Here is a 57,544-nt window from a genome sequence, read left to right on the forward strand (position 1 = left end):
TTCAGGGTTGCCGTGGCGTGCTCTTCTTCGACGCCCCGATTGATCTTTTTGCTGGTGTTCGTGTCGACCAGTCCGGCTCCACTTGAATCCTGGCAATCGTCCACGGTCGCCTCATCGCCGTGGATTCGGACATCTCGGATGTGGACCACGATGTTTCCGTAGGTGGCGATACCGTCAGTCTCGAGCTTCTTGATCCTTTTAAGGGTTCTGGAAAGCTGCGGCTCAACCATGTGCTTCGACAGTTGCTCGGTACGCGTAGCCGCTGGAAGGGAGGCGGCGCGATCCAGTATCGCCACGAACTGCCGATATGACTGTCGAACCGCTTCGACCTCGGCAGCTGAGGGGCTTTGCGGTGATGTGGCTTGCGCCTCCGCGTGAGGTCGCGGAGGTGTTGGAAGAGTCACTCTTTCCGCTTCGCCCTGACAGCCAGCTGACAGGAGCACGGTGCAGAATATTCCGATTCGAGTGCTCGTCTTGCCTGCCGCATCTGACAATTTTGACAGCTTGGGCACTCGAGACATGGCTGACTCCCGGGAAGGTTTCCTACCTGCCTCTGCGGCGACTCGAGCCCAGGTGCTTTTGGGTCGATCAAAGGCTTCGAGTGATGGTAGGGCTTCGCTGGGAATCTCGCCGCCGCTTCAACAGGGAGAGAAGGTAAATCTATCGCCATAGCAATTGGCATACGTGTCTTCAAAGGGCATGCCTATTGAAGTGCGCATAAGCCATATACTGGGAGTTGCTGGCGCTCGGATGCAATCCCGAAGGGCCCGGTTGGCGAGGACGGAACGAGTGGTGCTCATGGCCGCACGGCGAGTCGACCACAGTCGTGTGTGGCCGGACGCTGCCACTGAGCGACCAGGTCGGGGATTGTTGTTGCCCCTTGACCCTGCGGGCACGAGTCTTGCCACATGGGACGCGGAGGGAGGGGCTGGGCGTCGCCCGTGACGTTGCTGCTCCTCACGGTCTTCATTGGCCTTGTGACAAACCTCGCGACCGGGACCGTCGAGGTCGACGGCCGGTGGGTACTGGTCACGTGGGCGGTGCTGGGCGTACTGGTCGTGGCCACCGTGATCGTCCAGCTGCGGCAGGGGGGCGCTCGATCCACGTCCGATAGGCAGGCGCAGGCCGAGGAGACGCTGGCACGGGCAGTCCGACGCCGCTGGGACGATGAGGCGGCGGCCCGAGCGCTTGACCAGCCGGTCCCCATGCCAGTGCAGTGGAAACTGCACGAGCTGTCCACGGCCGACCACGTCCCCGAAGGGTTCCCCGGGACGAGTGACCCGATGGAAGACTTCGCGAGATTCTTCCGCTACCTGGACCGGCGGCGCCTCGTCGTGCTGGGCGGCGCCGGGGCGGGCAAGACCACCCTCGCCGTCCAGCTCTTGCGCGCCCTGCTGCGCCAGGCGCGCCGAGAGAATGGCGCCAGAGATTCCGTACCCGTTCTGCTGCAGGTGAGTGACTGGCGCCCTGGAGCTGCCGGCAGCTTCCTGGACTGGCTGGTGAAGAATATTGACCAGGAGTATCCGTTCCTGGCTCGGGAGTACGGTCCCGGCATCGTGCGGCTGCTTGTCGAGGACAACCGGATTCTTCCCATCCTCGACGGACTGGACGAACTGCCCGCCGCGAAAGACTTGATCCAGGCGCTCAGGAACTCCCTGACGGAGGATTCGCAGTTCATCCTTACCTGCCGCACCGAGCCGTTCCGCGAGGCCGCCGGAGCAGGGGAGCGGCCGAGCGGCATGGTGGTCATCGAACCCGAACCGCTGGCCGCAGCCGCGATCGCGGACTACCTCAGGCGATGCCTGAGCCTCATGAGTTCGACCGAGACGCAGGACGCGCGCTGGGAGGCCATCCTCGTCGGGCTGGAGTCCCCAGAACCACCGAGCGGCTCCCTCGCCATTCTGGGCAGCGTGGTCTCGACACCGTTGGGACTCTGGCTGCTCCGCGCCACATATGTGTCGTCCGACGGTGACCCGCGCGAACTGCTGGACTCCCAACGCTTCCCAGACGAGGCAGCGCTCCGCCGCCACCTGTTCGACCAGCTCATCCCAGCCGTGGCGCGGACCGCGCAACGCCCCAGCGATGAACCAGCACCCCGCCGTCCTCGCCGGGACTACGAACCCGACCGGCTTCGAGAACGGCTGCGCGTGGTGGCCAGTCTGATGGAGTCGATGCCCAGCGCCGCCTACTACTCGGTTCGGCGGGACTCTGACGGTGCACCGACCCGTGATTTCCGCTGGTGGTACCTAGCCGCCGCCGTGGTGCCACGGTGGCTGCTTCCCCTCGTTCACGTGGGGCTTGGCGCCGTGATCGGGGCGACGACTGGGGCGCTCGCCGGCGTCTTCGCCACCGAGGAGACGGCGCAAGGTTTAGGCGATAACGCACCCGCCCCGGTGACCGCTGCGATCGGGTTTGCCTTCCTCGGCTCACTCGTCGGCGGCTGGCAGGCTCGATCTGCGTGGGACGCGGCAAGGCGCACGCCTGTACTGACCGTAATCCCATTTCGATGGTCCGCTCTGCGACTGGCGGGTCAGCACAGTCGGCTTCTGCGGATCTTCGCAGCGATATTTGCGGCCTTGCTCGGAATAATTCTCGCCATCAGGATATTGACGGTGATTGTCGGCAAGGTATGGGAAGAAATCGCACCACCAGCACCGGAATGGTTCTCGTCGAGTAGTGGCAAAAGTCAACTTTTGCCGGTTCTCATAGTGGCAGGGTTGGCGCTACTACTTACTCTTGCCTTTATTGAAGACGATCGCCAACATGAGGTAGCTGGGCCGGTGTCCACGTTGCGTGCCGAGTTCGCCGGAGTGCTCCTCAAACTCGCAGCTGGCGGCTTCGTCGCCGGATTGTTCCTTCTATTTAGAGCGATCAGCGAACCAGGCTATGGCCGGGTCGGTCTCGATGGAGCGGTCTTTGCGTTTGTCCTGCTTTGCATCGGGCTGCTCGCTGGGTCCCGGGTGTGGCTCGGGTACCTCACGGCCGTAGTTGTCCTGGCAGTCCGGGACGGCTTTCCTTTGCGCCTGATAGCGTTTATGGACGATGCCCATCGCATGGGTTTGCTCAGGACGTTCGGCCCGGCGTACCAGTTCCGTCACGCGGATCTTCAAGACCACTTAGCCATGCCCTACCGCGTACAGGGCGCCGAAGGTGAGTCTGCTGAATCTGCCGAGTCTCCAGCGCAATCCGGAAGCGGGTTGTCTAGAATTCTGCGACGCCCCTTCGTGCTACTCCCTTTTGTATTGGTCATTAGTCTTCTGGTTGGCATGGCCTTGCGATGGGGGCTCGAAGCTGTACTTAGCGATGCAATCGCAAGATATATAGAGATCGTTGTTGGCATGCTAGCAATAGCGGTTGCTTCTCTTTGGAACCCAATTCGGCGTTGTCTGCGACGTCTGCGTTGACTTCGGTCGGCAGACCGTCTAGATGTAAGCATTTATATGCGATATCCCTCCCCATTTTTGTGGGTTTGCGCTGAGGGTGGCGCCTGCGGATGGGCACTGAGCGAAGGTGTGGCATGGTCAGCCGCGCTGGTGTCTGGCCTGTATCAACAAACGCGCGCCTGCTGTTAGCAACTTGGCGAGACGATCGGGTGCCTGTCGTCGATTAATGCCCGCGCCAATCGAATGCAGTCCTAGGACTTACTGAACGCACCCTGTCCGTCTAGGTCGGATGCCGGAAAGAACTTGGCGCGCAGGCTTGACGTTAGCGTTGGAGGGGTGGTTTATAGGGGCCGGTTCGTCCGTGATTCAGGGCTGCATATAGTGATGCGGCAGCAGGCGGGAATGCAGGGAGGAAAAGCGTGACGAGGCAGGCCCTTTCATGGAGTCGTGTGTTCGCGGGGCGTCTGGACCAGGTCCCGGCCGCGCGGCATTTCGCAACGTTCCTGTTCTCCGACACGAGGATCGTGGAGGAGGTGGCGTATGTGGTGACAGAGCTCAGTACCAACGCCGTGCGCCACACGCTGTCCGGGCAGGGCGGCAGCTTCAGAGTCCAGCTCGTTCTCAACGGCTGGGCGTACGTCGCGGTCACCGACATGGGAGGCGGAGGTTTCCCCACTGTCCGTCCCGACCCCGCAGACGGCAGCACACGCGAGTACGGGAGGGGCCTGCTGTCCATCGCCCAGATGGCTGTCTCACTGGGCGTACACGGCAGCCCGGAGGAAGGCCACACCGTATGGGCCGACCTTGCTGGGGCGTACGAGCCCCCGCAGCGTCCGCACCTCGTAGAGGCGGCTCCGGCCGGCTGAGGTGGGACCAGCCTGTAGGTAGCAGGCTGGTCCCGGCCTCAGCATAGGTCGGGCTGTGGGGTCCCGCTCGTGCTTCTTCGGAGTGCGAGCGGGACCTTTTGCTGTTGGCGGCAGACCGGGGGGCCAGCCAGGGGGCCAAGCGGGGGGCCGACCGGGGGGCCAGCTATGGGCGGCCCACCCGCCGGTGGCTGTCTCCGCAGGTAGGGGCCGATTTGGGTCGGCTGCTGGTGCGCCCGGATACCCCTTACAGGGGTCCACAAGGAAGTATCGAGGCGGAGATCCATCGGCCCTCCTGCTCTTTATCCGGGCCCATCCCGTCGACCCCCTCTCTAACTGCTCTCCGCTTTTCGCGGCCGATTTAGCATTCGCCGATCCCCGAGCCCGCGCTGCCTAAGTACCACGAAGTCCCTCCCGCGCCGGGCGTGTGCCCTCAAATTGAGAGCCTCGCGGAGGCTCCGCACACGCTAGATCCGTGCCCACCGGTGAAATTAAATTCCTGTTGGGATTGAGGTAACCAAGTCCAGCCGGTCCGGCTAGAAAAATGTCGGCGCTCCTAGTTGCGGTGCTGTATGGCATCGAGAAATGGTCGTCATGGCGGCGACGCCGGGCGGGAAAGTCCCGCCCCGTGGATTCGCCGTTCAAGGAGGCGAAAGAAAAATGGCGATCGACACCATTGCCCCGGCGGGCATCACCGGTATCACCGGCGCCGCTGAAACGGCCGGTGACGCGACCGGGAACGGCGGCGGCGGGTTCCACCCGACCGGCGCCGCTCAGGCGGTGTGGAATGTGCTGGCGGGTTCCCCGGACGGCGCCACGGTGACCGCGATCAGCCAGGCGTGCGGGCTGAGCCGGTCGGCGGTCACCAAAGCACTGACCGCGTTCGCCGAGGCCGGTCACGCGGTCCGGTCACCGGGTTCGGGGTCCGGGCGCGGGCGTACCCCTGATGTGTGGGCACCGGTCACCGGCGCCCCGGACGCGGACACCGGCGCCATCTCGGACGCGGACACGCGCACGGACACGGACGCCGACACAGAGGCCGACACAGAGGCCGACACAGAGGCCGACACAGAGGCCGACACAGGGGCGGACACGGGTGCGGACAGCGCGCCGGACGCGGGCGCGGCTGGGCCGGTCACCGGGGTGACGGACACCGACACCGCCCCGGACACGGGTGCGGACACGGGCGCCCCGGACGGCACCGGCGGGGCCTCGGCCGGTGGCGGGGTGCCGCTGGATGAATCGCTGCGGGCGGCCATGCGGATCCTGTCGGAGGAGGCCGACCGGCGGGCGGCGGCCGAGGAGGCGTTGCGGCGGGCGCAGCAGGAGGAGGCCGAACGGCGCGCCCGTGTGGACGCCGAACTCGCCAAAGCGCACATGCGGGAGGCTACCCGGACCGTGCTGGCCGATCTCCTCGGGGCGGTCACGGCGACGCTTGCGGCGGTCACCGACGATGACCACGAGCGCATCGTGGCCGGGCTGGAGTCCGTGGACAACTACGCCCGCGCCCTGCGCGGCGCGGCGCGGCAGGGCGCCACCGGCCGCACGGGGCCGCGCGGCAACCGTCCGGGCGCGGGGGCGGGCGGTCCGCGTAGCGCGCCCCGTCCGCTGCGCCCGGCGGTGATCGAACACCTCAAGGCCCACCCCGGCAAGGAGTTCACCCCCGGCGAGATCGCACGGGTTCTGGACCGCTCGTCCGGCGCGGTCGCCAACGCCCTGGACAGCCTCGCCGGACAGGGCATCGCCGAACTCACCAGCGAACGCCCCCGCCGCTTCCGCCTGGCCACCGGCACCGACACCGCCCACGCCGAGGACGCCTGAACAACGGGCGGGGCGGACGGGTGCTGGCCCGTCCGCCCCGTCATGACCAGGGCCCGCAAGGGGCCCTCACGCAATGCAACGAGATGGCCATGACGAAGGAGAAGGTACATGTCCGGTGAGGTCTCGAACGAGATCGCGAACGGCATGGCGGGTAAAACTCCCCGCACGGAGGGACGCGGCGAGATGTTCGTGTTCCTGGGATGGGCGTGGGACGTTGACGCCGCCACCCGGCTTGCGGCCCGTCACCCGGTCGTATGGCGGGACGTGGCCCGGATGGGTTGGGCACGGCACGTCGTCCACATCGACCGCGATCACGCCGCGCGGGTGACGCTGTCACGCCCGCTGATCGCGGTTCCGGTTCCGAAGGCGGAGGTCCCGCTGGTGATCGACGGATACCACCGCATCCACCGCGCCATCACTCTCAAGATCCCCCGCTTGCCCGTGATCGTGTTGGACGCAGCCGACGAACGCGCCTGCCGGATCATGGGCGGTGGCGTCACCCCACCGGGCTAGACACGGGTTGAGCGCGGTATGGGCCTCGGGGCGGTCAGACCACCCCGAGGCCCGTTCGTGTGTCCGGTAGGCGGGTACCGGCGCGGGCGGGCCGGGCGCGATCACAGGCCGGTTCACCGGGCGGGCTGGAATCTGAGTAGGGGACGGGTGGCGCCGATCCAATCGGCGCGCCGGTACGACTCGGACCCGATGTTGGGCTGGCAAGTGGAACACCTCGCGGCGACCATCTTGCCGGGGGCGATCACCAGCCCGACGTGTCCGGGCCGGTTGGAGGAGGTGCCGGGGCCGGAGTTGAAGAACACCAGGTCCCCCGGCTGCTCGCGCCCCTTGGGGATGCGGACTCCGAACGGCCATTGCTGGAAGGTCGTTCGGGGGATCGTGTACCCGGCGGCGCGGTAGGCGGCTTGGACGAGGCTGGAGCAGTCCCATGCGTGGGGGCCGGTGGCGCCGAACACGTACCGCTTGCCTCGCTGCGCCATCGCGAAAAAGATGATCTTGCTCACGGCTCCGCCCGGTGGGTTCGCTACAGCGCTTACCGGGGCGCAGCCGGGGCCGGGCGTGGCGGTTCCGGCAGGGCTGGCCGGTGCGGCGGCCTGGTAGCGGCGGGCGCGGGCCAGGACGTTGCTTACGTAGGCCTGTGAGTGGTTGTAGGCGTACAGGGCTTTCCGCATGTCGGTTGGGGCGCCGTTGTGGCGTAGGTAGCGGGCGGCGGCCGGGATAGCGTCGGCGGGGTCGTAGCGGTCTGTGCGTCCGTCCCGGTTGCCGTCCACACCGAACGCGGCCCAGGTGCCAGGTAGGAACTGCATGGGCCCACCGGCGCCGAAGGCGTTCTGACCGGATCGGACGCCCGGCGCGCGTGACCTTCCGTGGTCGGATTCCACGGCACCGACGGCGGCCAGCACGGGCCACGGAATGCCGTAGTCGGCGGCGGCCCTGCGATACAGCGCCAGATAGGCCGGTGGGATGTCGGCCACCGGGGCGCCCGTGCCCGTGCCGCTAACCGGGACGCAGGCGGGGTGTTGCGCGGTGGCCCCGGCCACGACGCCGACCAGGACCGCGATCAGCAGGACCGCACCGGCGAGGACGGCGATCACCGGCAAGAGGCGTCCTCGCCGGTGTCGGAGCCGGACGAGGCAGGCATGGTGGTCGTGGGCTCGCCGGGTGTGGGCCAGGTGTCGGCGAGTTCAATCAACCGGCGGCGCGGGCCGGTGTGCCCGGCGGGCAGCCATACCGAGTCGGCGGGGCTGGCACTGCTGGCGGTCTGGACGGCGGTGGCCACCGGAATCTCGGGCGTGCCGAGCTGCCGGCGAAGGTTGATCTCGCGGCGCACGCTGGGGAGCCAGAACAGAACCGGCGTGGTGATCCCGGTTGCCTCGGCGAGTGCGGTGTAGCCGCCGAGCTTGGCGGCGACCTTGGCCAGGACGGTGCTGCCGGTGTCGTGCTCAAGAAAGAAGTCGATCTTGGTTGGCTGGCCGGTGTGCGGCTCGGTTTCGGTCCACCGGCCGTAGGCGTCCGGGCGTGCGAGATCGCCCCACAGCTGCGCGCAGCGCCGTTCCGACCACCACTTCGCGAGATTCGCGTTCGGGGTGTGACGGGCGTGGGCGTGCAGGCGGGTGAAGAACTCGTTCACTCCGACCTGGTGGCCGAGGTGCTGGGAGTGGCAGATCGCCAGCGTTGCCGCGCGCCGGTATCCGAGCTCGTTGACGGTGATCCCTCGCTCGGCTGCCAGGACCTCGGCGCCGAGCGGGCCGAGCACCCAGTGGAAGGGGGCGGCACCGACCGGTACCCAGGGCTGGAACCTCTCCACCGCGCGCATCCTGAACAGTTCCAGCAGGCGGTGCCGTCCCTTGCCCGGAGTGCTGAACAGGATCACGCTGACCTGGTGCGTGGTGAGCACGCGATGCTCCCACACCAGTTCGAGGAGCTGCCGGTCTCGGTCGGTGAGGCGCCGCCGCAGCTCCAGGAACAGCTCGGAGCTGGAGCGGGCGGGAACGGTCGGGACCATACGCATGCGCATCCGGGTTTGGCTCATCGAGTGATCTCCTGCTCGTCACGCGGATCGGTGAGGATCGAGGGCGCGGTCGACAGCGCCTTGGTTACGGAGGTGGGATCGGACGCGAAGCGCTTGCGGGACTCCTGGCGCACCTCTTCGGCGCGTCCGTTGATGGGTACGGGGAGCGGCCGGGTGCGGAAGGTGAAGGCCGGGCTCGGTCGCCCCTGCGTGACGAGGCGTGCCGCGGCTTGGTAGGCGCCGAGGTGGGCGAGGTCGTGCGCGGAGATGACCGGGCCGGCATGGCGCACGAGGTCGCTGGTGTCTTCTGGCGAGGCGGCGAAGTAGATCTTGTTGCGTGCGTCGGCGGAGACGGCGTCGCGCAGGTCCTTGGGAAGCTGCGACAGGTGCTGGTGCGCCAGGACGAGGGAGAACCGGTAGCCGCGGGCCTCGGCGAGGATGTCCGACACCGAGCCGGGCAGGTTCAGGAAGTTGTGGCACTCGTCCAGGTAGGCGGCCGCGTCCCGCCGGTCGGCCTCGGGGAGCGCGGCGCGCCGGGTGATGCCTTGCCAGGTGTGCGCCAGCAGCATCGAGCCCAGTAGCCGGGCCGCGTCCTCACCGAGGACGCCCTTCGGTAGGCGGGCCAGGACGAGCCCACCTTTGTCCAGGTGACGGGCGAGATCCACGCTGGACTCGCTGGCGGCGAGGGCCTGGCGGACGAACGGGCGAAGCAGGACGGCGCGCAGCTTGTTCATGACCGGGCTGATCAGTGCGGCTCGTCCGGCGGCGGAGAGTTCGTCGTAGCCGGTCCAGAATCCGCGCAGTAGCTCGTCGGGGAGTCGTCCGACGAGCCGGGCGCGATAGGGCGCGTCCATGAGCAGGCGTGGAATGTCGGCGAGGGTTGCGCGCGGGCCGTGCGCGCAGGCGAGGGTGAGGCACGCGGAGCGGAGAAGGTCGTCCAGCCGGGGTCCCCAGGCCGAGGGATAGCAGCGGTGGAAGATCGAGACGACCGAGTCCACCGCGAACGCCGGGTCGGGGCCGCCGAGGATGTTGACCGAGGGCGGCGGGGCTTCATCGGACGGATCGAACAGGACCGTCCGCTCCACCGCGCGAGTCGGGAGCCGGTCGAGTATGTCGGTGACCAAGTCGCCCTTTGGATCGACGACCAGCGCGCCGCGCCCTTCCCTGGCGTCGGCGAGCACCATGTTGACCAGGAGCGTGGACTTCCCGACTCCGGTCTGGCCGAGGACGTGGACGTGTTGCCGGGCACCGAGGACCGGTAGCGCGACCGGACGCGGGTTGCCGCTATCGGCCGTCCCAAGGATCCGCGCCGGTCCGGTGGCGGTGCTGGGGCCGGTGGGGATGTCAGGCGAGGGCGCCACAGGCCGGGCGGCGGCACGGGTGATGGCCGGGGCATCGTGGTCGAGGGGTAGGTGCGCAAGCGCGGCCAACTCGGACGCACTGAGCAGGTAACCGCGCCCGAGGTGGCGGCTGTTGAGGGTGGCGGCCGGGTGGCGGAGTCGGCGGCGGCGAAGGTACTGGGTCGCGGCGGAGTACAGCGCGGCCAGGGACGCGACGGCGTGGGCGTGGCCGCGCAACCAACCGTCGGCAGCTTCGCGCGGCAGGCTGGTGGCGACGGCGTAGCGCACCTCGGCCTCAAAGCGTGGTTGCGCCGCCTTGGCCAGGACCGCCTGAATCTGGGCGGCGCGCTCGGGCCTGGCCCGCCCGCCCTCGGTGCCATGGAGCCCATACCGGCTGCGGCCGGTGCCGGGGGTGATGAGGTCGAAGACCATGGCTTTGATCCCGGAGGATCGTCCGGTCCTCAGCGCGGCGGCGATGCGGTGCGCGCGTCTCAACCGGCGTCCGGTCACCGGGCGCGCGAGTATCTGGACGGCGATCTGCTCACCGCGCCGTAGCCCCGACACCACCCCGAGCAGTGGCCGGAGCGGATCGGTGGCGTAATCGGCCTTCAGAGGATGGGACTCCTCGTGAGCCATTACCAGGCGTCCGCCGGTCACGGCGTACTCGGAGGGGACCAGGTCGCAGGCGGGGCGGGTGGTGACGGTGGCGCCCGGCCAGGCCGCTCGGATCGTCTGCTCGACCAATCCGGACGGGACGACCCCTGGCACCCAGACCTGCACGCGAAGTCCGGCTTCATCGCCGGTGTACTCGAAGGCCAGGTGCGGCTGGCCGTAGATCCACCGCTTCCACCGGGGAGCGAGCAGGCCGGTCTGGTGCGCCCACCATGCGGGCGCGCTCGCCGGATCGACCTGCGGCGGTATGGACACGGTGACAAGGCGTGCCTCGCGGTTGAACCGGCGAGTCCGCCACATCCTCGCCGCGACCTGGGCACTCGCTCGTGTGGCGCCGAGGATGGTGATGACGAGTGCGGTCTCGGGAGCGTGGTGGGAAAGCAACCCGGCCAGTGCATCCGGGATGCGGGCGAGGTCATCGAAGAGGTGAGTCCAGGAGGGGGCAGGCTCCGGAAGAGCGCTCACAGCGGGTCCTCCTCCGCGACCTGGGCATCCAGCAGCTCGTCAGGGCGCGTCGTGATCACGTCGTGTTCGGCCTGGGAGGAGATGGCGGCGAAGGCTGCCCGATCGCCGGCGTTGCCTCCGCACAGGAGACCTTCTCCGCGTTCGGCCGCGAGGAGGAAAGCCCGCTCACCCTCCGACAGTCCGAACGCCTCGCCGACCGTGCTGATCGCTTGAGGTGACTGGCGGAGGAGGATCTGGGTTGCCGAGTTGGAGACCACGGCGCGGCCGAGATCGGAGGCCAGGAGGTCTGCGGCGTCCTGGGTGACGACGGTGAGCCCGGCCCAGTGTTTGCGGGCCGACTTGGCGAGGCGGTAGAGGAACTTGGCGCCTTCGGCCTCGCGCATAAGCATCCAGGCTTCATCAACGATGACCAGGCGGGGCCGCCGGTCGGCAGGGTTTGCGACCTTGCGCCAGATCGCGTCCAGCGCCAGCAGGACCCCCACGGACTTGACCTCCTCGGGTAGGTCCCGCAACGAGAACACCACCAGATGCCCGTCAGGGGGCGTGGTGGTCGAGGAGGCGAACAGCCCCTTGTAGGAGCCGGTGACGTAGGGCGCGAGCCGTTCGGCGAGGCCCGTCCCTTCGGGATGCTTGGCGATGGCGAGCTGCTCGACCAGGTCGGCCAGCAATGGCGCTGGGCGCGTCCAGGTGGCCGGGTCGAAGGTGATGCCCTTGGCCGCGTAGGCGGCGAGCACGGCGCGGTCCAGGACGGGCCGGGCGGCCGAGGACAGGGGCTCGCCGAGCATTGTGGCAACCAGGGTGTGAATGAACAGAGCGCGCCGGGTCAGCACTTCCCCGCTCTGGTCGGTGGGCAGGTCGAACGGGTTGAACGCGACCTTGGGCGCGCCGAGGGCGATGTGGGTACCGCCGGCGGTCTCGGCGAGGCGGCGGTACTCGTCTTCGGGGTCAACGACGCAGACCTGCACGCCGTGGTACAGCAGCCGCAGCGCCTCCAGCTTGGTGAAGTAGGACTTGCCCGCGCCCGACCGCGCCAGGACCACGGAGTTGTGGTTGTCCTGGGCGAACCGGTCCCACACCACCACGCCCGAGCTCGCCACGTTCATGCCGTACAGCACCCCGGTCTTCCCAAGAGATGCGTTCAGGTCCGGGGAGGCGAAGGGGAACGAGGCGGCCAGGGCCGCGGTGTCGAAGGTGCGGCGCTGCCGGATCGCGTCCTCGCCCAGCGGCAGGCTGGTCACCCAGCCCTGCAGGGTGCGAAAGGTGGTGGGTTGGGCGTCCAGCAGGAGCGAGGCCGCTAGGGCCCGCACCTGCTGCACCTCGGCCTCCAGCTCCGCCGGGTCCGCGGCGTGCACGGTGAGGTAGAGGCCGACGCGGAACAGACGGCCGTGCCCACGGGCCAGCGAGGAGGCCAGATCGGTGGCGTCCTCGGCAGCGGCCTCCGCTGCGAAATCGACCAGCCGTCCCGCGCGGGCATCGGACCGGGCGGAGGACTCCAGCCGGGCGATCTGTCGCCGCAACCGCTGCGCAGCCATCAGCGGCGGCACCGGCTCCACGTGCAGCGAGACATCCAGACGGCCGGGGTAGGTCAGCAGCGGCTCCAGCCAGCCCGCCCCGACCTCCCGCGGATACCCCGACACCGCAAAGGACGCACACGTCCCACCGGGCAACTCCAGAGCGTTGGCCCCGATGCGAACCGACGAAGGCGCCAACAGGTCACCGAGCCCAACGTCGTGCTCCTCGTAGAGTTCACCGTCGTGGCCGGCGGACCGCAGGAGTCGGGAGCGAAGCTTCACGGGCCCACCACCAGAGGACGGGCGGCAACGGCCGCGTTGATATCCGGAGCTGGCACCGGCCGGGACTCTGTCGGCGAGAACGCTTTGGAGAGCACGCGCAAGGCAGCCTCGGCGTCCAGTTGCTCGGCACTGATCCCGAACCCGGCGAGGGCACGCACCGTCTCGGCTGCCCGCCTGGCGACAATGGCCGCGTTGGCGTCCCGCGCCTTCCCCCGATGTCCGCGGCTTCCAGAACCTCCTGCCGAAGGCTCACGAAGGACGATGAGCACCTCGCGGGCCAAGAGACTTCGTGATTGCGAGAGCTCGTCCAGGTAGGCGGCATGTCCTTCGGCCGCCTGTCGAAGAGCCGGATGCGGCAGCGTGGCGGCGGCCTCGTCCACACGCGCGGTCAGCTCGGACAGGTCGACGGGGCGCGCCTGCACCAGGATCTGGACCGGTGCCTCCAGCGAGTTGAGCCACCGTCCGAAGAACCCCACAAGGGATGCCTGCTCGGCGTCCGTCCGGAGCCCGAAGGACACCGTGCCCGCACGCACCAGCGCAGCCGTCCCGCCTCCGTCCAGTTCCAGGACGCCGTCTTCACGGGTCGTGCGGACAGGAAGGCGCATAGGCTCCGGCAACCGGCCTCGCACACGACACCAGCGCGGCGGCGCTACTACGCCCTCAGAGGCATTTACGAGCTTCCGGTTCCGTTGAAAATGCTGGAGCGCGACCACCACGAAGCGGTCCAACCCCATGCCGTCACGGCGTCCCAGAGCCAGCAGCAATCCAGAGGCCACCGCTGGGAAGACAAGGCCGACGACCACGGCTAGGGGAAGAACCGAGGACCCGGCCACGAAGACCGCCGCAGCGAGGAGCGCGGTGGCGGCCAGGAGGACGAGCTGCCGTCCGGTGAGCCCGTACATGATCTTGTCGGGCTGCTCCACGTCGGCCGGAATCCGCACCGACAGCGGCTCCGCGTAGTCGTTCACCGGGTCCTCCTCTGAAAGCGGCGCCGCCGGGGCGCCTCCACCCGCATGAGCTGGCTGCGTGCCGGTCTCGGTGTCTGCGCCGTCCGCCGTGGCGGGCGGACCGGCGGCTGAGCCGTCGATGTGGCACGGGGCACCGGCCGGGGCATCCCACCCGGCGACCGGCGCGGTTGTTGCGGCTGTGAGCGCCCGTTAGGTCCCGCGCCGGGATGACGGCGGGCGCCACCCGCCGGGCCGCCCTGTCGGCCGCTGTGCGGGCCGTGGCCGGGTCGGTGACCGGGTCCGGGACGTTCATCAGTACGCCGCCCGTTCGCGCCGTGCGGGCCACGTCGTCCGCCGGGGCCGTGCCCGCCGCCGTTGCCGTGCCGGGGACCCCCGCCCGGCCCCGTGTTGTGCGGCCCACCCGACCCACCAGGACGGTTCCGCCCACCCGCCCCTTCAGGGCCAGGCCGACGCCCGCTCCCGGAAGCGGCCCGAGCCGCCTTTCGACCCGAGCCGCCCCGGCTGCCTTTGAGGAGGAACCCGGCCGCCCCGAGGGTCTTGTAGATGATGAGCGTGCGGACCAGACGGCCCAGCGTCCGAGGCTGGGCGGGTTGCCACACAGTCCGCGCCACCCAGCGCGGGATGCAGATCAACACGTACAGCAGCGCGATGATCAGAAGCAGGTCGACCAGTTCGGCCTGGCTGGTGGGGACGCCCATGAAGACGTTGCCGCCGCTGGTCTCCTTGTTGAGCAGCAGGCGCAGCGCGGTGATGAACACGAGCGCCTGGCACACCTGGATCGCCAGGACCCCGGTGATTCCGCGCCACCACAGCCTTGCGATCCCGTCGGTTTGCGGGAGTGCGTGGAACATCAGCGCGATCGGTGCGACGGCGATCAGGACCATGGTGATCGCCAGGCGCATGACGTAGATGAAGACCAGGATGACGGCCATCACCACGGCCACAAGCGTGACCAGGATGAAGAAGGCGCCCGCGGTGTTGACCGAGGCCTCCACCCCTTCGGCCAGCACCCGTCCCGCCTGGTCGGGGTTGATGCGCTCCCCGTCGAGCAGGATCGCCTCCGACAGCCCGTTGGCGAGCCGGATGCCGTAGTCGATGAAGACCAGGCTGGTGTTCATCGCGATGAACGCCGCCACCAGCCGGGTAACGATCTCGCGCGGCGTGATGGTGACGCCGAGGGTTTCTCCGGCCATGAGTAGCACCCCGGCCAGAGCGACCATGAGCACGAAGCAGGTGTTGGCGATGACCAGGGACGAGCGCCAGATCCGTTCGACCTTGGTCATGGCCGCCGACCCGATCTCCGGCGTGGCGAACTGCGTCTCGGCGAGAAACCCCAGCGTCGGCTCGATCGCCGATTTGGCCAGGCTGCGGAACCAGTCGGTCACCGCATTGCGGCTGTAACAGCCCAGGTCAGCGAACGCGCAATCCTCCTCACCTGCATCTGGATTCGCCGAAGCCAGAACCGGCCACGATCCTGCGGTAGCCGCCCGCTCCGGCGCAGGCGCCACCTGCATTGCCGAGGCCGATCCCGCCCAGCACATCAAGGCAAGGGCAGCGACCCCGAGAACCAGTGCCCAGCGGCGCCGCGCGATGGAGCGGCGAGCCCCCGAGGCCACTTCAGCGCCCGACGATGTACTGAAGGATCTGCACGAGAACCGGAGCCAGCGCCGCGACACCGAAACCGAACGCCGCGTTCCGCAGGGTTCGTTTCCCTGCCTCTGCCTCGCTGGGATCGCCCCCGGCCAGCAGGTAGCGGACGCCGCCGATGGTGGCGAACAACGTCGCCAGCGCCACGAGCAGACCGACGATGACATTGCGCAGGTTGGTGATGACCTGATTGAGACGCGCATTGGCCACCACCCGGACGGTCTCCGCGCCCACGGCCTCGGCCGCGGAGGAAATCGTGAAGGCCATCACCAGGCCGACGACCAGAATGCCCACGCACCACAGGACGACGGCGGCCAGGAGACGAACCCAGCTCACGCCGGCTCGGCGCGAGAAAGAAGGCGGGGAGAACGAACGCGTACGCATGGAAGCTGCCCTCCAGTGGGAGAGAGGAAGGTGGATTGCGAGCCGAAGCGGCATCGAGTGGACGACCGATGGAGAAGCATGAGGCTCGCGGTGCGGAGACGGCCCAGGCCTGACGGGCTTCCTCCTCACGAATTGGTGCTGGATTCTCGGCTGGGGACCGGGTGACCATCCGGCCCGGGTCCGCCTCCGCGTCCGCGAGGTCCTTCGCTCAATGACGGACCGGTCAGGCCCCAGGACTGGACATCAGATCCTCGACGCCTCCGCGAAGACCGCCGTCGCGCATCGCCTCCACCAGCCTTTTCTCAGCCCGGCGGCGGCGCTTCATCAGCGCTTCGTAGGAGATCCCGAGCTGCTCGGCGATGGTGTGCGGTGAGATCTTTTCCAGCCTGGTCGCGGTGATGAGCTCAGCCTCATCCCGCGTGATGACCCCCTGCTGGACTGCGGCGTCCATGAGCAGATCCACATGCGAGTCCGCAGCCTCACGGTTGGGGACGAGTTCGGCGAGCACCTGAGGCTCGACCGGCACAACGCGCACCCGCGGGGCATAAGCCCGCTGAACCTTCTTGGTCGAGCGCCACAACAGCCGCGCAGCAATGCCAGGCCGGTTGATGTCGATGTCCAGGAGCGCGTCGTAGAACGCGGTGAGCAGTTCGCCGGCCACCCGATCTGTTCCGGGCTGCTCCTCCCAGGCCACGCACCGACGCAGATCACGCCGCAGCGCCGTCCGAAGCCCCGGAAGCGCGACACCCACGCACCCCACGATCCAGGCCGAGCTGCGCTGCCGAGCCCGATTGACCAGCAGGCTCCACACAGCATCGCGCGGGGCCTGGCTGGTGGACGGGTGCAGCAGGACATCACGCAGTTCATCGAGCGGAATGACCCGCGCAGGCAGCCCGTGCCCCAGGGCCGCGCCGTCCACGGCCAGCGGAGAAGGACCCTGCGTCAACAGGGCGAATGTCTTCTCCGCCATGTCGAAGGGGTGGCGGCTGCTGCTCGTACGGTCGGCGACCCGGCTCGTCGCGTGGCTGATGGTGCTGGAGTTCATGGCAGACCCCCGATGGTCGAGTGGAATCGGTCGCCGCCATGTCGCCAGCACGCTCAGACACAACTCAGACGGATCTCATGCAGAACCTCGGACGGTCCATCGCCACGGAGCCTGTGGATAACCTGCACACTCTGGGGGCTCTGTGTCTAAAACGGCCTTCTACCTGCGCAGATGCTTGCCTAAGTCGATGTCTCGCGGTCGTTGAGGCGCCAAAGGTCAAGGGAAGACAAGTGTCTAGATCGGGCTCTGAGCTGGGAGGATGCAACACCAGCCAGCAATCGTTAAAGGAAGGCTGAGTTGCTCGGCGGTGCAGGGGGCTCGCTGGGACGGCTGCGCGGCACCGGAAGTGCAGGCTGTCGCAGCGCTAAGGTCAAGCGGGATAGGCACTGCGCTGATCCGCCCGGCCGAACGGCTTGCCGCCCAACGAGGCGTACGCCTCATCGGGACTGGGCATCGACGATCAGGAGAATCCGCGAGCTGCGGCTCAACACGCCCGATTGGGTATCGGCCCACCGTCCGCTACGTGGATCGTTGCTTCTACACCGACGGCGCAGGCAGGGAACATCCGGTCGAGGCTCGTGAGATTTCCGGCTCAAAAACCTCGATCCCATTTTCAGCCAGGACGAACCCACGTCCTCCATCGTCTACACGGAGTGACTGTTCCCGCCAGATAGCTCCTAGCCAACTGGCCGTTGTCAGAAATTGCAGTTCGTCACTAACGTTCTGGCATCGATCGGCAGCATCTCTTGTCGTTGACATTGGACGGGGTCGCGTGCGGCGGTAAACCCTCTGCAAGTCGATGCGAAAACGTGGCTTCGGTTTTGCTGGCCCAATGTCAGGCTAGCCCTGTAGTGGACCTTGGATTTGCTCGTGCCAACGCTCGAGCCTTTCGAGTTGATACTCAAGGTTCGTAGTTATCTTCTCAAGCACGTATGGCACATAGAGATGTACGCTCTCGAATGTAGAGTCAGCTGTCACCGGCTCAAGATGCCTTTTGCTGTGATAGTTGTTGATGTATTCGGCAACGGTCTGTCGTTTGTGGAGCGGCAGTGCCTGGAACGGGTCGCGTGCCATGTGGTCGTGAGAGTTGGACAGATGAATAAAGGTGCAGCCAAACTTGTAAACTATCTTCGGCCATCCGTCTGCAATCCCCGTATTATTCACCATCTCACTATCGAATACCGGCTTGTTTTCAGATGGTTTTTTCCAGCGCCTGCCATTCGCCGAGTCGGCAAGCAACTGGATCCGGCGTTCGCGCGGCTGAGAGTTCAGGTAGATTGCGCGGACCATTGAGTCAAGCTCTTGTCGAAGGATGCCCACACTAATTGATCGCCAGCCATTCTTCATGGCAATGGGCATGGCTTGTTGGTGCTCCAGTGAGCGCTGTCGAACTTGTCGACAAAAGATGCTTAGATCATTGTTGTGTTCTGTGTCCATGATGGGATTATAGTGATGAAGATTGGTCTCTACTGCGAGTCGTTCTGATCGCTCATGGCCACATCAGGTCGGTGCAATCGCGTGGGTAAGGGTGTTGCATGTGCCGTGACGCGGCCAAGCCCCAATGAGCAGCCCGGATCGACATGCTGGATGCGGAGAATGCCGTTCGCTGGGTCGGCGATGCGAGGTCGGGGCAGCTCGGCACACGCAGCCCGATTGCGGCGGTGTCCAAGAACTGGGATGAGTTCGTCCGTCATGTGGTGAAGGGGACCGGGTGGCCGTCGCGGGTCACCCAGCAATGAAGTCCACGCCACCTGGCTCCAACTCGGGAACTCCGAAGTCGAACGGTCCTACGCCTGCTCCTGTTCGGCAGCTTCTGCCGCTGTCCGTGTGGTTGTGCTCCGACGCTGGTCCCAGGACCAAGCGCGACGAGCTGCACGGAGAAGCCGTCTCGGCGGGCACGTGCCGGGAGCATCTCAACGCGATCGGCCGGGAACTAGCTCGGCACCTGATCAGCAACTGCACCAACGAGGGCGCTCTCGTCGTTGAGGCGTTCACCTCCAGCGACCACACCCTTGCCATGGCGGCTGGGGCGGGTCGGCGGGCGCTGGCCTGCGTGCCGTACTACCCACTCGCTCGGTACATCGGGGCGCAGCTGCGGGCCACGCTGACCGAGCAGGAGCTGGCCAAGGTGGGCCTGCGTCCGTGCCGCCCGGATCAGATGCACCTTGGGATGGCCGACCACCTCGGCCAGGTCGATCTCGTGATCGCCGCGCCACCGCCCTACGAGATCGGCGGGTGTGTCGCCAAGGAGGCGGCAGATCGGGACTGCCCGGCCTGTCGTGCCGACCTTTGGATGCTCGGCCGTGAGCATCTCAGCGGGTTCCTGAGCTCTGCCTGGCGCGTTCTCCGGCCGGGTGGTCATCTGGCGGTCATCACCACCGCCCGGTACCAGGACGATGGGCGGCTGTCCGATCCGACACCGCAGGTGATCCGGAGTGCGCGTGCGGTCGGGCTGCGTTACAGCCAGCACGTCATTGCCGTGCGTGTTCCGGTCGAGGGCGACACCCTCTACGTCCAGGCGACTTCCGAGAGCCTCGCTCAGCTGCGGGATATCCGGTCGCGTGCGTTGCCTCCGGCTGCCCGGGTTCACGCCGATGTATCGATCTTCTCGAAACCGTCCCGCGTGAAGGGCCTGTCACGACGGGGGGTGCGCCGATGAACTCCATGCATGCGGAGGAAGGCGCCACGGGCATGGTGCCGTCGGTGTTGGCGACCGGGCAGCAGCCTTCGCGGGGGCAGCGCAAGGACCGGTACGTTCCCGAGTCGATGCGGCATCCGGGCAAGATGCTGCCCGCCATCGCAGCGCAGGTCATCGCTGCCTACACCCGGCCCGGTGAACTGGTGGTCGACCCCATGTGCGGGATCGGGACGACGCTCGTCGAGGCCGTCCACCAGGGCCGGGACGCGGTCGGTGTCGAGTACGAGCCCGACTTCGCCCGGCTGACCGGAGCGAACATCGCCCACGCTCGTCAGCAGGGCGCCACGGGCAAAGCCGAGGTGCTGTGCCATGACGCCCGGCACATCGACACGCTCCTGCGGGATCGGCGAGGGCAGGCGGCGCTGGTGTTGACCTCGCCGCCGTACGGCTCCTACACGCATGGGCGGGTGCGTCCGCAGGACCCGAACGCGGGAGAGCGGGTCACCAAGTGGGACGAGCGGTACTCCAACGACCGGATGAACCTGGCCTACCGCGGGCTGAAGGAGCTGCTGGAGGGCTTCGGCCGCATCCTGGCCGGCAGCTCCACCCTTCTCCAGCCGGGTGGAGTCATCGCGGTCACCGTCCGCCCGATCCGCGTCAAGGGCGAGCTGATCGATCTGCCCGGGCTCGTGGTGGAGGTCGCAGAGCAGGCTGGGCTAGTGCTGGCCGATCGCCTGGCGGCGCTGCTGTGCGCGATCCGGGACGGGCAGGTCGTCACGCGGGCGTCGTTCTTTCAGATGCTGGAGGCTCGCCGCCTGCGGGAGAAGGGCATACCGGCCTGCGCCACCGCCCACGAAGACCTCTTGGTGTTCCAGCGCCGGGCCGAGGCCGGAGAGAGGCCGGCGGGTTGAGCGCCTGCGCGGGGGCCTCGCCACGCCCGTCTCGTCCTGTGCTTGCCCTTCAGGGGCGAGGTGGTGGTCGATGCCGGGGCCGGTGGCCGACAGGGGGCACCGGCGGGGACGGGACGGGCACCCGATGACCGCCCGCCGCGAAGAGAAAACGAAAACGCGGGTCCGGCTTCCGGACGAGCCGCCTCGGCTCACGCCTGCCGCCGCCTGGGTGCTCCTCCAGATCATCCAGGCGGCGGCGTCCCGACCGGGTCCCGCATATGACCAGCGCAGGGAGATGGACACATGCAGCACGTCGCCGCCTTCAGCGCCAACGAAGGGGTGCAGCGAGAGGCCAGGCTGTTCGCCTTCTACGGACGCGTCTCCACCGAAGACAACCAGGACCCCGAAGCCTCACGTGCATGGCAGCTCCGCCGGGCCAACGCTCTCATCGAACCCAAGGGCGGGCGGATCGTCGCGGAGTTCTTCGACGTCGACAAGTCCCGTTCCATCCCTTGGGCGCGCAGACCCCAGGCGACCGAGCTGATCAACCAGCTCAAGAACCCGGCCAGGGACTTCGACGCCGTGGTGATCGGGGAGCCGCACCGGGCCTTCTACGGCAACCAGTACTCCCTGACCTTCCCGCTGTTCGAGCACTTCGGCATCCCGCTGTGGGTGCCCGAGGTCGGAGGCCCTGTCGACCCGGCCAACGAGGCCCACGACATGATCATGGGTGTCTTCGGGGGCCTGTCCAAGGGCGAGCGGAACCGGATCAAGATCAGGGTGAGGTCGGCGATGGCCGCGATCACCTCGACCGAGGGCCGGTTCCTGGGCGGGCGGCCTCCGTACGGGTACCGGCTCGTGGATGCCGGTCCGCATCCCAACCCGGCCAAGGCCGCCGACGGCAAGCGCCTGCACCGCCTGGTCATCGATGAGTTCGCCGCCGCCGTGGTGCAGCGGATCTTCGCCGAGTTCCTCGGGCTGTGGGGTTACCGCGAGCGCGGGTACTTCGCGATCGCTGAAGGGCTCACTCGTGACGGAATCCCGTGCCCGTCCGCGCACGACCCGGCCCGCAACCGGCACCGGTGCGGGGTGGCCTGGTCCAAGAACGCCGTCCGGGCGATCTTGATGAACCCGCGCTACACCGGCTACCAGGTGTGGAACAAGCAGCGCAAGGACGAGGTCCTGCTGGATGTCGAAGACGTCGCGCTCGGCCACACCACCAAGCAGCGCTGGAACCCGCGCGACCGCTGGGTGTTCTCCGACAAGATCGTCCACCCGGTCATCATCGAGATGGACATCTTCGAGCAGGCGCAGCGCAAGCTCCTGACCCGCCGCCCGCAGACCGGCAGGTCCAAGCCCCGCCACACCAAGCGCTGCTACCCCTTGAAGGGCGCGCTGTGGTGCGACATCTGCGAACGGAAGATGCAGGCCCATCACAGCGGGCACGCCACCTACTACCGGTGCCGCTTCCCCGAGGAGTACGGGCTGGCCAACAAGATCGAGCACCCGCGCAACGTCTACGTCCGCGAGGACCACGTGCTGCCCGACCTGGACCGATGGCTCGGCCTTGTTCTGGCACCCCACCGGATCGCCGAGAGCATCAAGGCCATGCAGCAGGCCCAGATGCCCACGGTTGCCGACTCGGCGGTGACCCGGGCCAAGGCGGTGCTCAAGGACTGCGCTGCCAAGCTCGACCGGCACCGCGCCGCCCTGGAGGCCGGTGGCAACTCCGCCACCATCGCCCGATGGATCGCCGAGATCGAGGCGGAGCAGGCCGCGGCCGAGAAGGCCCTCCGGGAAGCGCAGGGCTGCCGGGTGCAGGTCTTGGGCGAGGAAGAGATCGCCGGGCTGGTGCGGCAGGTGGACGACCTGCGGCAGGTCATCCCCGATGCCGAGCCTGAGATGAAGGCCAAGCTCTACGAGCGGCTCGGACTGAAGATGACGTACTGCCCTGGAAACGATGAAGTCCGAGCTGAAATCCGATTCAGCCCGGACTGTGTTGGTTACCGTGGGGTAACTGATGGTGTCCGAGGGGGGACTTGAACCCCCATGCCCCGTGAAGGGCACTAGCACCTCAAGCTAGCGCGTCTGCCTATTCCGCCACCCGGACAGGCCGTAGGCGTGCTACGGCGGGTTCACCTTACCAAAGGTCCAGAGTCGCGGCGACGTCGAAGGCGGGGCACGATGGTCGGGTACGCACTGCCGGCGCGAAGGTGAGCACAGTGGACGAGGTCGTCCAGCTTTGTCAGGAGTTGATCCGGATCGACACCAGCAACCCGGGTGATCATTCGGGGCCCGGGGAGCGGGTGGCGGCGGAGTATGTGGCGGAGAAGCTGGCGGAGGTGGGGCTGGAGGCGCAGGTCTTCGAGTCGCATTCCCGGCGGACCAGCCTCGTCGCGCGGATCGAGGGGGAGGATCCGTCGAGGGACGCGTTGCTGCTGCATGGGCATCTGGACGTGGTGCCCGCGCGTAAGGAGGACTGGACGCGGGACCCGTTCGGTGGGGAGATCGCGGACGGGTGCGTCTGGGGGCGCGGGGCCGTGGACATGAAGGACATGGACGCGATGATCCTGGCCGTGGTGCGGCGGCGGCTGCGTGAGGGGCGGAAGCCTCCGCGGGACGTGGTGCTGGCCTTCCTGGCTGATGAGGAGGCCGGGGGGAAGTGGGGTGCCCAGTGGCTCGTCCGGGAGCATCCTGAGCTGTTCGAGGGGTGTACGGAGGCCGTGGGGGAGGTCGGGGGGTTCAGCCTGACGGTTCCAGGGGACCGGCGGCTGTACCTGATCGAGACGGCCGAGAAGGGCATCGCCTGGATGCATCTGAAGGCCAAGGGGACGGCCGGGCACGGGTCGATGGTGCATCCGGACAACGCGGTCACGGCGTTGGCGGCGGCGGTGGGGCGGATGGGGTCGCACGAGTTCCCCATACGGCTGACCAAGACGGTGCGGACCTTCCTAGAGAAGGCGTGCCGGGCGTACGGGGTGGAGTTCGACCCGGACGATCCGGAGAGGTGCCTCAAGGAGATCGGTCCGCTGGCGCGAATGATCGGGGCGACGCTGCGGAACACGCTGAATCCGACGCGGCTGGACGCCGGGTACAAGACGAACGTCATTCCGCAGGAGGCGGAGGCGCAGGTCGACGGCCGGTTCCTTCCCGGGCACGAGGAGGAGTTCTTCGCGACCGTGGATGAATTGCTCGGACCGGACGTCGAGCGCGATTTCATCTATCACGACCAGGCCGTCGAGACCGAGTACGAGGGCGCCCTGGTCGCGGCCATGGAGGCGGCGCTGACCTCGCAGGACGCGGGTGCGCTGCCCGTGCCGTACTGCCTGAGCGGCGGGACGGACGCCAAAGCCTTCGCCAAGCTGGGGATGCGCTGCTTCGGGTTCTCGCCGCTGAAACTACCGCCGGAATTGGATTTTTCCGGAATGTTCCATGGCGTGGACGAGCGCGTGCCCGTCGACGGCCTTCACTTCGGGGTTCAGGTGCTCGATCATTTCCTCGATCTCGCCTGAGAAATCGCGGAAAAGCCTCCCGATGTTGCCTTGAGTGGTGATATCCTTACCGAACGTAAGGGCGGCCTTGGCGGCCCGGCGGCCATCGTGAGTGCCGGCGCACTGCTCGATGCGGGAAGGATGCTCTCCGTCCGCTCGCATCGTGTCGTCGCCATCCCCTCCTCCATCGGCCACCGTGGCCGGTGTGCTCCGCGTCGCCGGGTCACCGGGTCGGGCTCCCGGCCGGGTCACCGGTGAGGTGCCGGGCGGCGCGTCGTTCGCTCACGCCGGCGCGCCGTCCTCCGCCCAGGCGGGATGATTTTGCCGGCGTATGGCGTTTGGGATTGTTACTCCTATCCCCTGTGGCTTGAGATGTCGAAGTGGCGTTCGGTGCGGCGATTGAACGAACCGGCGGCTTTGGGGGCCGTGGGTTTTGGATAGGGATAGGGGATGGCGTGGTCGGTTACGAGGAGTTATAGGGTGCCGGCATGCCGCCCCGGTCGTGGACGGTGCGCGGCGGAAGGCTCAGAAGGTGCGGACCTGGCGGATGATCTTGCGGCGGAGCTGGATTCGGCGGCTGCCGTCTGGGTTGAGGCGCAACCGGTCGAGTTCCCACCCGCCGTGTTCGGCGTGCTCGGTGAGGACCCGCCGGGCGGTGTCACGGGTGGTGCCGCGCGGCAGTCGCAGGACTCGGTAGGTGTACTCCACCATCGCGGACCATTATGACCCGGCCGCGCCTCTAGGGGGAGTCTGGAGCCGGTCTTGGTCCGCACCCGTGGTGGCGACGTGTCATCCTGTCTGGGGTTCGCGACGGCGGGAGACGCGGCCCGCACTCCCGGCGAAGCGGGCGCTGACCGGCGGGCGGCGGTGGGAACTCTCGGGCATGAAAACGTCGTCGGGAAACGTTAGCTAGCCCGTGCGATGGAAGACCAGACAGCGAGGTTGGAGCGACTGTGCCAGCCAAGAACGGCACTGCTAAGCGTGGTCAGGGCGGGAACGGCCGTGGTAACGGCACCCGCCTGGTGATCGTTGAGTCGCCCGCGAAGGCGAAGACGATCGCCGGATATCTGGGCGGCGGCTATATCGTCGAGTCCAGTATCGGCCACATCCGGGACCTGCCCAGGGCCTCGGAGGTGCCGGCCAAGTACAAGGGCGAGCCTTGGGCCAAGCTCGGCGTGAACATCGAGCGCGGCTTCGAGCCGCTCTATGTCGTCAACGCCGACAAGAAGCAGCAGGTCCAGAAACTCAAGAAGCTGCTGGCGGAGGCGGACGAGCTCTATCTCGCGACGGACGAGGACCGCGAGGGCGAGGCGATCGCCTGGCACCTCAAGGAGGTGCTCAAGCCGCCGGCGAGCGTGCCCGTGCACCGGATGGTGTTCAACGAGATCACCGCCGACGCCATCCGCGCCGCCGCGGCCAACCCGCGCGACCTGGACATGGAGCTGGTGAACGCCCAGGAGACCCGCCGGATCCTGGACCGCCTGTACGGGTACGAGGTCAGCCCCGTGCTGTGGAAGAAGGTCATGCCGGGGCTGTCGGCGGGCCGCGTCCAGTCGGTGGCGACCCGGCTCGTGGTCGAGCGGGAGCGGGAGCGGATCGCGTTCGTCCCGGCGCACTACTGGGACATCCAGGGCGAGTTCGAGACCGGCAAGGACGTGGAGGGCGAGCCCCCGACGTTCAAGGCCGGGCTGATCTCGGTGGACGGCAGGCGCGTCGCCCAGGGCCGCGACTTCGCGTCCGACGGCACCCTGAAGACGCGCGACGTGCTCCATCTCGACGAGGACGCCGCGACGGCCCTGGCGGGACGGCTCACCGGGCGCCCGTTCGAGGTCACGTCGGTCGAGCGCAAGCCGTACACCAGAAAGCCCTATCCGCCGTTCCGCACCACGACCCTCCAGCAGGAGGCCAGCCGCAAGCTGAACTTCTCGGCGAAGTACACGATGTCGGTGGCGCAGAAGCTGTACGAGAACGGCTTCATCACCTATATGCGGACCGACTCGATCACGTTGTCGGACACGGCGATCACGGCGGCGCGGCGGCAGGCCACGACGCTGTTCGGGGCGCAGTACGTCCCGGACAAGCCGCGGGTGTACTCCAGCAAGGTCAAGAACGCGCAGGAGGCGCACGAGGCGATCCGCCCGGCGGGCGAGGTGTTCCGGACGCCCGCGGAGACCGGCCTGTCCGGCGACCAGTTCCGGTTGTACGAGCTGATCTGGAAGCGGACGATCGCCAGCCAGATGAAGAACGCCGAGGGCCAGTCGGTGTCGGTGCGGGTGACGGGCACCTCGACGGCGAACGAGGTCGCCGAGTTCGGCGCCACCGGCAAGACGATCACCTTCCACGGGTTCCTGAAGGCGTACGTGGAGAGCGCCGACGACCCGTCCACCGACACCGACGACCAGGAGCGGCGGCTGCCGGCGCTGACGGAGGGCGACGCGCTGGCGGCGCGGTCGGTGCGCGCGGAGGGCCACTCGACCAGGCCGCCGGCCCGCTACACCGAGGCGAGCCTGGTCAAGGAGCTGGAGGACCGGGAGATCGGGCGGCCGTCCACCTACGCTTCGATCATCGGGACGATCATCGACCGCGGGTACGTGTTCAAGAAGGGCACGGCGCTGGTGCCCTCCTTCCTCGCGTTCGCCGTGATCAACCTGCTGGAGCAGCACTTCGGCAACCTGGTCGACTACGACTTCACCGCGCACATGGAGGACGGCCTCGACGAGATCGCGCGTGGCGAGGCCGAGCGGGTGCGGTGGCTGGAGCGGTTCTACTTCGGCGACGAGAACGGCGGCGAGGGGCTGAAGGAGCTGGTCGGCGACATCGGCGACATCGACGCCAAGGGGATCAGCTCGTTCCCGATCGCGGGCACCGACATCATGGTGCGGGTCGGCCGGTACGGGCCGTACCTGGACCGGGACGGCGAGCGGGTCAACATCCCCGAGGACATGGCGCCCGACGAGCTGGACGCGGCCAAGGCCGAGGAGCTGTTCGCGCAGCCCAGCGGTGACCGGGAGCTGGGCGTCGACCCGGAGACCGGGCACAAGATCGTGGCCAAGTCGGGGCGGTTCGGCCCGTATGTGACCGAGATCCTGCCCGAGGCCGAGACCGCCCAGGAGCCGAAGGCCGACGGCAAGGCGGCGCCGAAGAAGCGGGCGAAGAAGGACGCGCCCAAGCCGCGCACGGCGTCGCTGTTCAAGTCGATGTCGCTGGACACGGTGACCTTGGAGGACGCGCTCAAGCTGCTGTCGTTGCCGAGGAAGCTGGGCGAGCTGGACGGCGAGCCGGTGACGGCGCAGAACGGGCGGTTCGGCCCGTACCTGAAGAAGGGCAACGACAGCCGGTCGCTCGGCTCGGAGGAGGAGCTGTTCACGGTCACGCTGGAGCAGGCCAAGGAGCTGTTCGCGCAGCCCAAGCAGCGCGGGCGCAGGGCGGCCGCGGCGCCGCCGCTGCGTGAGCTCGGCGATGACCCGGTCAGCGGCAAGCCCGTGGTGGTGAAGGAGGGCCGGTTCGGCCCGTACGTCACCGACGGCGAGACCAACGCCAGCCTGCGCAAGGGCGACGAGGTCGAGTCGATCACCATCCAGCGCGCCGCCGAGCTGCTGGCGGAGCGGCGTGAGAAGGTGGCCGCGAGCGGCGGCAAGAAGAAGGCGTCGCCGCGCCGGCGGGCCTCGGCCAAGTCCGGTTCCTAGGACGGTCCGGGACGGTTCGGGTTCGTCCCGGGACGGTTTGCGGTCACGGAGGACGGGGAAAATCCGGCCTCGCGACATCGGCGCCGATACCCTGACCGACATGAACAGAACGGGCACCACCGGGCCGTCGCGGTCCGCCGAGCCGCGGCCGGCCGCTTCGGCGATCGGGCCGTTCCGACGGCTGCGCGCCGCCGTCTCGCTGTCGAGCCTCGGCTTCTGGCTGAGCCTTCCCGCCCTGACGGCACTGGCGGGGACGCTCACCCGCGACGAGCACCTGTCGTCGCGCGCCCAGGCGATCGCCGGGGTCCTGGTCCTGCTGGTGCTGCCGGCGCTGCTGCTGGCTCCGGTGGCCGGGGCCGTGACGTCCCGCCTGGACCGGCGGATCACCCTGGTCGCGGCGGACGTGCTGCGGTTCGCGGTGGTGGTGTCGGTGCCGCTGGTGGACGCGGTGCCCTGGACGATGGCCGCGGCGTTCCTGGTGGCGTTCGCGTCGCTGCCGTGGATCTTCGTGGTGGACGCGTCGCTGCCCGTCCTGGTCCCCGAGGAGGGCCGGGAGGAGGCGCGCCGTTCGATGCTGCGCGCCGGGTACGGCATGGCGCCCGTGGCCGCGGTCGTCTTCGCGGTGCTGGCCTTGATCGCGGACGCGGCGTTCGGCGTGGCCGAGCGCGCCGACCTTCCGTTGTACGTGACCGCGGTCCTGTTCCTCGCCGCTGCGGCGACCACGTTCACCGCCAGCGAGGTCTTCTCCAGCGCCACGACGACGCCGCCCCCGTCCCCGTCCCCGCTGAAGCTCCTCTTCCAGGGGCAGCGGCTCCAGAGCCACCCCGCCCAGGGGCAGGCTCGTAACGGGCAGAGCCAGCGTGGGCGGCGTGGAGCCAAGCGCGGGCATCCGGAAGGCACGCCCGTGGCTGGAGCGCACGCCGCAGGCCCTGCGCACGACGACGCTGTGCGCGGGCTCACCCTGGCGGCGACCGTCGTCGCGTTGGTCGTCGCCGCCCTGATCGCCGTCGCGCGCCTGCACGCGCGCAACCTCGGCGGCGGGGACGCCGGGTACGGATCGCTGCTCGCGGGCCTGGCGACCGGCCTGGCCTTCGGCCTGTTCCTCGGCCCCCGCATGCTGGAGCCGTTCAGCCGGCGCCGCCTGCTCGGCCTCACGGCGATCGCCGCGGCGCTGGCGCTCGTCCCGATCGCGCTCGTCCAGAACCTGGTCGTGGTGGTGTTCCTGGCCGCGTTCGCCGGGATGGCGGCCGGTGTCGCCTGGGCGCTCGGCACCCGTCTTCCCGACGACGTCCTCCGCGCGTTCGCCTACCTGCGGGCGGTCGCGCTGCTCACCGCGCTGGTGGTGTTCGCGGCCGTCCCGCCGCTGGCCGGGCTGATCGGCGACCACCGGCTGGAGCTCGGCGGCGCGACCTACGACGCCTCGGGGACCGGCCTGGCGCTGCTGATCGTGGCGGTGCTGTCGGCGCCCGCGGGGGTGGTCGCGTACAGGCGGCTGGACGACCGGCGCGGCATCCCGCTGCGTCCCGACCTGGCCGCGGCGCTGCGCGGGTACGTCTACACCCCGCCCGAGGAGGCGGCGCAGGGCCCCGCGGTGATCCGTGACCGTGGCGTGTTCATCGCGTTCGAGGGCGGCGAGGGCGCGGGCAAGACCACCCAGGCCCGGCTGGCCGCGATCTGGCTGCGCGACCACGGGTACGACGTGGTCTCGACGCACGAGCCCGGCGCCACCAAGATCGGGATGCGGCTGCGCGCCATGCTGCTCGACAAGGAGACCACCGGGCTGTCCGCGCGGGCCGAGACGCTGCTGTACGCGGCCGACCGCGCCGACCACGTCGCCAACGTCATCCGTCCCGCGCTGGAGCGCGGCGCGATCGTGGTCAGCGACCGGTACGTCGACTCCTCCCTGGCCTACCAGGGCTTCGGACGCCGGCAGGAGGTCTCGGCCATCGCCCGGGTGAACGCGTGGGCCATCGGCGGGCTCGTCCCGGACCTGACGATCCTGCTGGAGGTCCCGACCGAGACGGGGCTCGGGCGGCTGGCGTCCCCGGCGGACCGGATCGAGGGCGAGTCCTACGAGTTCCACGAGCGGGTCAGGGAGGGCTTCCGCGCCCTCGCCGAGGCCGACCCCGACCGCTACCTGATCGTGGACGCGAGCCGTCCGCAGGCCGAGATCGCCCGCGAGATCCAGTACCGGATCCGCGAGATCCTGCCCGACCCCGTCCCGGCCGGCACCGAGGACGTCACCAGCACCTTTCCCGCGATCACCGACGTCTGACCCGCCTCACGCCCGGCTCGTCCGCGTCCGGTCTCGCGGGCGCCTCGGCAGGCCGTAGCCTGGTGCCCATGAGCGTGTGGGATGACCTGGTGGGGCAGGGACCGGTCGTCGGGCAGTTGCGCTCCGCCGTGGAATCGGACGGGAAGATGGCGCACGCCTGGCTGTTCACCGGTCCGCCCGGATCGGGGCGTTCCACCGCCGCCAGGGCGTTCGCGGCGGCGTTGCAGTGCTCGGAGAGCCCGCGTGGATGCGGCCATTGCGCGCCCTGCCACCAGGTGCTTCAGGGCACCCACGCCGACCTTGAGGTGGTGCGGCCCGCGGGGCTGTCGTACGGGGTGCGCGAGACCAGGGAGCTGGTGCTGCGGGCCTCGTCGTCCCCGAGCGGCGGGCGCTGGCAGATCGTCCTGTTCGAGGACGCCGAGCGCGCCACCGAGGCCGCCGCCAACGCGCTGCTGAAGGCGATCGAGGAGCCTCCGCCGCGCACGGTGTGGCTGCTGTGCACGCCGTCACCCGAGGACCTGCTGGTGACCATCCGCTCGCGCTGCCGCCTGGTGACGTTGCGCACCCCGCCGGTCTCGGCGGTCGCGGACGTGCTCGTCCAGCGGGACGGCGTCGACCGGGAGACCGCGGACATGGTCGCCCGGGCGGCGCAGGGGCACCTGGGCCGGGCCCGGCGGCTGGCCACCGATCCGGAGGCGCGGCGGCGCCGCGCGGAGGTGCTGGCGGTGCCGCGGCGGCTGACGTCCGTGGGTCCCGCCGTCGCCGCGGCCGAGGCCCTGGTGAAGGCCGCCGAGGCGGAGGCCAGGGCGATGAGCGAGGAGCTGAACGAGAGCGAGACCAGCGCTCTGCGGCAGGCGCTCGGGGAGAGCGCCAAGGGCCGGATGCCGCGTGGCACGGCCGGTGCGCTGAAGGAGCTTGAGGACCGCCAGAAGTCCCGGGCGACCCGGGTCAAGCGCGATTCGCTCGACCGCGCCCTGCTCGACCTGGCCTCCTACTACCGGGACGTGCTGGCGTTGCAGCTCGGGGCCGGTACGGAGCTGGTGAACACCGACCTGGCGCCCGAGCTCCGTACCGCCGCGTCCCAGGGCACGCCTGAGGCGACGCTCCGGCGCCTTGACGCGATCATGGAGTGCCGGGAACGCCTGGACGCCAACGTGAACCCGCAACTGGCGGTGGAGGCCCTCACACTGGCGCTCCGCACCCGCACCACCTGATCTCGCCCCCTTGTCCGCCATCCGGTGCGCGTGCGCCGCCCGGCTCCTGCCTGGTGGCTAAGGGGAGTTTGCCAACAAATCTCCTGTCTTTTTGTTATTTATCCGTACAGATGCCTCAATCTGCTCTGCCGTAACGTCTCCTGGCTGAGTCCACTAAATGGGCTCATACCCCTATATAGGAGGTGTGCAGTTGCGGCGCGCAGTGATCACAGCCGCGGCAGCGGTCGCCGTCGTCACCACGACGGCTCTTGCGCTTCCAGCGTCCGCACTACCGAGTCGCTCCCAGGAACAGGGCGCCAAGGAATACGTCGTCCTGTACAAGGACGGCGTGTCCCTTGACCAGGCCCGCGCCGCCGTGAAGGCGGCGGGCGGCAGCATCGTCCGCGAGAACACCGATGTGGGCGTCGCGACCGTGAAGTCGTCCAACACCCGGTTCACCGCGCTCGTCGCACGGCAGGCGGCGCTGGACGGCGCCGCGGCCAACAGGGTCATCGGCCGTGCCCCCAAGGCCCCGTCCTCGCACGTGGGCAAGAGCGTGGAGAAGGTGACCGGTGCCAAGGGCGCCACCAAGGTGGGCAAGCCGGGCAAGGGCGAGGAGCCGCTGGCCGATATCCAGTGGGACATGAAGCAGATCCACGCGACCGCCGGTGGCTCGTACAAGGCCGAGCCGGGCGACCGCCGCGTGCTGGTCGGCGTTCTGGACACCGGGATCGACGGGAACCACCCCGACATCAAGCCCAACTTCAACGCCAAGCTGAGCCGGAACTTCACCGTCGACATCCCCGCCGACGCCAACGGCGTGGAGGTCGACGGGCCCTGTGAGGCCGAGCCCGACAAGTCCTGCAACGACCCGGCGGACGTGGACGAGAACGAGCACGGCACGCACGTGGCCTCGACCATCGCCTCGCCGCGCAACGGCCTGGGCATGGCCGGTGTCGCCCCGAACGTCTCGCTGGTCAACCTGCGGGTGGGCCAGGACTCGGGCTACTTCTTCCTGCAGCCCACCGTTGACGGCCTGACCTACGCGGCCAAGAACGGCATCGATGTGGTGAACATGTCGTACTACATCGACCCGTGGCTGTGGAACTGCGCGGCCAACCCGGCGGACTCCCCCGAGGACCAGGCCGAGCAGCGCACCGTCATCAAGGCCGCGCAGCGCGCGTTGGACTTCGCCTACGCCCACGGCGTCACGCTCATCGCGGCGGCGGGCAACGAGCTGGTCGACTACACCAAGACCAACACCGACGGCTCCAGCCCCAACTTCGCGTCCGAGCCCGGCGAGCAGCCGCACGAGCGGACCATCCCGCCGAGCTGCATCTCGATGCCGTCCGAGGGCAAGCACGTGATCCCGATCTCCGCGACCGGGATCAGCACCCGCAAGTCGTACTACTCCAGCCACGGCAACGGGTACATCGCGGTGGCCGCGCCCGGTGGAGACAAGGTCGACACGCCCGACGGCAAGCCGGACGACGCGCGCGGCATCTGGGCGGCCTACCCCGAGTCGATCGCCCGGGAGCGCGGCGAGCTCAACCCGGACGGCACGCCCAACACCACCCGGGTGATCCGTGACTGCAAGGGCCGCACCTGCGCGTACTACCAGTCGATCCAGGGCACCTCGATGGCGTCCCCGCACGCGGTGGGCGTCGCCGCTCTGATCATCAGCAAGTACGGCAAGCCGGACCGCCGCAACGGCGGCCTGACGCTGTCGCCGAAGGTCGTGGAGTCCGTCCTGCGCGGCACCGCCACCCCGAAGGCATGCCCCAAGCCCGGCACCGTCACCTACGAGTGGTTCAGGCTTGAGAACGGGGAGTGGGTCAAGTTCACCTCCACGCAGACCTGCGAGGGGACGAAGACCCGCAACGGCTTCTTCGGCAACGGAATCATCGACGCGCTCAGGGCCGTCTCGAAGTAAGCCCTATTACCTGACACGGCCAGGGGACCCCTGGGCCGGGACGCTCCGACAGATCCTGGCCCAGGGGTTTGCCATACTGCCTGGTGGCGCAGGGGCATGCCACGGCCTCGGGCAGGATGGAAGGCATGCCGTACCGAGTCACGTTCGTCTGCACGGGCAACATCTGCCGCTCCCCGATGGCCGAGTGGATCCTGCGCCACCACGTGGAGGAGGAGGGACTGGACGTCGAGGTCGACAGCTCCGGCACCGACAGCTGGCACGTGGGCGACGCCGCCGACCCCCGTACGGTCGAGGCCCTGCGACGCGCCGGGTACCGGTCGGCGCACATCGCCCGGCAGTTCGAGCCCGGCTGGTTCGCCAAGTACGACCTGATCGTGGCGCTGGACGAGGGGCACGCACAGGCGCTGCGCGCGATGGCCCCGGACGCCGCGTCCCGGGAGAAGATCCGGTTGCTGCGCGAGTTCGACCCGGCCGCGGACGGCGATCTGGATGTGCCCGACCCCTACTACGGCCACTCGTCCGACTTCGACCACGTTCTGGGACTCGTCGAGGCCGCGATGCCGGGCCTCTTGGACGAGATCCGCGCGGCCACGTACGAGGACGCCTGACCCGCCCCTCGCGGGCCGGGGAGGCACGGCTTGGAGCACGGACATGCGCGTGGAACGTGAGGCGATCGCGAGGCTGCTCGGCGGCGGCGTGCGGGTCGAGGCGATCATCGATCTCGGGACGAGCCACTCCTGGACGCTGCATCGCGCCACGCTCTCCGATGGGCGCGAGGTGTTCGTGAAGGCCGCTCCCGACCAGCCCGGCGTGTTCGCCGCCGAGGCGGCGGGCCTGCGCTGGCTGGCCGACGGCGCCGCGTCCGCCGGGTCCGGGTCGCCGCCCGTCCCGGAGGTCCTGGCCGAGGACGACCGGATGCTGGTCCTGCCGTGGCTGCCGCGGGGGACGGCCACCGCGTCCGCCGCCGAACGGTTCGGGCGTGAGCTGGCGATCATGCACTCCGCCGCTCCGCCCGCCGCGTACGGTGCCCCCTGGGAGGGCTTCATCGCCGATCTGCCGCTCGACAACACCCTGACCCGGGGTGACTGGCCGGGCTGGTACGCCGAGCGCCGTCTGGAGCCGTTCCTGCGCCGCGGCGCCGCCCACCTCGGGACGGGCGACCGCCGGCTGATCGAGCGCGTCATCGAGGAGATCGACGCCCTGGCGGGGCCGCCCGAACCCCCGTCCCGGATCCACGGAGACCTCTGGTCGGGCAACGTCCTGTGGACGCGGGAAGGCCGCGCCGTGGTCATCGACCCCGCGGCGCACGGCGGGCACCGCGAGACCGACCTCGCCATGCTCGCCCTGTTCGGCGCGCCCCATCTGGAGCGTGTCCTCGCCGCCTACGACGAGACGTCCCCGCTGGCGGACGGCTGGCGCGACCGCATGCCGCTGCACCAGTTGCACCCGCTGCTCGTCCATGTCGCGCTGTTCGGCGCCGCCTACCGGTCCCAGACGGTGGACGCCGCCAGGGCCGCGCTGGCGGCAGCGCGCTGACCAGGCAAGACGCGACCCGACGGCGTGTCGGGGCCCTGACGCGGCGGCGCCGCTTCGCCCTTCTTGGCTCCCGTGGACCGGAAGATGAGGTAGAAACGACGGGTCGAAGAATGGGGCGAGAACGGAAGGCTGGTGCGGCTCTACCCCTATGGACCACAAGCAGGAGGATCCGGACCGCCTCTCGATGGTCGCCTGGATCCGGTCTGGCTGGAAGGGCGTCGTCCCGATCGGTGTCGCGGCGGCCGTCGCGCTGGTGATCGGCGGTGGCGTGGACTTCGCCCACTCCTACGGCGACCCGCGCGACCGTGAGGAGGAACGTTCCGCCAAGCCCGCCGCGGACCAGGATCGTGCCGCGCCGCGGTATGTGGTCGGGGTACGGGGTTCCGGAGAGGCGCTTGTCGTCCGTGACGTCCGTACGGGACGCGACGTCGGCCTCCCCGTGGCGGCACCGAAGGACAAGCGGTTCCAGCGGGTCGCGTCGGCGGACGACGGCTCCTTTGTGGTTGCGGTCGATCCGCAGGGCGGGGCCGCTCGGGCGACCGGTCAGGCGGCCCGGGTGACCTTCCAGCGGCTGCGGCTGGGGAAGGACGGCGGGGTCGAGGAACTCGTCCCGCTGACCCGCGCCGCCATCCCAGGGGCCTCCGCGCCCTGGTCCGACCTGGCCGTCGCCCCGGACGGCGACTCGATCGCGTACGTGACCTACCGTCCCGGAGCGCGCCCCCGCCTCGACGTCGTGTCCGCACGGACGGGCCAGCACAAGACGTGGGCGTCCAAGACTCCTGGACGCGTCGGCAGCCTCTCCTGGTCCGGCTCCACACTGGCGTTCGTGTGGAGCCCGACGCGAAAGGTCGGCGGCAAGGCCGTCCGCCAGTTCCGCACCCTCGACACCTCCACGGCCGCCCCCGGGAACCTGCAAGCGAGCAAGGCGCTGTTCAAGCTGCCCGAGGGCAGCGCAGGAACCGCCGTGATGAACCGCGACGGCCGCACCGTCGTGCTAGGACTCGCGCAGGGCGGGCAGCTCACGCTCCAGGCGTACGCGCTGCCGGCCGGCCGTCCCGGGAAGGTGCTGTGGAAACGGAAGGCGGCCGGGGGCACGGTGTCCCGCCTGGACGCCGACCACACAGGGGACCACCTGCTGATCTCCACGCAAGACGGCACCCTCTACCCCGAAGGCGCCGATCCCGTCCCCGCGAAGGACCTCCTCGACGCCACCTGGTGAGCGCCTTCCCGGCGGGGTGCCGATCCCGCCTGGTCTTCGACCTGGTGTTCCGGTCGATTCGCCCACAGCCCCTGGAAACCGCATATGGTGTCCAGAAATCGGGCGAACGGAGCGAAACCGTGGGCATGGTGATGGCCGTCAGTTTCACCCGCTACGGACGCCTGTACTACCTCGACCCCGGCCCGTACTCGCCGAAGGTGGGCGACAAGGTGCTGGTCCCCACGGACGCGGGCCCCGAGGTCGCCGAGTGCGTGTGGGCGCCCCAGTGGGTCTCGGACGACATCGAGGGGCTTCCGGTGTGCGAGGGCCCCGCCGGCGAGGAGCACCTGACCCGGGACGAGCGCAACCGGCGGCGGCGCGCCGAGGGGCGGAGCATCGCCAAACGGCTGATCCGCAAGCACGAGCTGCCGATGAAGGTCATCGGCGTGGACTATCTCGACGCCGACAACGTCTTCAAGATCTACTTCACCGCGCCGCACCGGGTGGACTTCCGCGCCCTCGTCCGCGACCTGGCCCGCAACATCAAGGCCCGCGTGGAACTGCGCCAGGTCGGCCCTCGCGACGAAGCGCGGTTGCAGGGCGGCATCGGTCCCTGTGGGCGCGACCTGTGCTGCGCCACCTTCCTCAAGGATTTCGAGCCGGTCTCGGTGCGGATGGCCAAGGAGCAGGACCTTCCGGTCAACCCGCTGAGGATCGCCGGTGCCTGTGGCCGCCTGATGTGCTGCCTGAAGTACGAGCACCCGCTCTACGTCGAGGCGCACGAGAGGATGCCCGCCCTGGGCACCCGAGTGGACACCCCCAACGGCCCGGGGCAGGTGGTCGGCCGCAACGTCCCCGCGGACACGGTGACCGTCCGCCTGAACGCAGGGGGCCGTTGCTCGTGCCCGTCGGCTTCTGTGTGCTCCCCGCGCCGGCAACACGACGCGATGCACAACAGCGACGCGGACGGCGGCGCGCAGAGCCAGCCGTAGGACGGCGCAGGGTGGCCGCGTCGCGCGCTAGCGGCCCCCCGGGTGTTCGCCTGAGGAACCGTACGGTCGCCTGGGGCCACGCGAGCCGCGCCAGCGGTTCGTTCTGGGGACGGCACCCGCGCAATACCTGCCGCTGGGCATCGCCCGTGGGGCCCTGCCTGCCCTCGACGACTTCGCGGCGGGCGGCTCCGGCACGTCGGGCGGCCAGGCGCCAGGTGGCCGGACACTAGGCGGCGAGCCCGCGACCGGTGGACTCATGAATGGTGAGCCGGTGAACCGCGAGCGATTGACCGGCCAACCGTGGGTGGGTGACACGTTGGGCGGCGGCGTGGCCTCCTGGGACGCGGACGGAGGTTCCCCCTGCCGCCACGCGCCGTCGAGAAGGATGGATTCGTACAGGCTTTGCAGTTCACGGCCCGGGTCGAGATCGAGCCCTTCACGCAGCACCCGGCGGCCGACGCTATAGACCTCCAGGGCCTCCCTATGACGCCCTGCCCGCATCAAAGCCGTCATCAGTAAAGAACGCAGCCGTTCGTGAAAGGGATACTGGGACACCCACCCCTGCAACTCGCCGATGAGCGCATGATGGCGTCCCAAGGCCAATTCCACCTCGGCGGCCTCTTCGGTCACGGCCAGTTGTAGTCGTTCCCAGCGGAGAGCGCCCGTGACCACCAGACTGCTTTGAAGCCCTTCCAGAACGGGCCCGTGCCAAAGCGAGAGCGCGTCCCGGTAGTGTTTCGAGGCTTCCTCATACCGCCCCGCCGTTCCGGCCGCGCGCGCCCGCGCGATGTGCCGCTCCGCAATGCGCGCGTCGATGGTCCCTGTGGCGATCCTGTACCCGGGCGGGACGGTCTCGATCACGGTTTGCCCGTACCCCGCCTGCCTGAAGGCCCGCCGCAGGCCGGACACCGCGATGGCGACCTGGGTACGCGCCGAGGCGGGCCGCTGCCCGCCCCAGACCGCCTGGACGAGGCGGTCCGTGGCGACGGGACCGTTCCCCTCCAGGGCCTCAAGCAGAAGGGCCGCCAGCACCAGCCGCGCCCGGTCGTCGTCGAGCTCCACCGTCCGGTCCTGGACGCCGGCACGCAGCGGCCCCAGGATTTGGAAGAACACCGGATCCATCACGTGCCAAACGTTAATCACTGAGGGGCCCGAAAGACCTGAATGAACCGTGAACGAATCGTTCTGATCTGTTCAGAGCCAGGAAAAGCTCCGGCACAGACGGCCCCCGGGCGGTCGTCCTCCTCGTTAGGGTTCGCGGCCCGGTGCGGTCACGCGAACGGCGTCTTGGGCCTCTCTTGAAGAACACCGTCGACATACACGTCGACCTTCTCGTCATAGAAGCACACGAGGCCGATGATTCTCGTGCTCTCGGGAAGCGGCCTCGGGTACGACCAGGCCAGATCCTTGTACGTCTTGCCATTGACCCGCACCGACCAGTATTCCGCGTCGCCCTTGTACGGGCAGTGGGTCGTCGTGTCGGTCGGCTCCAGCAGATCCATGCGGACATGGGTCTTCGGCAGGTAATAGCGCACCGGAAGCGAGGTCTCGAAAAGCAGCCGGGCATTGCTGGACTCCGCCACGGTCACCCCGTCCACCTCGATTCGGACATGCCGCGAGGAGGGCAGGACGTCGACGCGATGGTACGGATTCCGAGGATGGGTGAAGATCTCCTCGTCCTCCTCGAACCAGGCGTCCATCGCGTCCCACTCCAGGCGCACCAGGTCACGCAGTTCCTCGACCGGTGAGTCCTCGTAGCGCAGGGCGGCGCCCTTCGCCTCGGCGCCGTCCACCTTCACCGTGTAGGCGACCGAGTCGCCGCGGCTCGGGGAACGCTCGCCGGGGCCGTCCTTGACGAGTTCGGCGAGAATGTCGGCCGCGGGGATGTAGTACGTGGGGTAGTAGGGAAGCTCCCACACGTACACCGGCCGTTTCGTGTCGGCCACCAGCTTGCCGCCCAGGTAAACCCTGACCCGCCTCTGGCCTGGCTCCGTACGGACACGCGTCCTCTGAGGTGAGCTCATATCCATGCAACTACCCATGGGCACGCCGTATTTCGATGGCCAGTACCGTCGTTCGTGATCGCGTATCGGACGGGGAGGGAGGGGCCATGAGCACGGCCGCGTCGCGCGAGACCATGGCGGCGATCGAGGAATTCCTCGCGCGTTCGCCTGCCGACCGCCTGCGCGGCCTCCGGGTCACCTTGCGGCCGCTGACCGCCGACGACCAGGACGAATACATCTCGCTCGTGCGCGCCAGCGAGGACCTGCTCCGACCGTGGGTCTCGCTGCCCGACACGCCCCAGGACTTCCGGCGGTACCTGGAACGGTTCGACCATTCCACCGCTCAGGCCCTGAAGGTCTGCCTGAACGACGGCGGCGCCATGGCGGGCACCATCTCCATCAACAACATCGTCCGGGGACGCTTCCAGTGCGGCACCCTCGCGTACGCCGCCTTCGCCCCTGGCGCGGGCCAGGGCTACATGTCCGAGGGCCTCGGCCTCACGGTGCGGTACGCCTTCGAGCAACTACGCCTGCACCGCCTGGAAGCCAACATCCAGCCCGGGAACCACGCGTCCCGCAAACTGGTCGAGCGCCAAGGCTTCCGGCTGGAGGGATATGCGTCCGGCCTGCTGTTCATCGAAGGAGCCTGGCGCGATCACGAACGCTGGGCACTGAACACCCCCACGCCCGAGAAGGCGCACCCCTCCCTCCCGCCCTACTAGCCGGTCGATGCCTTCGAGCGCCGGGGGAGGCAGAGGACGGGGAGCAGGGACAGCGCCGCCAGCCCCGCGGCCCACCAGAAGGTCTGGGTGAAGGCCGCGGTCAGTTGGGCGGAGAGCTCGGGGGTGTGGAGCGTCGCGGCCTGCCTGAGGTTGCCGGTCGCGCCGGGGACGGACGCGCGGATGGCGAGCTGCAGGATGATCGCCAGGGCGGCGGTGCCCAGGGACCCGCCGAGGCGGATCATGATGTTGGCGCCGGTGGTCGCGCCCGGGATGGACGCGCGCGGAAGGCCCTGGTCGCGAGCGCGATCAAGATCGCGGACACCGAGGGGCTGGACGCGGTCTCCATCCGCCGTGTGGCGAACGAGCTCGGCGTACGGGCGATGAGCCTGTACAACCACATCGAGCGCAAGGAGGACCTGCTCGACCTCATGTTCGACGAGGTCGTCCAGCAGATGGTCGTGGACGAGCCACTGCCGGACGGCTGGCGCGACGCGATCATCGCCATCGCCCAGAGGCAACGTGAGGTCCTCCTACGCCACCCCTGGATGGTCGAGCTCGCGGCGCGCCGGCCCCAGGTCGGGCCCAACGCGCTCAAGCACGGGGAGCAGTCACTGGCCGCGGCGTGCCGCCTCGACGTCGGCATGAAGGTGGCCGCACACATCGTCACCGCGGTCGACCACTACATGACCGGCTATTTCATCCGCGAACGCCTGCTGCGCGACAAACAGCACGGAGAAGGGGAGGGCTCCGTGATCGAGCCCTACATGCGCGAGATGCTCGCGACAGGACGCTTCCCCTACTTGGCGCGCGCCAACGAGGAATCCGTGGACCCCCAAGAGTCGTTCGAGGAGGGCCTCGGGTGGCTGCTGGACGGTATCGAACGGCAATACGGGCGGTGACCGGAAGGCCACTGGCCTCCCGTGGTCTCACGCCGTAGCGTGGATCCTCTCCTGGCGTAGACGACGGACGGGGATGACCAGGTGCGGGCAACGAAGCTGATCAGTGCGGCGGTCGTCCTGGCCTTGATCGCGACCGGCTGCAGCGGCTCGTCCGACGACCGCAGCGATGGCCGCACACCCCCACCCGGATCGCCTGCGGGGACCGAAGCCTTCTACAAGCAGCGCCTCTCCTGGAAGGACTGCGGTGGCGGCTTCCAGTGCGCCACGGCGCAGGTCCCCCTCGACTACGCCAAGCCCACCAACGGCCGGCTGAGCATCGCTCTCATCCGCCTGCCCGCCGAGAAGAAGTCCGATCGCATCGGTTCCCTGTTCACCAACCCGGGCGGACCAGGCGGCTCAGGGGTCGACTTCATCCGCCAAACCGCCCGTTCCTTCGGCCAGGACCTCAGGAACCGTTTCGACCTCATCGGCTTCGACCCCAGGGGCGTCGGCGCCAGCGACCCCGTACGGTGCCTGGACGGGGCCCAGCTCGACCAATTCTTCAGCACCGACACCACACCCGACGATCCCGGAGAACTCGAAGCCCTGGCCTCCCAGAGCCAAGGCTTCGCGAAAGGCTGCCAGAGCAAGTCAGCCTCACGCCTCCCGTACGTCGGCACCCTCAACGCCGCCCACGACATGGACGTCCTCCGCGCCGCCGTAGGGGACGAGAAACTCACCTACTACGGCGCCTCGTACGGCACGTACCTTGGCGCCTTCTACGCGGAGCAGTTCCCCAAGAGCGTCCGCGCCCTCGTCCTGGACGGAGCCGTCGACCCCAGGATCTCCTCCACCCAACTGCTGATCGAGCAGGCCAAGGGGTTCGAGACCGCCCTCAACGCCTTCGCGGACGATTGCGTCACCAACCAGCTCGACTGCCCCCTGGGCACCTCTCGCGCCGCCGTCATCCGCAACATCACCGACTTCCTGAACGACCTCGACGAGGCCCCGCTCAAGAACACCAAGGACTCACGCAAGGTGACCGAGTCCTGGGCCACCACGGGCATCGCCACGGCCCTGTACGCCAAGGGGTTCTGGCCCGTCCTGCGGCAGGCATTCGCCCAAGCCCAACAGCAGAAGGACGGCACCCTCTTCCTGACGCTCGCCGACCAGTTGATCGAACGCAAGCCCAACGGCACCTACTCCAACCAGACCGAGGCCAACATGGCCGTCAACTGCGTGGACAAGCCCAACCCGGCCAACCTCGCCCAGTACCGCAAGTCCGTGGACCAGGCGAAGAAGGTCTCACCCCTGTTCGGCCCCTTCGTCGTCTGGGGCGGCCTCGGCTGCGTCTACTGGCCCGTCCAGACCAAGCAGCCCCCCAAACCCATCACGGCCAAGGGCTCGCCCCCCATCCTCGTCATCGGCACCCTGCGCGACCCCGCGACCCCCTACAAGTGGGCCCAGAGCCTCGCCTCCCAACTCGACTCAGGCACCCTCCTGACCCTGGACGGCGACGGCCACACCGCCTATCTCCAAGGCAACGCCTGCATCTCCAAGGCGACCCACGACTACCTCATCACCGCCAAGCCCCCCAGAGCGGGAACCGTCTGCCGCTGATTCACGCCCACCCACAAGACCGGGTAGACTGCTGCGCGCCGTCCCGTACGGCACCAGCCGCCTTAGCTCAGTCGGCAGAGCGATTCACTCGTAATGAATAGGTCGTCGGTTCGATTCCGACAGGCGGCTCCACGTCAAAGGCCCCTTCCGCGATCGGAAGGGGCCTTTTGCGGTGGGCGCCGATGCGGACGACAACTCGGATCCGTGTTGGCGAGGCCGTCCATCGATACACGCCATGTCGGAAGCTCGTTGTCAGCCGAGGACCAGTGGGAGTTTGGCGGCCAGTTCGCCCAAGGCGGAGGTTTCGGTGGTGGTTGCGGGGCGTCGGCCGGTTCCGGTGAGGAGGGCGTCCGTGTCCGAGAAGGAGGTTGGGAACGGTGCTCCGGCCAGCTTTTCCAGGGATGCGCGGCAGGCCGCCAGGGTGTCGGCGGGTGGTGGGGTGATCGACGGCAGGTGGGCGATGAGGTCCAGGTGGTGCAGGGTCCATTCCATGACGTAGGCGGACAGGTAGTCGCCTACGGTCAGTACCTCGTCGCGGGTGCTGACGCGGAGGGCGGGGTCGGCGAGTTCGGCGATGTCCGGAACGACCTCGGAGCCCGCCACGGCGATCCGCCCCTTCGCGGTCCCGACCGCGACCGAGCCGGAACTCGAGGATCTGCGCGCTCGCATCGCGGGCACGCGCTGGCCCGACAGGGAGATCGTCCCCGACCACTCGCAGGGTGTGCAGTTGGAGACGATGCGGGAGCTCGCGCGCTACTGGGCGGATGAGTACGACTGGCGCAGGTGCGAGGAGGAGCTGAAGGAGCTGCCGCACTATGTGACCGAGATCGACGGGTTGGACATCCATTTCGTCCATGTCCGCTCGCCCCATGAGAACGCGATGCCGCTCATCGTCACCCACGGGTGGCCCGGCTCGATCATCGAGCAGTTGAAGATCATCGGTCCGCTCACCGATTCCACGGCGTACGGTGCGAGCGCCTCGGACGCCTTCCACCTGGTGATCCCGTCGATGCCCGGTTACGGCTTCTCGGCCAAGCCGCGCGAGCCCGGCTGGGATCCCTCCCGCATCGCCCGTGCCTGGTCGACGCTGATGGCGCGTCTCGGCTACGACCGGTTCGCGGCGCAGGGAGGCGACTGGGGGGCGGCCATCACGGATCTGATGGCGGCGGAGGGCGCTCCGGGGATGCTCGTCATGCACTCCAACATGCCCGGTGCGGTTCCCACCGATGTAGCCGAGGCGTCCGGTGGTCTGCCGCCGTCCGGGCTCTCCCCGGAGGAAAGGCGCGCGTACGACGAGCTGCAGGAGTTCTTCGCCAAGGGCGCGGGCTACGCGATCGAGATGGGGACGCAGCCGCAGATGTTGTACGGGCTGGCGGACTCACCATCTCGGCCGCGCTGAGCGTCTTCCCGCACGAGCTGTACCAGGCCCCGCGCAGCCGGGCGGAGCAGGCGTACGACGAGCTCATCTACTTCAACGAGTGGGCGGGCACTTCGCGGCCTGGGAGCAGCCGAAGCTGTTCTCCGAGGAGGCCCGCGCCGGGCTCCGGCCGCTTCGCTAGCCGCGCCGGGGGCCGTCAGGCGGGTATCGGGGCGTCCAGGTGCTGGGAGAGGACGTCCAGGTGGGTCCGGTGCGCTTCGGCGTGGCGTCGGCGGCCGGCCTCGGTGATCCGGACGAAGACGCCGCGGCGGTCGTTCTGGCAGAGGGCGCGCTCGACGAGCCCGTGCTTCTCCAGGCGCGCGACCGTGCGGGAGAGGGCGCTCTGGCTCAGGTGCATCTGGGACAGCAGGTCCTGCATGCGGCAGTCGTCGCAGCCGACCTCGACGAGGCGGTCGAGGGTCTCGAACTCGCTCATCGTGAGCCCGTGGGACTCCTGGAGCTCGCGATCAAGGTGGCAGGCGATCCGGTTGTAGGACGTCAGGAGGCCGCGCCACCGTCCCACCAGGGCGTTCTCGGAGTCCATGGCGCGGATCCTACCATGCGGGCACATTAGATGCATCTGAATTTAATGCTTGGACATCAGATGCATGTGCATGTAATGTTCCCCCTCGTGACTATCACCGACACATCCACATCGCCCGCGAGCGCGGCTCCCGCGCCGACCTTCGAACAGAGGTGGACGCCTCGCCTGTGGGGTCTCCTCGCCGTGCTGTGCGGCGTGTTGTTCCTGGACGGCCTGGACGTGTCCATGGTGGGTGTGGCCCTGCCCTCGATCGGCTCCGAGCTGGGCCTGTCCACCACCGCCTTGCAGTGGATCGTGAACGGCTACGTGCTGGGGTACGGGGGGTTGCTGCTCCTAGGCGGACGCACCGCCGACCTCCTCGGGCGGCGCCGCGTGTTCCTGACCGCCCTGGCGGTGTTCGCGGTGGCCTCGCTGGTCGGCGGCCTGGTGAACGACGGCGCCCTGCTCATCGTCACCCGGTTCGTCAAGGGCCTCGCGGCGGCGTTCACGGCCCCCACCGCCATGTCCATCCTGACCACGACGTTCCATGAAGGCCCGGCGCGCAACCGGGCCCTGTCGATCTTCACGGTGTTCGGCGCCAGCGGGTACTCGTCCGGTCTGATCCTCGGCGGGATGCTCACCGGGTTCGGCTGGCGCTGGACGTTCCTGACCCCGGTGCCGCTGGCCGTGCTCGCCCTGGTCGCCGGCTTCGCGCTGATCCCGCGGGACCGTCCCGCCGCGCAAGGGGGCCATGACCTGGTGGGCGCCGTGACGCTGACCTCGGGGATGCTGCTGGCCGTGTACACCGTGGTGTCCGCGCCCGAACGCGGCTGGCTCGACCCGCTGACCGTTGGCTCGTTCGCTTTGGCCGTGTTGCTGCTCGCCGGGTTCGTGGCCACCGAGAACCGGGTCGCGCACCCCCTGATCCGGCTGGGCATCCTACGGATCGCCTCGATCGTGCGGGCCAACCTCAGCATCGTGGCGCTGTTCGGCTCCTACCTGAGCTTCCAGTTCATGATGACCCTCTACCTGCAGGACGTCCTGCACTGGTCGCCGCTGCGGATGGCGCTCGCGCTGCTGCCCGGCGGGCTACTGGTCGCGTTCAGCTCGCCGTTCATGGGGCGCCTGATCGACCGGTACGGCACGCCCCGGCTGATCATCACCTCGATGACCTCGCTGAGCCTGGGCTACGCCTGGTTCCTGGCCACCGCGGGGAACTCACCGCACTACCTGGCCACGATCCTGCCCTCCATGCTGCTGCTCGGCGGCGGGTTCGCGTTCGGGTTCAGCTCGATCATGGCCCAGGCCACCGAGGGCATCCACGATGACGAGCAGGGCCTGGCCTCCGGGCTGGTGCAGACCTCCGGCCAGGTGGGCGCCGCGTTGGTGCTGGCCGTGGTCACGGCCCTGGTTGCGGGCGGCTCGCACGCCGGTGCCCCAGCCGCCGACTTCGGCCCGTACCACCCGGGTGTGAACCTCGTCACCGGCGTCGCGCTGGCAGGGCTCGCGTTCAACGTGGTCCCGCTGGTGAGCCCGCTGGCGAGGCGGTACCGGCCCAAGCACGTCCAGCCCGACTAGGCCCAGGCGACAACTAGAGAACACAAGTGTGGGCGCCCTCCCCCCGAGGCAGGGCGCCCACACTGCTTGAGGTCCCCGTACTTATCGGGGCCGCTTCCAGAATGAACGGCGTCGGCCCCGCTCGAATTCCGGCTTCTGCTGGACGATGTCGCCGAGCACTTGGAGCGTCTTGTCCCACAGCTCGTCGAAGCGGGCGTCGGACGTGCCGCCCCAAGCGGCGTCCTTCAGGGACGTGAGCGCCCTCACCAGCCATGACAGGGTCTCGTCCTGCAAAGGCTGGGCAAGCCTTTCGAGCGTCGGCAGCGCGGTGTAGAGCAGGAACGCCCTGCGTCCATTCCGGTCGGCCGAGGCCACCGCCTGGAGTTCGCCAAGGAGCTTGGCGAACTCGGCCGCCGCCTCGGGTGTGAGGCGGCTCTTGCCGGTACGCGCACGCGCGCTACCCCGTGATGGCGGGAACAGCTCCCTCTCGGCTTCGATGAAGCCGGCGGACTGCGGAGGAGGCCCACCGGGTGCGCCCTGTGGGGCGGCACCGTAACCTGCCGCCATCATCGGAGCGGGGGGAACGGCCCATGCCGCACCGGGGGGAAGGCCCCCTGTCTGAGTCAAGGCAAGGCCCCCTGGTGGAACGGCCCAGTCGTCCGGTGGCTCGACCGGCTGGACGACGTGGTGCGGGTCGCCGCCCTCGGCCACGACCCGGCTGTCCACGGCCACGAACGCGGTGAAGCGGCACAGCACGTTGAAGCGGAGAGACGTGGCGACGATGCGCTTCTCAAGGTCGAACGATCCGGAGACGGCGTAACGGTCCTCCAGGTCGCGAAGGTGGGCGCGGGCCCAGATGGCTCCGGCCGCCGGTGCCTTGGTCTCGGTGCCCGTGACGCGCCGTTCCCAGGACGAGCCGTCTGAAGCCGTGCCCCGCACGACCACGCCTCCCGAGGGGGACCCGCGGAAGCGGCCTGACACCACCAGCGGCACGCCCGGGTACAGGGCGCCGATCCGCCGCGGCGCCACCGTGTCCGGGACGAACTCCAGCCCGTCCACGGGACGCACGTCCAGGTCCGTGACGAGCGGGGCGCCGATGCGGTGGTGGATGTGCTCCATCGCCTCGTCCAGCCGGTCCTCCGATTCGACCAGCTCGAACCGGCCCTGGCCCGCGTCGGCCAGCCGCCTCAGGAAGCCGGCGTTCACGGCTCGGTCGATGCCGACGGTGTGGACGCGGGCGCCGCGCAGCCGCGGTGTCAGCCGGGCCAGGATCTGGTCCTCGTTCCCGACCTGGCCGTCCGTGATCAGCACCAGGACCCGGTCGCGTCCGCCCGCGTCGGCGAGCAGCCCGCACGCCTCCTCCAGCGGCGACAGCATCTCCGTGCCGCCGCGGGCGTCCAGCGAGGCCAGGTGCTCGACGGCGCGGAACCGGTTGCGGTCGGTGCCCGCCACCAGGCCGGCCCCGAGGTCGCGCGGACGCTCGACGACGTTGTCGAACGACAGCACGGCGAACCGGTCGGCGTCGGTGAAGGTGTCGACGATCCGGGCGGCCGCGCGCCGGGCCGCCACCATCTTCCAGCCGCTCATGCTGCCCGAGCGGTCCAGGACCAGCACGATGTCGCGTGGGCGCGGGGTGCCCTCGCCGGACGGGAGGACCGTTAACGCGAACGTCCCCTCGGCCCCGTCCTCGTCCGGTGTGAGGGTGAGCGACGTCCCGGCGCCGCCGGACGCGGCGGCGTAGCCGAGGAGGAGGATGAAGTCGCGGTTCAGCCGTTCGCCGGGGTACAGGCGCACGGTCGTCCGCCCGTCCACGGAGTCCTCGGCGACGGCGTGCAGGGACGAGCGGACGCCCGTGAGCTCCAGCCCCGCCGGGTCGATGTCGGCCGTGATCGACAGCCGGACCGGGTTGGGGAAGCCGGGCAGCAGTACGGGCGGGCTGATGCGGGACGCGTCCGGCACCGCGTCGGTGTCGGCGGCGACGCCCGACCCGGCCTGTTCCTCGTCCAGGGGCGTGCCCGGGATGTAGCGGGGCGCGACGACCAGGGGGAAGCGGAACGTGGCGGCGGCCGGGCCCCCGAAGGGCCGCTGCTCGTAGGGGAGGGGCTGGTTGAGCGTCAGCCGCGCCGTCACCCGCTCGCCGGGCAGGATGTTGCCGACCCGCATGGTGAAGACGTCGGGACGGTCCTCTTCGGCGATCGCGGCGCGCTTGCCCGCGGCGATGGCGGCGTCGTAGTCCCGCCGGGCCTGCGCGCGTTCCTTGAGCACGCCGTCGATGACCCGGTCGGCGGCCTCCATGCGCAGCGCGGTCACGGCGGCGCGGTCGGGCAGCGGGAAGATGTAGGTGGCCTCAAGCGGCACGTCGAACGGGTTGCGGAAACCCTGCACGACCTCGATGGAGGCGGCCAGGCCGGTGATGGACGCGCGCACGTCGACGGTGTCGAGCGGCAGGTTGCCCCGGTCGGTGGTCAGCGCGCCGAGCCCGCCGTCAGGGGCCGGTGGCGCCTCGGGCTCGGGCAGCGGAGCGATGTTCAGGGTCACTTGGACCTCCCAGGCGGTTCGGCGGTTCGGTCATGGGCGTCGGGTGATGCGGTATCGCGGAGCAGGCCGCGCCGCCTCAGCTCGTCCAGCAACGGACGGGCGGCACGGCCGATCGCGGCGAGGTCTTCTGCGGAGAGGGGGCCGGTTGCTGCGAGGTCGTCCAGGAGCACGGTGACGCCGGGGGCGAGCCGCATGCCCTGCACAGGCACCGGGATGTGTTGGACGCCGTCCGCCTGGTCGGGGGGCGGCGCGGAGGGCTGGGCCGCCCAGAAACGAGCGCGTTCGCGTCCACGTCCTGGTTCCGGACGTGCCGGAGCAGGGAGGTCCGGGAGTGCGGCGATCTCGCTCAGCGCCGCGTCGGTGGCCCCGGAGAGCTCGACCTGGATCTCGGCGATGCTGCGGCCCGTGGCCTGGCGGCGCTTCACGGCGACGAGTTGCAGCAGATGGCGCGGCCCGTAGAGCGCGGTGCGGCCACGTCGCAGCGGCGGGTCGATGAGGCCGATCGTGGTGTACCAGCGGATGAGGCGCTCGTTGGGCAGGTCGCGGACCCGGCCGTTGGCACGCCGTCCGGACGCGTCGGCGCCGTCGGCGCTGAGCGCGGCGGCGGCCCGCTCGGCCAGCTCGGCGATCGTCCAGGGTGCGTCCATGGAGCGATAGTGACACTGTAATGATGACAGTGTCAATGTCCGAGCGTGGCCGCCGGTCACCACGAAGACGTCAAAGTCCTTGAACGGCGCGGGACGTCGGCGCACGCTTGCGTCCAGCGGCAAGCGGAGGCCGGGTGGGGCCGCCGGGAGGGGAGAGGCCCGTGTTGCGCAGCGGCGGTCGTCCCGGCGCGTCCGGCGCCGGCGCCTCCGCCTGGTCGCGGTACCGCGCGCTCGCCGCCGAGAACCGCAGGGAGCGCGTGGTGGTCCGCGCAGTGCTCTCGCTCGGCGCCGGGGTGGTGGCGGCCGGGCTGAGCATGTGGTGGGCGGGGATCGCCGTGGCGGTCGGCGCGTTCGCAGGGCACACGGTGTACGAGCGCGTCCGTCCCAGCCCCGTGACCAACTGGCGGCGCGGGGCCGTGGCCGAGCGGCGCACCGGACGACGGCTGGCCGCGCTCGACCCGGCGGGCTTCCACGTTCTCCACGACAGGGCGCTGCCGGGCACGCCCGTCACCAATCTGGACCACCTGGTGGTCGGCCTGACCGGGGTATACGCCATAGCGAGCCGCCGCTGGCGTCGCGGCGTGCGGCTGTGGACGGAGGGCGACCAGGTGTGGGCCGGACGCGGGCCCGCGGGGAACGTGCGGGCATCGGCCGCCCGCGCCGCGGCCATCGTCGCCGAGCTGCTGGGCGGCGAGCTCGACTACAAGATCGGTGTCGAGGCCATGGTGTCCGTGCACGGGGCACGCCCGCCACGGGGCGGGCTCCGGTTCGGGATCGGGGACGATGCCGTGGAGTTCCAGCCCGCCCGCGCCCTCCCGCGCGTCATCTCCGGCCGCCCGGTCGTCATCACCAGCGCCCAGGTCGCGACGATCGCCGCGGCGGCGGAACGCGCGCTGCCGCCGATGATCGAATAGATGATCGCGAAATGGCGCGAAGGCTGGTCCGGAAAACATTCGTAATTTCGCTCTCAATAGCGAACCAGTGACGCGCTGTGAGAGCATCAGTTGCGGTGACGGGAGGCCGGAGCAACCTCGCTTGTCGAGGGCCGTGGACCGCGCCAGGGAACCCCGACATAGGGCGTCTAAGTGCGACAACTCCCAATATTCCGCTCAACGACACGGTGAGCCGAGGCGCCGCCCGCTCAATGTCAGTAAAGGCTTACGGCCATTTGTGGACTACGCCGTTCGAGTTTTTGAAAGCGCATGTCAGAAGGCCGGGAACCCTCTACTTTGCTGCGCATGGACGACCGCCGACTGGTCAGGGCCCTACGCGCGCGGGAGCCCGGTGCCCCGGCCGCCCTCTACGACGCCTATGCGAACCGGCTCTACGCCTACTGCTGGTTCCTGTTGCGCGAGCGGGACGCGGCCCAGGTGGCGCTGCGCGAGGCCCTCATCGTGGCCGACGCCCATGTGGACAGGCTCCGCGATCCCGACCGGCTGGCCCCCTGGCTGTACGCGGTGGCGCGGCTGGAGTGCCACCGGCGGCTCCCCGGCCGCGCGCTCGCCCCCGACCTGCCCGTCGCCACCCACGACCAGGACGACGTCGACCAGCGCGTGATGGCCTGGCAGGCGGTGCTGGCCCTGGACGTCCTCAGCCGGGAGGCGCTGGAGCTCCGGGTGCGGCACCGGCTCCCGGTGACCGATCTGGCCGCGATCCTCGACCTGCCGGTACGGGCCGCCCAGCTCACGCTCGACCGGGCCCACACCGAGCTGGGCGCCGCCCTGACCGCCGAGATCCTGGCCCACCAGGGCCCGTACGGCTGCGAGGCGCGCGGCCGCCTGCTGCGCGAACGGCACCACCGGCACGGCCAGATCGACGCCGCGCTGCGCCGCGCGCTGCTGCGGCACACCGAGGAGTGCCCTGTCTGCGGGGCCTTCCGCCCGCGCGCCATCTCGGCCGCCAAGGTCTTCGGCCTCCTGCCGCAGGCCGAACCGCCCGAGGAGCTGCGCGTCCGCGTGATGAGCGGGTTCCTCGGCCCCGAACTGGCCGACTACCGCCTCTTCGTGGCCACCCGGGTGTCGGACTTCGCGCCCAGCGGCTTTCCCGTCCAGGCACGCCCGCGGGAGCCGTCACGGGCCGCACGTGTCTCCCAGCACGGGTCCCACAACCCGGCCCTGCGTTTCCTGCACAGGCTCGCCGTGCCGCGGCGGCCCGCTTCCTGTGGGGCATCGAACGCCCGTGGCGGGTCCGGGGCGCGGGACCTGCAGCACGCCGCCGCCCGCAGGCTCGCGGTGGGATGCGTCTCGGCCGCCCTGCTCATCAGCGGAGGCACGGCCGTGGCGCGGGCGCTGCTGCCCCCGCAGCACCACGCGGGCACGTCCATGGGCGAGACGAGCCCGGACGAGGCCGTGCCGACCGCGATCTCCCAGCCGCCCCCGCGCGACCCCGAGGCATCTGACGACGACGGCGCGCGCATGCCCGTGTCCGCGACCTTCCCGCTCGGCGCGCTCGCCTCGTCCGCCCCGCCCTTCGCGCTTCCCTGGCCGCCGGCCCCCGGGGATCTCCGGCTGTCCGGCGGCGCCGGGGCGGGTGGTCCAGGCCCGCGCGGCGGCACCCTCTCGGCCGCCCCCCTCTTCCTCGACCTGGCCGACCGCTCGCACGGCACGATCGAGCTGCGGGCCTCGGGCGGGCCGGTCGCCTGGTCCGCCCGGCCGTGGGGCGCGGTACGGCCCAGCGCCACGTCCGGCCGCCTGGTGCCGGGACGGGCGGTCAGGCTCACGGTGCAGGTCTCCCGCACGTCCCGGTCGCAGGGCGAAGGGGGCCTGATCCTCAACCCCGGGCGCATCGAGGTGCGCGTCATCTGGCGTCCCGTCACCGTGCCGGAACCCGAGCCGGGCAGTTCCACCCCTTCACGCGCGCCGGTGTCGCCCACGGATCCGTCCAGCCCGCCGCCGGCCTCGCCCACGGAACCGCCCGCGTCCCGGCCGCCCGCGCCGTCCGATCCGCCCTCGGATCCCTCCCGAAGCCCCGCGACGCCCTCGTCGAACGGCGCGAGCGGGCCGAAGCCGGGCTCATAAGCCCAGTTCACACGCAGTTTGTGTCGGTCGTGGCCTCGGCCGCCCGCGTGCCCTACCTTCTGGTTTTGATCATCCACGGGGGGATGCAGCACGGTAGGGGGAACCGTGTTTCTGAACGCGGGGTCAAGGGGCGTGCGCGCGGCCGCAGTCCTCATGCTGGGCGGGGCGCTGGCCGTCCTGACCGCGCCGGGGGACGTGCGTGCCGATCCCGCCCCCAGCGCACGGGACGTCGAACGCGGCAAGGAGCGGGTGCGCAAGCAGGCCGCCGAGGTTGGGCGCACCAAGGCCAGGCTGGCTCAGGCACGCGGCGAGCTGGAGCGGCTCTCCGCAGGGTCGGCGCTGGCCGTGGAGCGCTACCACGGCGAGGTCGTCCGGCTGCAACGTGCCCGCGCCGCGTACCAGGCCGTCCAGGCGCGGCTGGCCGAAGCGGGACGCAGGGTGGAGGCGGCCAAGGCGGAACTCGCCGTGTTCGCCGCCAGCGCGTACCGGACCGGCGGTGGCAACGCCTGGCCCGCGGTCGTGGCGGGACACGGCGGCCCTCAGGGCTTCATGGACAGGGCCGCGATGGCGGAGATGCTGGCACGGCAACGCGCGGGCGCCTTGCAGAGGGTCCAGGCCGCCGTCCACGTCGCGGAGGTGTTCCGGCGGCAGGCGCGGGCGGCGTACGACGAGCAGCGCACCGCCATGCAACGCGCGGAGGCCGCCAAGCGCGCCGCCGAGGACGCCGTGGCCCGGCAGAACGAGGCCGTGCGGCGGCTCAAGGCCAGGAAGGGCGTGCTCGAAAAGCGGCTCGGCATCGCCCGAGCCAAGGCCGCCGAGCTGGAACGCGCACGCGAGAACGCCCTGAAGCAGGCTCAGGTCAGCGTTCCGGTCAGCAAGGGACCGGTCACCAACAGCCCGTCCAGCAAAGGGCCGGTCACCAAAGAGACGGCACCGGGGCGCACGCTGTCCGCCTCGCAACGCGGCGCGATCGTGGCGCGGGCGGCGCTCAGGTGGCTGGGAACGCCCTATTCATGGGGTGGCGGCAACGCGAACGGCCCCACGTACGGCATAGCGCACGGGTCCCGCATCCATGGGTTCGACTGCTCGGGGCTGGCGCTGTACGCGTGGGACAAGGCCGGGGTGCGGCTCGACCACTGGACGGGCACGCAATGGACGTCCGGGCCGCGCGTCCCCTTGAGGCGGATGATCCAGGGGGACCTGGTGTTCTTCGCCCACAACACCTCGAATCCCAGCACGATCCACCATGTCGGCATCTACATCGGCCGCGGGCGCATGGTGGAGGCCCCGTACACAGGGGGACGGGTTCGCATCTCCAGCATCTGGCGCAACGGCCTCATCGGCGCCGTCCGCCCGGCGGGCTGAGCCCGCCCCGGTGGGGCGTGACCGGGACCGTACGGCGTCGGGAGCGGAACAACGCCGTACAGGTCGCGTCATCCGCGGGTGCGCCTAGTGGTGGTCGCCCTGCTCGGCGGCGCGCTTGAGCGAGCGCTCGATCTCCAGTTCGGCCTCGACCCGGCCCACCCAGCTCGCGCCCTCGACGGACTTGCCGGGCTCCAGGTCCTTGTACACCTCGAAGAAGTGCTGGATCTCCAACCGGTCGAACTCGGGCACGTGGTGGATGTCCCGCAGGTGCTCCTGCCGGGGATCGGTGGCGGGGACGCACAGCACCTTGTCGTCGCCACCGGCCTCGTCGGTCATCCGGAACATCCCCACCGCCCTGCAGCGGATCAGGCAGCCGGGGAACGTGGGCTCCTGGAGCAGCACGAGGGCGTCGAGGGGGTCGCCGTCCTCACCGAGGGTGTGCTCGATGAAGCCGTAGTCGGCGGGGTACTGGGTCGAGGTGAACAGCATCCGGTCCAGCCGGATGCGGCCGGTCTCGTGGTCCACCTCGTACTTGTTCCGCTGGCCCTTCGGGATTTCAATCGTGACGTCGAAATCCAAGATGTCCTCCGCTCCCCTGCGCGGTCGCAGTGATCAGTCTTTCCCGGGTCGCCGTTCACCGGGGTCCCCGTGCGCGCGGCCGGTCTCACCAGGCCCGCGCAGAGAATGTTCTCCTATACCAGGATGTCGCACGTCCGTGAGTGCCGAGCAGGAGAGGTACGGCCACGTGCCCAGACACGCCAGGATCATGGCCTTGAGCACGCTGGCATCGCTCCACGTCTTCGCCCTCTCCGCCGGTGCGGCAGTGGTGAAATTCACACCTGAGCGGGCGCCGGAGCCGCGGCCCGCGGCGGTGACGGGACGTGCGCCGGTGCTCACCTCGGCCGTTCGCCCGGCCGCGGGCACCGCCGCCCCCGTACCGGATCCGGCCGCGCTGAGCAGGCGGCTCGTCCCGCTGCTCGCGGGCGCGGACACCCGGATCGGCGCGGTCGTGACCGACGTGGCGACCGGACGGGTGCTGTTCGCCTCGCGTGCCGACGAGCCCGCGACACCCGCGTCCACCACGAAGCTCGTCACCTCGGTGGCGGCGCTGGCCACTCTGGGCCCCGCGCACCGCATCACCACCCGGACCGTGCGCGGTTCTGACGGCGGCGTCGTGCTGGTAGGCGGCGGGGATCCCACCCTGACGGCGCGTCCCTCCCGCAAGCAGGGCCTTGAGTACGCATCGCTGCCCGAGCTCGCGTGGCAGACCGCCACCGCGTTGAAGGCGTCCGGTGTGCGGCGCGTGCGCGTCGACTACGACGTGTCCGCCTACCGAGGCCCGCGTGCCGCCTACGGATGGAAGCCCAACTACCTGCCGGACGGCGAGCTGGCCCCGCTCTCCGCGCTCACCGTCGACCGGGGACGGAGAGCCCCGGGCGTTTCCAAGGGGAACGGCCGCGTCTCCAACCCGGCCGCGTCCGCGACGGCGGCCTTCGCCAAGCTGCTCACCCGATACGGCGTGACGGCCCGTGCAGGCCGCTCGACGACGGCGCCCGCGCAGGCGGTCCAGTTGGGTGCCGTGCGGTCGCCGACGGCCGCCGAACTGGTCGAGCACCTCATGACCGAGAGCGACAACGACGTGGCCGAGGCCATGGCCCGCCAGGTCGCCCTCAAGACCGGGCGCCCAGGGACCTTCGCCGACGCCTCCCAGGCGGTGATGCAAACGCTGGCGGCCCTGGGCGTGCGCGGCGGGATCCGGGTGAACGACGGCAGCGGGCTGTCCACCGCCAACCGGATAACCCCCGCCGCGCTCGCGTCCGTCCTCGCCCTGGCCGCGTCCCCGGACCACCCACGCCTGCGCGCCGCGATCACAGGGATGCCCGTGGCGGGGTTCTCCGGCACCTTGGCCCCCCGCTACAAGACGCCGTCCAGCCGTGGCGGGGCCGGTGTGGTACGCGCCAAGACGGGCACGCTCAACGGTGTCAGCACCCTCGCCGGGATCGCTCACGACGCCGACGGCCGGGTCCTGGCGTTCGCGTTCATGATGGGCGACGGCAAGGGACCGGTCGATCCCGGCAGGCTCGACCGGCTGGCCGCCGCCGTGGCCTCCTGCGGCTGCCGGTGAGCGCGTCCGGGACCCGCCGGGGCGCCGCGGCATGGCCACGGGTTTGCCAAGCCGTTCCCGGACGTGTGGCGGAAGCTGGACGGGAGATAACCAGGGGGGTCGTTCGTTGAACGAACGAGCAGGGCGCTCCGGCGCCGCTACCCGAAACGTACGGTGGAGTACATGAGCGCCTCAATGATCGACTGGAACCTGGCCGTTCAGACCGGCACCCGGCTCCTGCGGCCCGGTCCGCAGGTCGGCCATGAAGAGGCCCGCGCGGTCGTGGAACAGCTGCGCGAGCTGTCCCGGGACGCGCAGGGGCACGTCCGCGACTTCACCGGGATGCGGGCCGCGGAGGATCCGGAGCCCGCGACGATCGTCGACCGTCCCGGCTGGATCCGCGCGAACGTGGACGGCTTCCGCGTGGTGCTGGAGCCGCTCATGGAGCAGATGGCCGAGCGCCGCGGCCCCGGGCTGCTCGGCGGCGGCGCGGGCGGCGTGGTCGTCCAGGCCGTCGGGTCCCGCGTGACCGGGATGCAGGTCGGCGCGATCCTGGCGTACATGGCCGGGCGCGTGCTCGGCCAGTACGAGCTGTTCCTGCCGCCGGACCCGGACGGCCGCGCGCCCACCGGGCGGCTCACCCTCGTCGCGCCCAACATCGTCCACGTGGAGCAGGAGTTGGGCGTCGACACCCGCGACTTCCGGCTCTGGGTGTGCCTGCACGAGGAGACGCACCGCGCCCAGTTCACGGGCGTGCCGTGGCTGCGCGAGTACGTCCAGGACCAGATGACCCGGTTCCTGCTGGCCTCCGACCTCGACCCGGGCGCGATGCTGGACCGGCTGCGGGACGTGACCGACGCCGTCACCGACGCCATCAGGGGCGGCGAGGGCAACCTGATCGACGCGATCCAGTCGCCCGAGCAGCGCGAGATCCTCGACCGCCTCACCGCGGTGATGACGCTGGTGGAGGGGCACGGCGACTACGTGATGGACGCGGTCGGCCCCGAGGTCGTCCCGTCCGTCGAGGAGATCAGGTCGCGCTTCCAGGGACGCCGCGAGGGCGGCAACCGGCTCGACAAGACGATCCGGCGGCTGCTGGGCCTCGAACTGAAGATGAAGCAGTACGCCGAGGGCTCGGTGTTCGTCCGGCACGTGGTCGGCGAGGCGGGCATGGACGGCTTCAACAGGATCTGGGATTCTCCGGAGACGCTGCCCACCCACGCGGAGATCAAGGAGCCGTCCCTGTGGATGGACCGTGTCATCGGCCCCCGCGCCCTGGACGCCGCGCCTCCCAAGGCCGCCGGGGCGGAGACCGAATGACCCGAGCCCTGGTCAGGCATGGGGCCTGATCCGGCCGTCGCCGCCGTACGGCTGGCGGTCCGGCGGTCGCTGGCCGACCTGCCGCCCGGTGCGATGGTCCTGGCCGCCTGTAGCGGCGGCGCCGACTCGCTGGCGCTGGCCGCCGCGCTGGCGTTCGAGGCCCCGCGTTCGCAGCCCGGAGGACGTCCGGCCGGGGGCGTGACCATCGACCACGGCCTACAAGAGGGCTCTGCCGCCCACGCCGCCAAGGTGGTACGGGTGCTCGCCGACCTTGGTCTGGATCCGGCCGGGTCGGTGGCGGTCGTCGTAGGGGATCGCGGCGGCATCGAGAACGCCGCCCGTGAAGCGCGCTACGCGGCCTTGGACGAGGCGGCGGTGCGCTTGCGAGCGGCCGCCGTCCTGCTGGGACACACCCGCGACGACCAGGCGGAAACGGTGCTGCTCGGGCTCGCCAGGGGGTCGGGGGCACGTTCCCTGGCGGGAATGCCTCCTTCGTTCGTCCGGACCTATGAGAAGGACGGGGCGAAGGTGCGCTACCTCCGTCCCCTGCTGGACCTGGACAGGGCCACGACCAGGCGCGCATGCGAGGCGATGGGCCTCGACCCCTGGGACGATCCGCACAACGACGATCCGGCGTTCACACGCGTCCGGGTACGCCACGAGGCCCTGCCGGCCCTTGAGAAGGCGCTGGGGCCCGGAGTGGCAGAGGCACTGGCGCGTACGGCCCGGCTGCTGCGCGACGACGCCGACGCGCTCGACGATATCGCCGCCCGCGCCTACGCCGAAGCGCTCGTACAGGACGAAGACGCGGAACCCGAGGCGCGGCATGGCGTGGAACTCGATGTGGAAAGGCTCGTGGCGCTGCCGCGCGCCGTCCGCACCCGCGTACTGCGCATGGCGGCGATCCGGGCCGGAAGCCCACCGGGTACCCTCGCGGCGGTCCATGTCGATGAAGTGGATCGGCTGATCACGGCGTGGCGCGGGCAGCGGCACGTGGACCTCCCCGGGGGGCTGCAAGCGATCCGGCGGTATGGGAGGCTGCTGTTCGGCGCACGGCCGCGCGACGCCTCAGATCGGTGACGGCAGGGCAAGAGGG

47 protein-coding genes and 2 tRNA genes are annotated in these 57,544 nt (G+C 69.7%); 29 read left to right on the forward strand and 20 right to left on the reverse strand.

The features are described 5' to 3' along the window. Positions 1–296 (reverse strand): hypothetical protein (locus ACGWYJ_RS19305; RefSeq protein WP_395107464.1); only part of this gene is annotated, 296 nt, incomplete at its 3' end. A 645-nt stretch (positions 297–941) separates the two neighbouring features. On the opposite strand from ACGWYJ_RS19305, the gene ACGWYJ_RS19310 reads away from it, so the two are divergent. The 4 genes from ACGWYJ_RS19310 to ACGWYJ_RS19325 all read left to right on the forward strand — a co-directional run bounded on the left by ACGWYJ_RS19310 (position 942) and on the right by ACGWYJ_RS19325 (position 6,580). After that, positions 942–3,404, forward strand: a complete 2,463-nt coding sequence (locus ACGWYJ_RS19310; RefSeq protein WP_395107465.1) for an NACHT domain-containing protein — start codon at positions 942–944, stop codon at positions 3,402–3,404. A gap of 428 nt (positions 3,405–3,832) precedes the next feature. Continuing rightward, complete coding sequence (locus tag ACGWYJ_RS19315; protein WP_395107466.1) at positions 3,833–4,249, forward strand: ATP-binding protein; 417 nt, start codon at positions 3,833–3,835, stop codon at positions 4,247–4,249. Between the two features lie 657 nt (positions 4,250–4,906). After that, complete coding sequence (locus ACGWYJ_RS19320) at positions 4,907–6,067, forward strand: hypothetical protein (RefSeq protein WP_395107467.1); 1,161 nt, start codon at positions 4,907–4,909, stop codon at positions 6,065–6,067. A gap of 108 nt (positions 6,068–6,175) precedes the next feature. Continuing rightward, positions 6,176–6,580, forward strand: a complete 405-nt coding sequence (locus tag ACGWYJ_RS19325) for a hypothetical protein (protein WP_395107468.1) — start codon at positions 6,176–6,178, stop codon at positions 6,578–6,580. Between the two features lie 113 nt (positions 6,581–6,693). On the opposite strand, the gene ACGWYJ_RS19330 is transcribed toward ACGWYJ_RS19325, so the two are convergent. The 9 genes from ACGWYJ_RS19330 to ACGWYJ_RS19370 all read right to left on the reverse strand — a co-directional run bounded on the left by ACGWYJ_RS19330 (position 6,694) and on the right by ACGWYJ_RS19370 (position 18,342). Beyond that, positions 6,694–7,674 carry an NlpC/P60 family protein gene (locus ACGWYJ_RS19330; protein ID WP_395107545.1) on the reverse strand — a complete coding sequence of 327 codons (981 nt, stop codon included), beginning with the start codon at positions 7,672–7,674 and terminating at the stop codon, positions 6,694–6,696. Further along, positions 7,671–8,612: a replication-relaxation family protein gene (locus ACGWYJ_RS19335; protein WP_395107469.1), complete on the reverse strand. Its 942-nt coding sequence runs from the start codon at positions 8,610–8,612 to the stop codon at positions 7,671–7,673. Before ACGWYJ_RS19335 ends, ACGWYJ_RS19330 begins: the two co-directional genes overlap by 4 nt. Next, positions 8,609–11,068, reverse strand: a complete 2,460-nt coding sequence (locus tag ACGWYJ_RS19340; protein WP_395107470.1) for a type IV secretory system conjugative DNA transfer family protein — start codon at positions 11,066–11,068, stop codon at positions 8,609–8,611. Before ACGWYJ_RS19340 ends, ACGWYJ_RS19335 begins: the two co-directional genes overlap by 4 nt. Further along, on the reverse strand, positions 11,065–12,705 hold the full coding sequence (locus ACGWYJ_RS19345) for a VirB4 family type IV secretion system protein (RefSeq protein ID WP_395107471.1): 1,641 nt from the start codon (positions 12,703–12,705) through the stop codon (positions 11,065–11,067). The genes ACGWYJ_RS19340 and ACGWYJ_RS19345 overlap by 4 nt, the downstream gene beginning before the upstream one ends. 152 nt (positions 12,706–12,857) lie before the next feature. Next, a complete protein-coding gene (locus ACGWYJ_RS19350) occupies positions 12,858–13,829 on the reverse strand; it encodes a PrgI family protein (RefSeq protein ID WP_395107472.1) in 972 nt (323 codons plus the stop codon). Next, positions 13,826–15,214: a proline-rich domain-containing protein gene (locus tag ACGWYJ_RS19355; RefSeq protein ID WP_395107473.1), complete on the reverse strand. Its 1,389-nt coding sequence runs from the start codon at positions 15,212–15,214 to the stop codon at positions 13,826–13,828. The genes ACGWYJ_RS19350 and ACGWYJ_RS19355 overlap by 4 nt, the downstream gene beginning before the upstream one ends. A gap of 232 nt (positions 15,215–15,446) precedes the next feature. Next, positions 15,447–15,770, reverse strand: a complete 324-nt coding sequence (locus ACGWYJ_RS19360; RefSeq protein ID WP_395107474.1) for a pilin — start codon at positions 15,768–15,770, stop codon at positions 15,447–15,449. Positions 15,771–16,083: 313 nt separating this feature from the next. Then, a complete protein-coding gene (locus ACGWYJ_RS19365; protein WP_395107475.1) occupies positions 16,084–16,905 on the reverse strand; it encodes a hypothetical protein in 822 nt (273 codons plus the stop codon). A gap of 840 nt (positions 16,906–17,745) precedes the next feature. Next, complete coding sequence (locus ACGWYJ_RS19370; RefSeq protein WP_395107476.1) at positions 17,746–18,342, reverse strand: hypothetical protein; 597 nt, start codon at positions 18,340–18,342, stop codon at positions 17,746–17,748. 143 nt (positions 18,343–18,485) lie between these two features. Between ACGWYJ_RS19370 and ACGWYJ_RS19375 the strand changes: the two genes are divergently transcribed. From ACGWYJ_RS19375 to ACGWYJ_RS19390, 4 genes are all read left to right on the forward strand, one after another. Next, entirely contained in the window at positions 18,486–18,644 is a 159-nt protein-coding gene (locus ACGWYJ_RS19375) for a hypothetical protein (RefSeq protein WP_395107478.1), read from the forward strand. A 92-nt stretch (positions 18,645–18,736) separates the two neighbouring features. Then, positions 18,737–19,564: a hypothetical protein gene (locus ACGWYJ_RS19380; protein WP_395107479.1), complete on the forward strand. Its 828-nt coding sequence runs from the start codon at positions 18,737–18,739 to the stop codon at positions 19,562–19,564. Then, a complete protein-coding gene (locus ACGWYJ_RS19385) occupies positions 19,561–20,454 on the forward strand; it encodes a TRM11 family SAM-dependent methyltransferase (protein WP_395107480.1) in 894 nt (297 codons plus the stop codon). Before ACGWYJ_RS19380 ends, ACGWYJ_RS19385 begins: the two co-directional genes overlap by 4 nt. Positions 20,455–20,736: 282 nt before the next feature. Further along, positions 20,737–22,476 (forward strand): recombinase family protein, encoded by a 1,740-nt coding sequence (locus ACGWYJ_RS19390; protein ID WP_395107481.1) that lies wholly within the window; start codon positions 20,737–20,739, stop codon positions 22,474–22,476. Here ACGWYJ_RS19390 and ACGWYJ_RS19395 read toward each other — a convergent pair. Beyond that, positions 22,455–22,543: transfer RNA gene (locus tag ACGWYJ_RS19395), tRNA-Leu, on the reverse strand. The genes ACGWYJ_RS19390 and ACGWYJ_RS19395 overlap by 22 nt on opposite strands. A gap of 103 nt (positions 22,544–22,646) precedes the next feature. On the opposite strand from ACGWYJ_RS19395, the gene ACGWYJ_RS19400 reads away from it, so the two are divergent. Further along, positions 22,647–23,945 (forward strand): M20/M25/M40 family metallo-hydrolase, encoded by a 1,299-nt coding sequence (locus tag ACGWYJ_RS19400; protein ID WP_395107482.1) that lies wholly within the window; start codon positions 22,647–22,649, stop codon positions 23,943–23,945. 504 nt (positions 23,946–24,449) lie between these two features. Here the strand turns inward: ACGWYJ_RS19400 and ACGWYJ_RS19405 are convergent. Next, on the reverse strand, positions 24,450–24,635 hold the full coding sequence (locus ACGWYJ_RS19405; protein WP_395107483.1) for a DUF5703 family protein: 186 nt from the start codon (positions 24,633–24,635) through the stop codon (positions 24,450–24,452). 242 nt (positions 24,636–24,877) lie between these two features. Between ACGWYJ_RS19405 and topA the strand changes: the two genes are divergently transcribed. The 8 genes from topA (at position 24,878) to ACGWYJ_RS19445 (ending at position 36,737) form a co-directional block, all read left to right on the forward strand. After that, a complete protein-coding gene (gene topA / locus ACGWYJ_RS19410) occupies positions 24,878–27,610 on the forward strand; it encodes a type I DNA topoisomerase (RefSeq protein ID WP_395107484.1) in 2,733 nt (910 codons plus the stop codon). A gap of 100 nt (positions 27,611–27,710) precedes the next feature. Then, positions 27,711–29,885, forward strand: a complete 2,175-nt coding sequence (gene tmk / locus ACGWYJ_RS19415) for a dTMP kinase (RefSeq protein ID WP_395107485.1) — start codon at positions 27,711–27,713, stop codon at positions 29,883–29,885. Between the two features lie 68 nt (positions 29,886–29,953). Continuing rightward, on the forward strand, positions 29,954–31,099 hold the full coding sequence (locus ACGWYJ_RS19420; protein ID WP_395107486.1) for a DNA polymerase III subunit delta': 1,146 nt from the start codon (positions 29,954–29,956) through the stop codon (positions 31,097–31,099). Positions 31,100–31,427: 328 nt separating this feature from the next. Then, complete coding sequence (locus tag ACGWYJ_RS19425) at positions 31,428–33,011, forward strand: S8 family peptidase (RefSeq protein WP_395107487.1); 1,584 nt, start codon at positions 31,428–31,430, stop codon at positions 33,009–33,011. A gap of 125 nt (positions 33,012–33,136) precedes the next feature. After that, the gene (locus tag ACGWYJ_RS19430; RefSeq protein WP_395107488.1) at positions 33,137–33,619 is read left to right on the forward strand and encodes a low molecular weight protein-tyrosine-phosphatase; all 483 of its coding nucleotides are present in this window, start codon (positions 33,137–33,139) and stop codon (positions 33,617–33,619) included. 43 nt (positions 33,620–33,662) lie between these two features. After that, positions 33,663–34,547 carry a fructosamine kinase family protein gene (locus ACGWYJ_RS19435; protein WP_395107489.1) on the forward strand — a complete coding sequence of 295 codons (885 nt, stop codon included), beginning with the start codon at positions 33,663–33,665 and terminating at the stop codon, positions 34,545–34,547. Positions 34,548–34,695: 148 nt separating this feature from the next. Then, a complete protein-coding gene (locus ACGWYJ_RS19440) occupies positions 34,696–35,766 on the forward strand; it encodes a hypothetical protein (RefSeq protein ID WP_395107490.1) in 1,071 nt (356 codons plus the stop codon). A gap of 125 nt (positions 35,767–35,891) precedes the next feature. Then, positions 35,892–36,737 carry a stage 0 sporulation family protein gene (locus ACGWYJ_RS19445; protein ID WP_395107547.1) on the forward strand — a complete coding sequence of 282 codons (846 nt, stop codon included), beginning with the start codon at positions 35,892–35,894 and terminating at the stop codon, positions 36,735–36,737. 27 nt (positions 36,738–36,764) lie between these two features. Here ACGWYJ_RS19445 and ACGWYJ_RS19450 read toward each other — a convergent pair whose 3' ends face one another. After that, positions 36,765–37,859, reverse strand: a complete 1,095-nt coding sequence (locus tag ACGWYJ_RS19450; protein WP_395107492.1) for a BTAD domain-containing putative transcriptional regulator — start codon at positions 37,857–37,859, stop codon at positions 36,765–36,767. A 149-nt stretch (positions 37,860–38,008) separates the two neighbouring features. Then, the gene (locus tag ACGWYJ_RS19455; protein ID WP_395107494.1) at positions 38,009–38,683 is read right to left on the reverse strand and encodes a DUF427 domain-containing protein; all 675 of its coding nucleotides are present in this window, start codon (positions 38,681–38,683) and stop codon (positions 38,009–38,011) included. A gap of 164 nt (positions 38,684–38,847) precedes the next feature. Here ACGWYJ_RS19455 and ACGWYJ_RS19460 point away from each other — a divergent pair, with 164 nt between their 5' ends. Then, the gene (locus ACGWYJ_RS19460) at positions 38,848–39,462 is read left to right on the forward strand and encodes a GNAT family N-acetyltransferase (RefSeq protein ID WP_395107495.1); all 615 of its coding nucleotides are present in this window, start codon (positions 38,848–38,850) and stop codon (positions 39,460–39,462) included. Here ACGWYJ_RS19460 and ACGWYJ_RS19465 read toward each other — a convergent pair. Continuing rightward, on the reverse strand, positions 39,459–39,704 hold the full coding sequence (locus ACGWYJ_RS19465; protein WP_395107496.1) for a hypothetical protein: 246 nt from the start codon (positions 39,702–39,704) through the stop codon (positions 39,459–39,461). The genes ACGWYJ_RS19460 and ACGWYJ_RS19465 overlap by 4 nt on opposite strands. Positions 39,705–39,815: 111 nt before the next feature. On the opposite strand from ACGWYJ_RS19465, the gene ACGWYJ_RS19470 reads away from it, so the two are divergent. The 3 genes from ACGWYJ_RS19470 to ACGWYJ_RS19480 all read left to right on the forward strand — a co-directional run bounded on the left by ACGWYJ_RS19470 (position 39,816) and on the right by ACGWYJ_RS19480 (position 42,092). Then, positions 39,816–40,361, forward strand: coding sequence for a TetR/AcrR family transcriptional regulator C-terminal domain-containing protein (locus ACGWYJ_RS19470; RefSeq protein WP_395107498.1), 546 nt, complete (start codon positions 39,816–39,818; stop codon positions 40,359–40,361). An 81-nt stretch (positions 40,362–40,442) separates the two neighbouring features. Beyond that, positions 40,443–41,960 (forward strand): alpha/beta hydrolase, encoded by a 1,518-nt coding sequence (locus ACGWYJ_RS19475; protein ID WP_395107499.1) that lies wholly within the window; start codon positions 40,443–40,445, stop codon positions 41,958–41,960. A 56-nt stretch (positions 41,961–42,016) separates the two neighbouring features. Next, positions 42,017–42,092, forward strand: a tRNA-Thr gene (locus ACGWYJ_RS19480). Between the two features lie 120 nt (positions 42,093–42,212). Here ACGWYJ_RS19480 and ACGWYJ_RS19485 read toward each other — a convergent pair. Then, complete coding sequence (locus ACGWYJ_RS19485) at positions 42,213–42,563, reverse strand: hypothetical protein (RefSeq protein WP_395107500.1); 351 nt, start codon at positions 42,561–42,563, stop codon at positions 42,213–42,215. Between ACGWYJ_RS19485 and ACGWYJ_RS19490 the strand changes: the two genes are divergently transcribed. Then, a complete protein-coding gene (locus ACGWYJ_RS19490; protein WP_395107501.1) occupies positions 42,535–43,359 on the forward strand; it encodes an epoxide hydrolase family protein in 825 nt (274 codons plus the stop codon). The two genes, ACGWYJ_RS19485 and ACGWYJ_RS19490, sit on opposite strands and share 29 nt — an antisense overlap. 175 nt (positions 43,360–43,534) lie before the next feature. Here ACGWYJ_RS19490 and ACGWYJ_RS19495 read toward each other — a convergent pair whose 3' ends face one another. Then, complete coding sequence (locus ACGWYJ_RS19495) at positions 43,535–43,921, reverse strand: MarR family winged helix-turn-helix transcriptional regulator (protein ID WP_395107502.1); 387 nt, start codon at positions 43,919–43,921, stop codon at positions 43,535–43,537. Positions 43,922–44,008: 87 nt separating this feature from the next. On the opposite strand from ACGWYJ_RS19495, the gene ACGWYJ_RS19500 reads away from it, so the two are divergent. Continuing rightward, positions 44,009–45,478 (forward strand): MFS transporter, encoded by a 1,470-nt coding sequence (locus ACGWYJ_RS19500; RefSeq protein WP_395107503.1) that lies wholly within the window; start codon positions 44,009–44,011, stop codon positions 45,476–45,478. Positions 45,479–45,559: 81 nt separating this feature from the next. Here the strand turns inward: ACGWYJ_RS19500 and ACGWYJ_RS19505 are convergent, their stop codons facing one another. Continuing rightward, positions 45,560–47,995 carry a VIT domain-containing protein gene (locus tag ACGWYJ_RS19505; RefSeq protein WP_395107504.1) on the reverse strand — a complete coding sequence of 812 codons (2,436 nt, stop codon included), beginning with the start codon at positions 47,993–47,995 and terminating at the stop codon, positions 45,560–45,562. Further along, positions 47,992–48,642, reverse strand: coding sequence for a MerR family transcriptional regulator (locus tag ACGWYJ_RS19510; protein ID WP_395107505.1), 651 nt, complete (start codon positions 48,640–48,642; stop codon positions 47,992–47,994). Before ACGWYJ_RS19510 ends, ACGWYJ_RS19505 begins: the two co-directional genes overlap by 4 nt. Before the next feature lie 161 nt (positions 48,643–48,803). On the opposite strand from ACGWYJ_RS19510, the gene ACGWYJ_RS19515 reads away from it, so the two are divergent. The 3 genes from ACGWYJ_RS19515 to ACGWYJ_RS19525 all read left to right on the forward strand — a co-directional run bounded on the left by ACGWYJ_RS19515 (position 48,804) and on the right by ACGWYJ_RS19525 (position 53,024). Continuing rightward, positions 48,804–49,556, forward strand: a complete 753-nt coding sequence (locus tag ACGWYJ_RS19515) for a nuclease-related domain-containing protein (RefSeq protein WP_395107506.1) — start codon at positions 48,804–48,806, stop codon at positions 49,554–49,556. A gap of 324 nt (positions 49,557–49,880) precedes the next feature. Further along, entirely contained in the window at positions 49,881–51,659 is a 1,779-nt protein-coding gene (locus ACGWYJ_RS19520; RefSeq protein ID WP_395107507.1) for an RNA polymerase sigma factor, read from the forward strand. A gap of 132 nt (positions 51,660–51,791) precedes the next feature. Next, complete coding sequence (locus tag ACGWYJ_RS19525) at positions 51,792–53,024, forward strand: NlpC/P60 family protein (protein WP_395107508.1); 1,233 nt, start codon at positions 51,792–51,794, stop codon at positions 53,022–53,024. A gap of 84 nt (positions 53,025–53,108) precedes the next feature. Here ACGWYJ_RS19525 and ACGWYJ_RS19530 read toward each other — a convergent pair whose 3' ends face one another. Then, on the reverse strand, positions 53,109–53,603 hold the full coding sequence (locus ACGWYJ_RS19530) for an inorganic diphosphatase (RefSeq protein WP_285697445.1): 495 nt from the start codon (positions 53,601–53,603) through the stop codon (positions 53,109–53,111). A gap of 187 nt (positions 53,604–53,790) precedes the next feature. Here ACGWYJ_RS19530 and dacB point away from each other — a divergent pair, with 187 nt between their 5' ends. The 3 genes from dacB to tilS all read left to right on the forward strand — a co-directional run bounded on the left by dacB (position 53,791) and on the right by tilS (position 57,528). Continuing rightward, a complete protein-coding gene (dacB, locus tag ACGWYJ_RS19535; protein WP_395107509.1) occupies positions 53,791–55,149 on the forward strand; it encodes a D-alanyl-D-alanine carboxypeptidase/D-alanyl-D-alanine-endopeptidase in 1,359 nt (452 codons plus the stop codon). A gap of 174 nt (positions 55,150–55,323) precedes the next feature. Then, on the forward strand, positions 55,324–56,448 hold the full coding sequence (locus ACGWYJ_RS19540) for a zinc-dependent metalloprotease (protein WP_395107549.1): 1,125 nt from the start codon (positions 55,324–55,326) through the stop codon (positions 56,446–56,448). Between the two features lie 18 nt (positions 56,449–56,466). Then, positions 56,467–57,528, forward strand: coding sequence for a tRNA lysidine(34) synthetase TilS (gene tilS, locus ACGWYJ_RS19545; protein ID WP_395107510.1), 1,062 nt, complete (start codon positions 56,467–56,469; stop codon positions 57,526–57,528). The last annotated feature ends 16 nt before the right edge of the window (positions 57,529–57,544 follow it).

The sequence above is a fragment of the Actinomadura sp. SCN-SB genome, from assembly GCF_043906805.1.
In the GTDB taxonomy this organism is placed as follows: domain Bacteria; phylum Actinomycetota; class Actinomycetes; order Streptosporangiales; family Streptosporangiaceae; genus Spirillospora.

Bases quoted from the DNA above. Each gene is read 5' to 3' on its own strand.
- ACGWYJ_RS19320 (WP_395107467.1), top strand. From the start codon at position 4,907: ATGGCGATCGACACCATTGCCCCGGCGGGCATCACCGGTATCACCGGC.
- ACGWYJ_RS19325 (WP_395107468.1), top strand. From the start codon at position 6,176: ATGTCCGGTGAGGTCTCGAACGAGATCGCGAACGGCATGGCGGGTAAA.
- ACGWYJ_RS19335 (WP_395107469.1), bottom strand. From the start codon at position 8,612: ATGAGCCAAACCCGGATGCGCATGCGTATGGTCCCGACCGTTCCCGCC.
- ACGWYJ_RS19365 (WP_395107475.1), bottom strand. From the start codon at position 16,905: ATGAACTCCAGCACCATCAGCCACGCGACGAGCCGGGTCGCCGACCGT.
- ACGWYJ_RS19370 (WP_395107476.1), bottom strand. From the start codon at position 18,342: ATGGACACAGAACACAACAATGATCTAAGCATCTTTTGTCGACAAGTT.
- ACGWYJ_RS19375 (WP_395107478.1), top strand. From the start codon at position 18,486: ATGCTGGATGCGGAGAATGCCGTTCGCTGGGTCGGCGATGCGAGGTCG.
- ACGWYJ_RS19385 (WP_395107480.1), top strand. From the start codon at position 19,561: ATGAACTCCATGCATGCGGAGGAAGGCGCCACGGGCATGGTGCCGTCG.
- ACGWYJ_RS19390 (WP_395107481.1), top strand. From the start codon at position 20,737: ATGCAGCACGTCGCCGCCTTCAGCGCCAACGAAGGGGTGCAGCGAGAG.
- ACGWYJ_RS19405 (WP_395107483.1), bottom strand. From the start codon at position 24,635: ATGGTGGAGTACACCTACCGAGTCCTGCGACTGCCGCGCGGCACCACC.
- tmk (WP_395107485.1), top strand. From the start codon at position 27,711: ATGAACAGAACGGGCACCACCGGGCCGTCGCGGTCCGCCGAGCCGCGG.
- ACGWYJ_RS19420 (WP_395107486.1), top strand. From the start codon at position 29,954: ATGAGCGTGTGGGATGACCTGGTGGGGCAGGGACCGGTCGTCGGGCAG.
- ACGWYJ_RS19430 (WP_395107488.1), top strand. From the start codon at position 33,137: ATGCCGTACCGAGTCACGTTCGTCTGCACGGGCAACATCTGCCGCTCC.
- ACGWYJ_RS19435 (WP_395107489.1), top strand. From the start codon at position 33,663: ATGCGCGTGGAACGTGAGGCGATCGCGAGGCTGCTCGGCGGCGGCGTG.
- ACGWYJ_RS19440 (WP_395107490.1), top strand. From the start codon at position 34,696: ATGGACCACAAGCAGGAGGATCCGGACCGCCTCTCGATGGTCGCCTGG.
- ACGWYJ_RS19445 (WP_395107547.1), top strand. From the start codon at position 35,892: ATGGTGATGGCCGTCAGTTTCACCCGCTACGGACGCCTGTACTACCTC.
- ACGWYJ_RS19450 (WP_395107492.1), bottom strand. From the start codon at position 37,859: ATGGATCCGGTGTTCTTCCAAATCCTGGGGCCGCTGCGTGCCGGCGTC.
- ACGWYJ_RS19460 (WP_395107495.1), top strand. From the start codon at position 38,848: ATGAGCACGGCCGCGTCGCGCGAGACCATGGCGGCGATCGAGGAATTC.
- ACGWYJ_RS19465 (WP_395107496.1), bottom strand. From the start codon at position 39,704: ATGATCCGCCTCGGCGGGTCCCTGGGCACCGCCGCCCTGGCGATCATC.
- ACGWYJ_RS19490 (WP_395107501.1), top strand. From the start codon at position 42,535: ATGTCCGGAACGACCTCGGAGCCCGCCACGGCGATCCGCCCCTTCGCG.
- ACGWYJ_RS19495 (WP_395107502.1), bottom strand. From the start codon at position 43,921: ATGGACTCCGAGAACGCCCTGGTGGGACGGTGGCGCGGCCTCCTGACG.
- ACGWYJ_RS19510 (WP_395107505.1), bottom strand. From the start codon at position 48,642: ATGGACGCACCCTGGACGATCGCCGAGCTGGCCGAGCGGGCCGCCGCC.
- ACGWYJ_RS19520 (WP_395107507.1), top strand. From the start codon at position 49,881: ATGGACGACCGCCGACTGGTCAGGGCCCTACGCGCGCGGGAGCCCGGT.
- dacB (WP_395107509.1), top strand. From the start codon at position 53,791: ATGGCCTTGAGCACGCTGGCATCGCTCCACGTCTTCGCCCTCTCCGCC.
- ACGWYJ_RS19540 (WP_395107549.1), top strand. From the start codon at position 55,324: ATGATCGACTGGAACCTGGCCGTTCAGACCGGCACCCGGCTCCTGCGG.
- tilS (WP_395107510.1), top strand. From the start codon at position 56,467: ATGGGGCCTGATCCGGCCGTCGCCGCCGTACGGCTGGCGGTCCGGCGG.